The 56,216-nt window shown below is 73.2% G+C and carries 50 protein-coding genes and 1 pseudogene (2 of these 51 running past the window's edge); 25 read left to right on the top strand and 26 right to left on the bottom strand.

Translation table 11 applies throughout. The features are described from left to right. The 3 genes in view from ACZ4UV_RS37155 to ACZ4UV_RS37165 are tightly spaced (each overlapping or abutting the next) and all read left to right on the top strand, a layout consistent with a single transcriptional unit that may run on beyond the window. Nucleotides 1–486: the 3' portion of an alpha/beta fold hydrolase gene (locus ACZ4UV_RS37155; protein WP_351494576.1), read on the top strand. It extends 330 nt beyond the left edge of the window; the window shows 486 of its 816 coding nt (coding positions 331–816); its start codon lies off the left edge, out of view; its stop codon occupies nucleotides 484–486. Beyond that, nucleotides 483–1,673 carry a glycosyltransferase gene (locus ACZ4UV_RS37160; protein ID WP_451023020.1) on the top strand — a complete coding sequence of 397 codons (1,191 nt, stop codon included), beginning with the start codon at nucleotides 483–485 and terminating at the stop codon, nucleotides 1,671–1,673. The genes ACZ4UV_RS37155 and ACZ4UV_RS37160 overlap by 4 nt, the downstream gene beginning before the upstream one ends. Then, on the top strand, nucleotides 1,657–2,712 hold the full coding sequence (locus ACZ4UV_RS37165) for a class I SAM-dependent methyltransferase (RefSeq protein ID WP_467844068.1): 1,056 nt from the start codon (nucleotides 1,657–1,659) through the stop codon (nucleotides 2,710–2,712). The genes ACZ4UV_RS37160 and ACZ4UV_RS37165 overlap by 17 nt, the downstream gene beginning before the upstream one ends. 9 nt (nucleotides 2,713–2,721) lie before the next feature. Here ACZ4UV_RS37165 and ACZ4UV_RS37170 read toward each other — a convergent pair whose 3' ends face one another. Beyond that, a complete protein-coding gene (locus ACZ4UV_RS37170) occupies nucleotides 2,722–3,723 on the bottom strand; it encodes a lysylphosphatidylglycerol synthase transmembrane domain-containing protein (protein WP_467844071.1) in 1,002 nt (333 codons plus the stop codon). A 200-nt stretch (nucleotides 3,724–3,923) separates the two neighbouring features. Here ACZ4UV_RS37170 and ACZ4UV_RS37175 point away from each other — a divergent pair, with 200 nt between their 5' ends. After that, on the top strand, nucleotides 3,924–4,568 hold the full coding sequence (locus tag ACZ4UV_RS37175; RefSeq protein WP_390047334.1) for a DedA family protein: 645 nt from the start codon (nucleotides 3,924–3,926) through the stop codon (nucleotides 4,566–4,568). Between the two features lie 66 nt (nucleotides 4,569–4,634). Here ACZ4UV_RS37175 and ACZ4UV_RS37180 read toward each other — a convergent pair whose 3' ends face one another. Further along, a complete protein-coding gene (locus ACZ4UV_RS37180; protein WP_451016110.1) occupies nucleotides 4,635–5,162 on the bottom strand; it encodes a gamma carbonic anhydrase family protein in 528 nt (175 codons plus the stop codon). 110 nt (nucleotides 5,163–5,272) lie between these two features. Here ACZ4UV_RS37180 and ACZ4UV_RS37185 point away from each other — a divergent pair, with 110 nt between their 5' ends. Continuing rightward, nucleotides 5,273–6,037 carry an acyltransferase gene (locus tag ACZ4UV_RS37185; protein ID WP_451016111.1) on the top strand — a complete coding sequence of 255 codons (765 nt, stop codon included), beginning with the start codon at nucleotides 5,273–5,275 and terminating at the stop codon, nucleotides 6,035–6,037. A gap of 38 nt (nucleotides 6,038–6,075) precedes the next feature. Here the strand turns inward: ACZ4UV_RS37185 and ACZ4UV_RS37190 are convergent, their stop codons facing one another. After that, nucleotides 6,076–6,933: a DMT family transporter gene (locus ACZ4UV_RS37190; protein WP_451016112.1), complete on the bottom strand. Its 858-nt coding sequence runs from the start codon at nucleotides 6,931–6,933 to the stop codon at nucleotides 6,076–6,078. A 127-nt stretch (nucleotides 6,934–7,060) separates the two neighbouring features. Here ACZ4UV_RS37190 and ACZ4UV_RS37195 point away from each other — a divergent pair, with 127 nt between their 5' ends. Together ACZ4UV_RS37195 and ACZ4UV_RS37200 are read left to right on the top strand one after the other, a co-directional pair. Continuing rightward, entirely contained in the window at nucleotides 7,061–7,633 is a 573-nt protein-coding gene (locus tag ACZ4UV_RS37195) for a helix-turn-helix domain-containing protein (RefSeq protein ID WP_351494624.1), read from the top strand. 31 nt (nucleotides 7,634–7,664) lie between these two features. Beyond that, on the top strand, nucleotides 7,665–8,219 hold the full coding sequence (locus tag ACZ4UV_RS37200; RefSeq protein WP_467844078.1) for a YbaK/EbsC family protein: 555 nt from the start codon (nucleotides 7,665–7,667) through the stop codon (nucleotides 8,217–8,219). Here the strand turns inward: ACZ4UV_RS37200 and ACZ4UV_RS37205 are convergent. Then, complete coding sequence (locus ACZ4UV_RS37205; RefSeq protein ID WP_467844081.1) at nucleotides 8,216–9,379, bottom strand: cation diffusion facilitator family transporter; 1,164 nt, start codon at nucleotides 9,377–9,379, stop codon at nucleotides 8,216–8,218. The genes ACZ4UV_RS37200 and ACZ4UV_RS37205 overlap by 4 nt on opposite strands. 63 nt (nucleotides 9,380–9,442) lie before the next feature. Here ACZ4UV_RS37205 and ACZ4UV_RS37210 point away from each other — a divergent pair, with 63 nt between their 5' ends. Next, nucleotides 9,443–9,808, top strand: coding sequence for an ArsR/SmtB family transcription factor (locus tag ACZ4UV_RS37210; protein ID WP_351494594.1), 366 nt, complete (start codon nucleotides 9,443–9,445; stop codon nucleotides 9,806–9,808). Here the strand turns inward: ACZ4UV_RS37210 and ACZ4UV_RS37215 are convergent. Next, entirely contained in the window at nucleotides 9,789–10,199 is a 411-nt protein-coding gene (locus ACZ4UV_RS37215) for a MarR family transcriptional regulator (RefSeq protein WP_451016114.1), read from the bottom strand. The genes ACZ4UV_RS37210 and ACZ4UV_RS37215 overlap by 20 nt on opposite strands. 72 nt (nucleotides 10,200–10,271) lie before the next feature. Between ACZ4UV_RS37215 and ACZ4UV_RS37220 the strand changes: the two genes are divergently transcribed. Then, complete coding sequence (locus ACZ4UV_RS37220; RefSeq protein ID WP_451016115.1) at nucleotides 10,272–11,654, top strand: DHA2 family efflux MFS transporter permease subunit; 1,383 nt, start codon at nucleotides 10,272–10,274, stop codon at nucleotides 11,652–11,654. A gap of 3 nt (nucleotides 11,655–11,657) precedes the next feature. Here the strand turns inward: ACZ4UV_RS37220 and ACZ4UV_RS37225 are convergent, their stop codons facing one another. The 3 genes from ACZ4UV_RS37225 to ACZ4UV_RS37235 all read right to left on the bottom strand — a co-directional run bounded on the left by ACZ4UV_RS37225 (nucleotide 11,658) and on the right by ACZ4UV_RS37235 (nucleotide 15,241). Then, complete coding sequence (locus ACZ4UV_RS37225) at nucleotides 11,658–12,881, bottom strand: 4-hydroxybenzoate 3-monooxygenase (RefSeq protein ID WP_467844087.1); 1,224 nt, start codon at nucleotides 12,879–12,881, stop codon at nucleotides 11,658–11,660. A 77-nt stretch (nucleotides 12,882–12,958) separates the two neighbouring features. After that, entirely contained in the window at nucleotides 12,959–14,596 is a 1,638-nt protein-coding gene (locus tag ACZ4UV_RS37230) for an APC family permease (protein ID WP_390047318.1), read from the bottom strand. Between the two features lie 231 nt (nucleotides 14,597–14,827). Next, nucleotides 14,828–15,241 (bottom strand): CoA-binding protein, encoded by a 414-nt coding sequence (locus tag ACZ4UV_RS37235; protein WP_390047316.1) that lies wholly within the window; start codon nucleotides 15,239–15,241, stop codon nucleotides 14,828–14,830. A 205-nt stretch (nucleotides 15,242–15,446) separates the two neighbouring features. On the opposite strand from ACZ4UV_RS37235, the gene ACZ4UV_RS37240 reads away from it, so the two are divergent. The 8 genes from ACZ4UV_RS37240 (at nucleotide 15,447) to ACZ4UV_RS37275 (ending at nucleotide 23,714) form a co-directional block, all read left to right on the top strand. After that, the gene (locus ACZ4UV_RS37240; protein WP_451016117.1) at nucleotides 15,447–16,178 is read left to right on the top strand and encodes a hypothetical protein; all 732 of its coding nucleotides are present in this window, start codon (nucleotides 15,447–15,449) and stop codon (nucleotides 16,176–16,178) included. Next, nucleotides 16,175–16,717 (top strand): SixA phosphatase family protein, encoded by a 543-nt coding sequence (locus tag ACZ4UV_RS37245; protein ID WP_467844092.1) that lies wholly within the window; start codon nucleotides 16,175–16,177, stop codon nucleotides 16,715–16,717. Before ACZ4UV_RS37240 ends, ACZ4UV_RS37245 begins: the two co-directional genes overlap by 4 nt. Nucleotides 16,718–16,755: 38 nt before the next feature. Then, nucleotides 16,756–17,382, top strand: a complete 627-nt coding sequence (locus tag ACZ4UV_RS37250) for a YigZ family protein (RefSeq protein ID WP_390047310.1) — start codon at nucleotides 16,756–16,758, stop codon at nucleotides 17,380–17,382. 101 nt (nucleotides 17,383–17,483) lie between these two features. Beyond that, nucleotides 17,484–17,627 (top strand): hypothetical protein, encoded by a 144-nt coding sequence (locus ACZ4UV_RS37255; RefSeq protein ID WP_451016119.1) that lies wholly within the window; start codon nucleotides 17,484–17,486, stop codon nucleotides 17,625–17,627. Continuing rightward, nucleotides 17,624–18,550 carry a DUF6807 domain-containing protein gene (locus ACZ4UV_RS37260; protein ID WP_451016120.1) on the top strand — a complete coding sequence of 309 codons (927 nt, stop codon included), beginning with the start codon at nucleotides 17,624–17,626 and terminating at the stop codon, nucleotides 18,548–18,550. The genes ACZ4UV_RS37255 and ACZ4UV_RS37260 overlap by 4 nt, the downstream gene beginning before the upstream one ends. Then, nucleotides 18,544–19,305 (top strand): cupin domain-containing protein, encoded by a 762-nt coding sequence (locus ACZ4UV_RS37265; protein ID WP_451016121.1) that lies wholly within the window; start codon nucleotides 18,544–18,546, stop codon nucleotides 19,303–19,305. Before ACZ4UV_RS37260 ends, ACZ4UV_RS37265 begins: the two co-directional genes overlap by 7 nt. 214 nt (nucleotides 19,306–19,519) lie before the next feature. Further along, a complete protein-coding gene (locus ACZ4UV_RS37270; protein ID WP_467844098.1) occupies nucleotides 19,520–20,683 on the top strand; it encodes an exonuclease SbcCD subunit D in 1,164 nt (387 codons plus the stop codon). 40 nt (nucleotides 20,684–20,723) lie between these two features. After that, nucleotides 20,724–23,714, top strand: a complete 2,991-nt coding sequence (locus tag ACZ4UV_RS37275) for an AAA family ATPase (RefSeq protein WP_467844100.1) — start codon at nucleotides 20,724–20,726, stop codon at nucleotides 23,712–23,714. A gap of 123 nt (nucleotides 23,715–23,837) precedes the next feature. Here ACZ4UV_RS37275 and ACZ4UV_RS37280 read toward each other — a convergent pair whose 3' ends face one another. After that, nucleotides 23,838–24,284, bottom strand: a complete 447-nt coding sequence (locus tag ACZ4UV_RS37280; protein ID WP_351499241.1) for an Lrp/AsnC family transcriptional regulator — start codon at nucleotides 24,282–24,284, stop codon at nucleotides 23,838–23,840. A gap of 139 nt (nucleotides 24,285–24,423) precedes the next feature. On the opposite strand from ACZ4UV_RS37280, the gene ACZ4UV_RS37285 reads away from it, so the two are divergent. Both ACZ4UV_RS37285 and ACZ4UV_RS37290 read left to right on the top strand, forming a co-directional pair. Beyond that, nucleotides 24,424–24,897, top strand: a complete 474-nt coding sequence (locus ACZ4UV_RS37285) for a rhodanese-like domain-containing protein (RefSeq protein ID WP_451016124.1) — start codon at nucleotides 24,424–24,426, stop codon at nucleotides 24,895–24,897. A 47-nt stretch (nucleotides 24,898–24,944) separates the two neighbouring features. After that, on the top strand, nucleotides 24,945–25,460 hold the full coding sequence (locus ACZ4UV_RS37290; RefSeq protein ID WP_351499245.1) for an immunity 21 family protein: 516 nt from the start codon (nucleotides 24,945–24,947) through the stop codon (nucleotides 25,458–25,460). A gap of 7 nt (nucleotides 25,461–25,467) precedes the next feature. Here ACZ4UV_RS37290 and ACZ4UV_RS37295 read toward each other — a convergent pair whose 3' ends face one another. From ACZ4UV_RS37295 to ACZ4UV_RS37315, 5 genes are all read right to left on the bottom strand, one after another. After that, a complete protein-coding gene (locus ACZ4UV_RS37295; protein ID WP_451016125.1) occupies nucleotides 25,468–26,697 on the bottom strand; it encodes a cytochrome P450 in 1,230 nt (409 codons plus the stop codon). A 34-nt stretch (nucleotides 26,698–26,731) separates the two neighbouring features. Further along, nucleotides 26,732–28,126, bottom strand: a complete 1,395-nt coding sequence (locus ACZ4UV_RS37300) for an NAD(P)/FAD-dependent oxidoreductase (RefSeq protein ID WP_351499249.1) — start codon at nucleotides 28,124–28,126, stop codon at nucleotides 26,732–26,734. After that, on the bottom strand, nucleotides 28,113–28,340 hold the full coding sequence (locus ACZ4UV_RS37305) for a ferredoxin (RefSeq protein ID WP_351499285.1): 228 nt from the start codon (nucleotides 28,338–28,340) through the stop codon (nucleotides 28,113–28,115). The genes ACZ4UV_RS37300 and ACZ4UV_RS37305 overlap by 14 nt, the downstream gene beginning before the upstream one ends. A gap of 999 nt (nucleotides 28,341–29,339) precedes the next feature. Continuing rightward, complete coding sequence (locus ACZ4UV_RS37310) at nucleotides 29,340–31,028, bottom strand: DUF885 domain-containing protein (RefSeq protein ID WP_467844105.1); 1,689 nt, start codon at nucleotides 31,026–31,028, stop codon at nucleotides 29,340–29,342. A 33-nt stretch (nucleotides 31,029–31,061) separates the two neighbouring features. Further along, nucleotides 31,062–31,553 (bottom strand): Lrp/AsnC family transcriptional regulator, encoded by a 492-nt coding sequence (locus tag ACZ4UV_RS37315; protein WP_351499255.1) that lies wholly within the window; start codon nucleotides 31,551–31,553, stop codon nucleotides 31,062–31,064. Between the two features lie 59 nt (nucleotides 31,554–31,612). On the opposite strand from ACZ4UV_RS37315, the gene ACZ4UV_RS37320 reads away from it, so the two are divergent. After that, complete coding sequence (locus tag ACZ4UV_RS37320; protein ID WP_451016128.1) at nucleotides 31,613–32,797, top strand: trans-sulfuration enzyme family protein; 1,185 nt, start codon at nucleotides 31,613–31,615, stop codon at nucleotides 32,795–32,797. Between the two features lie 11 nt (nucleotides 32,798–32,808). On the opposite strand, the gene ACZ4UV_RS37325 is transcribed toward ACZ4UV_RS37320, so the two are convergent. After that, nucleotides 32,809–35,598 carry an AAA family ATPase gene (locus tag ACZ4UV_RS37325; RefSeq protein WP_467844110.1) on the bottom strand — a complete coding sequence of 930 codons (2,790 nt, stop codon included), beginning with the start codon at nucleotides 35,596–35,598 and terminating at the stop codon, nucleotides 32,809–32,811. A 221-nt stretch (nucleotides 35,599–35,819) separates the two neighbouring features. Here ACZ4UV_RS37325 and ACZ4UV_RS37330 point away from each other — a divergent pair, with 221 nt between their 5' ends. Next, entirely contained in the window at nucleotides 35,820–37,019 is a 1,200-nt protein-coding gene (locus ACZ4UV_RS37330) for an epoxide hydrolase family protein (RefSeq protein WP_467844113.1), read from the top strand. Between the two features lie 120 nt (nucleotides 37,020–37,139). Then, entirely contained in the window at nucleotides 37,140–37,571 is a 432-nt protein-coding gene (locus tag ACZ4UV_RS37335) for a VOC family protein (protein WP_451016131.1), read from the top strand. A gap of 128 nt (nucleotides 37,572–37,699) precedes the next feature. Here the strand turns inward: ACZ4UV_RS37335 and ACZ4UV_RS37340 are convergent, their stop codons facing one another. The 5 genes from ACZ4UV_RS37340 to pdxR all read right to left on the bottom strand — a co-directional run bounded on the left by ACZ4UV_RS37340 (nucleotide 37,700) and on the right by pdxR (nucleotide 46,733). After that, complete coding sequence (locus ACZ4UV_RS37340; RefSeq protein WP_451016132.1) at nucleotides 37,700–39,139, bottom strand: GNAT family N-acetyltransferase; 1,440 nt, start codon at nucleotides 39,137–39,139, stop codon at nucleotides 37,700–37,702. Between the two features lie 144 nt (nucleotides 39,140–39,283). After that, nucleotides 39,284–41,950: a DUF7824 domain-containing protein gene (locus tag ACZ4UV_RS37345; RefSeq protein ID WP_467844117.1), complete on the bottom strand. Its 2,667-nt coding sequence runs from the start codon at nucleotides 41,948–41,950 to the stop codon at nucleotides 39,284–39,286. Then, nucleotides 41,950–43,380, bottom strand: coding sequence for an SWIM zinc finger family protein (locus tag ACZ4UV_RS37350; RefSeq protein WP_467844120.1), 1,431 nt, complete (start codon nucleotides 43,378–43,380; stop codon nucleotides 41,950–41,952). Before ACZ4UV_RS37350 ends, ACZ4UV_RS37345 begins: the two co-directional genes overlap by 1 nt. Nucleotides 43,381–43,531: 151 nt before the next feature. Then, nucleotides 43,532–45,112: an alkaline phosphatase D family protein gene (locus ACZ4UV_RS37355; protein ID WP_467844123.1), complete on the bottom strand. Its 1,581-nt coding sequence runs from the start codon at nucleotides 45,110–45,112 to the stop codon at nucleotides 43,532–43,534. A 190-nt stretch (nucleotides 45,113–45,302) separates the two neighbouring features. Further along, a complete protein-coding gene (gene pdxR / locus ACZ4UV_RS37360) occupies nucleotides 45,303–46,733 on the bottom strand; it encodes a MocR-like pyridoxine biosynthesis transcription factor PdxR (protein WP_451016136.1) in 1,431 nt (476 codons plus the stop codon). A gap of 47 nt (nucleotides 46,734–46,780) precedes the next feature. On the opposite strand from pdxR, the pseudogene ACZ4UV_RS37365 reads away from it, so the two are divergent. After that, nucleotides 46,781–47,137 (top strand): annotated as a pseudogene (locus tag ACZ4UV_RS37365) (EamA family transporter); the annotation flags it as partial. Nucleotides 47,138–47,893: 756 nt separating this feature from the next. Here the strand turns inward: ACZ4UV_RS37365 and ACZ4UV_RS37370 are convergent. Continuing rightward, nucleotides 47,894–48,724, bottom strand: a complete 831-nt coding sequence (locus ACZ4UV_RS37370) for an alpha/beta fold hydrolase (protein WP_390047269.1) — start codon at nucleotides 48,722–48,724, stop codon at nucleotides 47,894–47,896. A 352-nt stretch (nucleotides 48,725–49,076) separates the two neighbouring features. On the opposite strand from ACZ4UV_RS37370, the gene ACZ4UV_RS37375 reads away from it, so the two are divergent. Further along, nucleotides 49,077–49,838 carry a GntR family transcriptional regulator gene (locus tag ACZ4UV_RS37375; RefSeq protein ID WP_390047267.1) on the top strand — a complete coding sequence of 254 codons (762 nt, stop codon included), beginning with the start codon at nucleotides 49,077–49,079 and terminating at the stop codon, nucleotides 49,836–49,838. Nucleotides 49,839–49,908: 70 nt separating this feature from the next. Here ACZ4UV_RS37375 and ACZ4UV_RS37380 read toward each other — a convergent pair whose 3' ends face one another. After that, the gene (locus tag ACZ4UV_RS37380; RefSeq protein ID WP_467844128.1) at nucleotides 49,909–51,066 is read right to left on the bottom strand and encodes an ROK family transcriptional regulator; all 1,158 of its coding nucleotides are present in this window, start codon (nucleotides 51,064–51,066) and stop codon (nucleotides 49,909–49,911) included. 874 nt (nucleotides 51,067–51,940) lie between these two features. Between ACZ4UV_RS37380 and ACZ4UV_RS37385 the strand changes: the two genes are divergently transcribed. Continuing rightward, a complete protein-coding gene (locus ACZ4UV_RS37385; protein WP_351499281.1) occupies nucleotides 51,941–52,996 on the top strand; it encodes a helix-turn-helix transcriptional regulator in 1,056 nt (351 codons plus the stop codon). 54 nt (nucleotides 52,997–53,050) lie between these two features. Here ACZ4UV_RS37385 and ACZ4UV_RS37390 read toward each other — a convergent pair whose 3' ends face one another. The 4 genes from ACZ4UV_RS37390 to ACZ4UV_RS37405 form a co-directional block, all read right to left on the bottom strand. After that, entirely contained in the window at nucleotides 53,051–53,605 is a 555-nt protein-coding gene (locus ACZ4UV_RS37390) for a hypothetical protein (protein ID WP_451016137.1), read from the bottom strand. A gap of 306 nt (nucleotides 53,606–53,911) precedes the next feature. Then, nucleotides 53,912–54,172, bottom strand: coding sequence for a response regulator transcription factor (locus ACZ4UV_RS37395; RefSeq protein ID WP_467844132.1), 261 nt, complete (start codon nucleotides 54,170–54,172; stop codon nucleotides 53,912–53,914). Nucleotides 54,173–54,314: 142 nt separating this feature from the next. Continuing rightward, complete coding sequence (locus ACZ4UV_RS37400) at nucleotides 54,315–54,518, bottom strand: hypothetical protein (protein WP_467844135.1); 204 nt, start codon at nucleotides 54,516–54,518, stop codon at nucleotides 54,315–54,317. Nucleotides 54,519–54,867: 349 nt separating this feature from the next. After that, nucleotides 54,868–56,216 carry the 3' portion of an amino acid adenylation domain-containing protein gene (locus tag ACZ4UV_RS37405; protein WP_467844138.1) on the bottom strand. The gene runs 145 nt beyond the window's last position, so only the last 1,349 of its 1,494 coding nucleotides appear in the window; its start codon lies beyond the right edge, outside the window; the stop codon is at nucleotides 54,868–54,870.

The raw sequence follows: 56,216 nt of genomic DNA on the forward strand, positions 1-56,216 counted from the left end.
GGCTACGCGGCCCGCCACCCGGAGCGCGCGGCCAGCCTGACCCTCATCGAGTCCGAACCGGCGACCGCCGCCTGGGCCGCGAAACTCGGCGGCATCCTGCACCGGGTCGTCACCGAACTCGCCCACAACGAGCCGGACGCGATCGCCTGGATCACCGCCAACCGCAGCCACAACACCGCCCGGCTGGCCAAGGGCGCGGCCCGGCTCGCCCGCGAGACCAGCCTCGGCCGGGACATCCCGGCCAGCCGCGTCCTGACAGAGGATCAGATCAGCGCCGTACGCTGCCCGGTGCTCGGGGTGTACGGCGGTGACTCCGACCTGGTGGAGGTGGTCCCGCTGAAGGAGGCGCTGCTGGCGGACTACCGGTCGGTGGTGCTGCCCGGGCACGAGCACTCCGTGCTGGTCGAGGCGGCCGGCACGGTCGGCGGACACATCCTGGAGCTGATCCACTCGGTCAGCGGCGGCGTACGCGCCGGGGTCCGGTGAGCGGCTTCCTGATCGTCGTACCGCCACTGGTCGGCCACATCAACCCGGCCGTCGGCGTCGCGGCCGAACTCGCCGAGCGCGGGCACCGGGTGGCCTGGGTCTGTGCGGACGCCGGGCTGGTGCACCGGCTGGCGGGGCCGCAGGCGCGGGTGTTCCCGTGCGCGGGGACCGCGGAGGGGGAGCGGCCCGCCGACCTGCGGGGCGCGGAGGCGCTGAAGTTCCTCTGGGAGTGGTTCCTGGTGCCGCTGGCGGACGCCATGGCGCCCGGCGTGCGGGCGGCCGTCGACGAGTTCCGCCCCGATGTGGTGGTCGCCGACCAACAGGCTTTCGCCGGGGCCCTGGTGGCCGAGCGGCTCGGGCTGCCGTGGGCGACCTCCGCGACCACCTCGGCCGAGTTCGGTGACGCCTACGACGGCATCCCCAAGGTCGCCGAGTGGCTCCGGGACCGGCTCGCAGAGCTGCGTGCCCGCTTCGGCGACCCGGCGGGCACGGCCGACCCGCGCTTCTCGCCGTATCTCACCCTGGCCTTCACCACACCCGAACTGGCGGGCCCCACCGACCGGCCGGCGGTCCGTTACGTGGGCCCGTCGATCTCCGAGCGGCCGGTCGCCGACGGGTTCCCCTGGGACTGGCTGGACCCGAGCCGGGAGCGGGTCCTCGTCTCCCTCGGCACCGCCAACGCGGACGTGGGCGGACGGTTCCTGGCCGAGTGCGTGGCCGCCGTACGCGAACGGGCCGACCGGGTGCAGGCGCTGGTCGCCGACCCCGGCGGCACCCTGCCCCCCGCGGCCGACGACAAGGACATCCTGATCCTGCCCTCGCTGCCCCAGCTCCCGCTCCTGGAACGGGTCGACGCGGTCGTCTGCCACGCCGGGCACAACACCGTCTGCGAGGCCCTGTGGCACGGCGTCCCGCTGGTCGTCGCACCCATCCGCGACGACCAGCCGGTGATCGCCGGGCAGGTCGTCGACGCCGGCGCGGGCCTCCGGGTCCGGTTCGGCCGGGTCACCGCCCCGCGCCTCGGCGAGGCCCTCGACACCGTCCTGTACGAGCCCGGCCCGCGCACGGCGGCGGCCAGGATCCGCACCGCGTTCCGCGCGGCGGGCGGAGCGCCGGCCGCCGCGACCCACCTGGAAGCCCTCGCAGCCGACCCGCACGCAAGGAGAGCCGATGAGCAAGCAGAGTGACGTCGAGGCGCTGCGCTCCGCCTACGAGCGGGACCTCGCCGAGGGCACGGACCGCTTCTTCGAGCCCCGGCGCACCACCTGTCCCTGGTGCGCCTCCGACCGGCTGACCACCCGGCTGCGCACCACCGACCTGCTCCAGCACAAGCCCGGCGCCTTCGTCCTCGACCGCTGCGCGGAGTGCGGCCACACCTTCCAGAACCCGTGCCTCAACGAGACGGGCCTGGAGTTCTACTACCGCGACTTCTACGACGGCCTCGGCGAGCAGAAGATGAGCGGCACCTTCGGCGGCCGCACCAAGATGTACCAGGGCCGCGCCCGGTCCATGGTCCCGCACGACGCGACCCCGAAGAACTGGCTCGACGTCGGCACCGGCCACGGCCACTTCTGCGAGGCCGCCCGCGAGGTGCTGCCCGGCACCGCCTTCGACGGACTCGACTTCACCGACGGCGTCGAACTCGCCGCCCGCGAGGGCCGCGTGGAGCACGCCTACCGCGGCGCCTTCCCCGACCTGGCCCCCGAACTCGCGGCCCGCTACGACGTGGTGAGCATGTTCCACTACCTGGAGCACAGCACCGACCCCGACCGCGAACTGCGCGCCGCCCACGAGGCGGTACGCCCCGGCGGCCACCTCCTCATCGAGGTCCCCGACCCGGAGAGCCGCTACGCCCGCCTCCTCGGCCGCTGGTGGCTGCCCTGGCTCCAGCCGCAGCACCTGCACTTCGTCCCGGTCGCCAACCTCCGCGAGCGGCTCACCGCCCTGGGCTTCACGGTCGTCGCCGAAGAGCACGCCGAGGCCCACGACCCCGTCGACCTGCTGGCCGCCGTCTGGCTCGCCCTGGACCACACCGCCCCGCGCGAGGACGCCCCCTGGCTGCCGACCCCGCCCGGCGCCCTCCAGAAGACCCTCCGCGCCGCCCTGCTCATCGCGGGCATCCCGGCCCTGATCGCCGGCACCCTCCTGGACCGCTTCGCCGTACGGCCGGTCTCGCACCGTCTCCGGGTCTCCAACGCCTACCGCATCGTCGCCCGACGCGACTGACGCCTCGCCTCACAGCACCTTCGCGCGGATCATCGCCGACAGCACCAGGGCACCCGGCAGCAGCGGGATCCAGTCGGTGAGGACGCGGTAGCCGATCACGGTCGCGGTGGCCACCGCGACCGGGGAGTCGAGCGCGACCAGCGTGATCACGAGCGCCGCGTCCACCGCCACCCCGCCGGGCACCGGAACGGCACCCCCCGCCGTGCCCGCCGCCAGGTACGCGAAGATCACGGTGCCCCACGACAGCCCCAGCCCGAGCGCCTCCCCGGTGCAGGCCAGCACGCACGCCTGCACCAGCGGCATCACGGTGGCCCCGCCCCACAGGGCCAGCACCCGGGAGGGCTGCGCATGGACCGTCCGGGCATCGGTGAGCGCCGAGCGCACCAGACCGGTGACCGGCCGCCGCAGCGGTCGTACGACGGCCGTCGCCACGCCCACCAGGGTGAGCACCGCGGCCACCGGGATCAGCACCACGCCGTCCGGGAGCAGCTCGCCCAGCCGCCGCCAGGCGGACGAGGAGAGCAGGAACACGATCAGCACGACCGTCTTCGCGCCCGACTTGGCCACCGAGTACAGCGCGATCGAGGAGGTGGCCCGCTCCACGGGAACGCCCCGGGTGCGCAGGAAACGCACGGTGACGGCGTGCGCGCCGAGCCCGGCGGGCAGCGCGTGGTTGGCGGCGCCGGCGGCGAACTGCGAGGCCAGCAGCAGCCCCGGCGGCAGCCGGTCGGGCACGGCGCCCTGCCGCATGCAGGCGGCCACCACCCAGGTCAGGCAGGTGAAACCGCCCGCGGCCAGCAGCCACGCCGGTTCGGCGCGGGCGAGCCGGGTGACGCCCTCGTACAGCAGTGACCGGTTGGTCAGCCCCCAGACCGCCGCGATGAGCAGCGGGGACAGACACAGGGCGAGCCGGAGCGGCCGGCCCGCCATCGAGGAGGGCGCCGGCAGCGGACGCACGGGCGCGTCGGGGCGGGATGACGACAGTGACGACAGTGAGGACGGTGAGGACACGGGGACGTTGTCCTTCCACGGCGGGCCGGCGGTGGGGAGCCGCAGGCGAGCAGACGCCGGGGAGCCTTCCCGTCCCGTATGACACCCGGATGTCCGAAAACCGAAGGCAGGGGGGCGGGCCGGTGCCGCGGGCACGGTGGTACCCGGCCGACCCGGTAGCCTTCCTGGGGAAGGAGCACGCGACAGGGGAGGATCCGGCGGTGCACGTCCAGGAATGGCTCGACTCGGTGCCTGCGGTCGCCGTCTACGCCATGGTGGCGCTGGTGATCGGACTGGAGAGCCTGGGCATCCCGCTGCCCGGCGAGATCGTCCTGGTCTCCGCCGCACTGCTCTCCTCCCAGCACTCCGGCGTCAACCCGTTCGTCCTCGGCGCCTGCGCGACCGCGGGCGCGGTGATCGGCGACTCCATCGGCTACGCGATCGGCCGCAAGGGCGGCCGCCCGCTGCTGGCCTGGCTGGGGAAGAAGTTCCCGAGACACTTCAGCGAGGGCCATGTCGCCACCGCCGAGCGCTCCTTCGAGAAGTGGGGCATGTGGGCCGTCTTCGTCGGCCGCTTCATCGCCCTCCTCCGCATCTTCGCGGGCCCCCTGGCCGGCGTCCTGCAGATGCCGTACTGGAAGTTCCTCACCGCCAACCTCCTCGGCGGCATCTGCTGGGCGGGCGGCACGACGGCGGTCGTCTACTACGTCGGCATCGTCGCGGAGGACTGGCTGAAGAGGTTCTCGTACGTGGGCCTGGCAGCGGCGGTCCTCTTCGGCCTGGCATCGATGCTGATCGTGCAGCGCCGGGCAAAGAAGGTCCAGGCCACTGAGAAGGAAGCCGAACCTGTGAGCGCCGGCGACTGAAGCGCCCCGACAGGGGCGCGGGGAACTGCGCGACCAGCCCCCGCCCACCCGCACCCGCCGAACCACCTACTCATGCACCCCGCGATGCGCCACAGCCAACTCCGCATAGAAGGTCCCGTTGAGGGTCACCCCCTCCCGCTCCTCCGCAGTCAGCTCGCGCCGCACCTTCGCGGGCACCCCCGCCACCAACGACCCAGGCGGCACCACCATCCCCTGCGGCACCAGAGCCTGTGCCGCGACCAGCGACCCCGCCCCGATCACGGCCCCGTTCAGCACGGTCGCCCCCATCCCGATCAGGCAGTCGTCCTCCACGGTCGCCCCATGGACGACCGCGTTGTGTCCGATCGACACCCGCTCCCCGACACGCACCGGAAACCCCGGGTCCGCGTGCAAGGTCACATTGTCCTGGACGTTCGCCCGCGCCCCCACGGTGATCTTCTCCACGTCCCCCCGCACCACCGCCCCGTACCAGACACTCGCCCCGGCCTCGAGCGTCACGTCCCCGATCACCGAGGCGGTCGGCGCCACGAACACGTCGGCCTCGATCCTCGGCTCGCGCCCCCCGATCCCCACGATCAGCGCCCGCTGCGTCATCACCGTCTCCCATCGTCATCGACGTCCTCGGCAACCTAGCCCACCACCTGGGGCGAAGATCACAGCAGCCCGCCCTCTATAAGTCGGCGCCCGCTGAGTAGCGTGACTGCGTGCCGAAGACCAAGAACACGTTCTCGTCCTGGCGCCGTCGCCTCGCCCAACGCGCAGTGCACGCGGCCTGGGCCTGGGTGCAGCGCACGGGATCCGTCAGCGCCGACCACCCGGGCCGCTTCCGGTTCGGCGCCCTCGGCGAAGCCACCCGCCTCGCCTTTCCGCTCGGCACGGTCTTCGGCGAACCGTGGATCCACCTCGGTTCGCACTGCATCGTCGGCGAACAGGTCACCCTCACCGCCGGCCTGATGCCCGACCTCGACCTCGGCCCCGACCCGATCCTCCGCATCGGCGACGGCGTCGTCCTCGGCCGCGGCAGTCACGTCATCGCGGACACGACGGTCACCATCGGCAGCGACTGCTACTTCGGCCCGTACGTCTACGTCACCTCCACCAACCACTCCTACGACGACCCGCACGAGCCCATCGGCCGCCAGTGGCCCCGCATGGAGCCTGTGGAGATCGGTCCGGGCTGCTGGATCGGCACCGGTGCGGTGATCCTGCCGGGCGCGCGGATCGGCCGGAACGTGGTGGTGGCCGCCGGTGCGGTGGTCCGGGGCACGGTGCCCGACCACGCCGTGGTGGCCGGCGCGCCCGCCCGGGTCGTACGCCGCTGGACGCCCGAGACCGGCTGGCAGCCGCCGCTGCGCACACCCGCGCCGGTGCCGATCCCGGCGGGCACCACGCCGGAGCAGCTGCGCGCGCTGGCGGGGCTGGACGAGGAGGACGTGGCGCGGCTCGCCGAGCTGGAGCCCGAGAGCTGAACGGCGCCCGGCGCCCGGCCGGGGTGCCGGCCGCCGGTTCAGCCGGTGGCCAGCAGCAGCGTCCCCACCAGTGCCAGCCCGGCGCCCGCCGCCTGGATCGCGCGCAGCCGTTCGCTGAGGAAGCCGCGGGCCGCGAGCGCGGTGACCACCGGGTAGAGCGAGGCGAGCACCGCGGCGACGGTGACCGGGCCGTGCTGGGCGGCGACCGAGTACGTGCCGTTGGCCGCGACGTCCGCGAGTCCGACGAAGCCCAGCGCCGGGAGCGTGGACCAGGCGAAGCCGCCCTCCGGCAGCGCGGGTGCGCCCCGCCGCAGGGACAGCCACAGGGCGGCGCCGCCCGTCGCGACGCTGGTCACCCGCTGTACGAAGAGGGCCAGGAAGAGGCCGGTGACCGTGGTGGACGCCTCCGTGATCAGCGCGAAGACCGTGCCGAAGCCACCGGCGGCGACAAGGGTGAGCAGGATCGTCCGGCGCTGCACGGGCGCGCCGCGCAGCTGCGGACCGCCGGCCAGGACGACCCCGGTGACGGCGACCGCGATGCCCGCGACCTGGAGCAGCCCCGGCCGCTCGCCGAGGAACAGCCCGACCCCGACCGGGACGGCGACGCTCAGGGTGGCCAGCGGGGAGACCACTCCCATCGGGCCGAGGGCGAGGGCCTCGTAGAAGGAGAAGAGCGCGACGGGTCCGACCAGGCCGGCCGCGAACGCGAACCAGAGCCGGGGCCCGGCCTCGCTCCAGCCGCCCGTGGCGACCACGATCACACCCAGGACGACCGCAGCCAGGCCCTGTGACACGACGACCACCGTGAGCGCCGGGGCGCGTCGCGTGAGCAGCCCGCCGCCGAAGTCGGCCAGCCCCCACAGGAGACTGGTGGTCAGGGCGAAGAATGCTGTCACGGCCCGCCTCGCAGTACAGTTCGGTGAACGATCAGGTACACCCCATCGTAGTTCTGTCAGATGAACTGCGTCATTCAAAATATTGGACCATCATGCCCACCCCCATGCTCTCGACGACGGACGGAACGTGTCGGACCTCGACCTGCTGACCCAGTCCCTGGCCCGCAACGTGAAGCACTGGCGGGCGGTGCGCGGCTTCACCCTGGACGTGCTCGCGGCCCGGGCCGGGGTCAGCCGGGGCATGCTCATCCAGATCGAGCAGGCCCGCACCAACCCGAGCATCGGCACCGTCGTCAAGATCGGCGACGCGCTCGGCATCAGCATCACCACGCTGCTCGACTACGAGCAGGGCCCGAAGGTCCAGATCGTCCCCGTCGAGAAGGCCGTTCGGCTGTGGCACACCGAGGCCGGCAGCTTCAACCGGCTGCTCGCCGGGACCGAGGCGCCCGGCCCGCTGGAGATGTGGGACTGGCGTCTGATGCCCGGCGAGAGCAGCCCGTCGGAGCCGCATCCGTCCGGCACGGTGGAGATCGTCCATGTCACCGCCGGTGAACTGACCCTCACCGTCGACGGGGTCGACTACCGCGTACCGACCGGCGCCAGCGCCTCCTTCGAGGCCAACACGGCCCATGTGTACGGCAACACCGGGGACGTGCCGATGGAGATGGTGATGACGGTCTCGGTGCCGCCCGTGCCCTGAGCCCGGCGGGCCGGGCTGTTAGCGTGCGGACATGCGCGCACCCATCGGAGACTTCGACACCGCCGTCCCCGCCCCCGACTGCCTCGACGAGCTGACCGCGCCGGTCGCCGACGCCGTACGCCACTGGACCGGTGCCGTGCCCGCCGACCAGATCGTCTACGTCGAGACCGACCCGCAGTGGGCGGACACCGCGGTCTTCGTCGAGCACTACGGGCGCGATCTGCTGGGCACGTCGGCCAACTGTGTGGTGGTGGCGGGCAGGCGCGGCGGCGAGACCACGCTGGCGGCCTGTCTGGTGCTGTCCACGACCAAGGTGGACGTCAACGGCGTGGTGCGCCGCCAACTCGGCGCCCGCAAGGCTTCGTTCGCCTCGACGGACACCGCGACCGGCGCGACCGGCATGGAGTACGGCGGTATCACCCCGATCGGACTCCCGCGCGACTGGCCTCTGCTGGTGGACCCGGCCGTGGTCGACCTGCCCTATGTCCTGGTCGGCAGCGGACGCCGGCGCGGCAAACTCCTCGTCCCCGGCAAGGCGTTCGCAGAGCTGCCGGGTGCGGTGGTGCTGGCGGGGCTGGGCGTCTAGGAGGCGGCGTGCGCGTGGTGCGCCAGCGCCAGGTGAGGGTCCGCCTGGCCCGGCGCCGGTGCCGGATCCGCGTGCACCAGGGCCGCCGTCAGCCGCGGTACGGCGTGCAGCAGCGCGTGTTCCGCCGCGACGGCGATCGCGTGCGCCTGGCGTACCGTCGCCTCGCCGTCGACCACGACGGCCACCTCGGCGCGCAGCCGGTGCCCGATCCACCGCAGCCGCAGCTCACCCACCGCCCGCACCCCGGGCACCTCCCGCAGCGCCCGCTCGGCCCGGTCGGTCAGCTCCGGGTCCACCGCGTCCATCACACGCCGGAACACCTCGCGCGCCGCGTCCCGCAAGACCAGCGCGATCGCCGCGGTGATCGCCAACCCCACCAGCGGATCGGCGAGTTGCCAGCCGAGGGCGGCGCCGCCTGCCCCCAGCAGCACGGCCAGTGAGGTGAAGCCGTCGGTTCGGGCGTGCAGCCCGTCGGCCACCAGCGCGGCCGAGCCGATCTCCCGGCCCACCCGGATCCGGTACCGGGCCACCCACTCGTTCCCGGCGAACCCGACGAGGGCGGCCACCGCGACGGCCGTCAGGTGCGTGACCGGACGCGGATCCAGCAGCCGTTCGACGGCCGTCCACGCGGCGAAAACGGCCGACCCGGTGATCGTCAGCACGATCGCGATCCCCGCGAGGTCCTCGGCCCGTCCGTAGCCGTAGGTGAAGCGGCGGTTCGCCGCCCGGCGCCCGAGCACGAAGGCGATGCCCAGCGGTACGGCGGTCAGCGCGTCCGCCGCGTTGTGCACCGTGTCCCCGAGCAGGGCGACGGAGCCGGACAGGACCACGACGACCGCCTGCGCGAGCGCGGTCGCGCCGAGCACGGCCAGCGAGACCCAGAGCGCGCGCATGCCACGCGCCGAGGACTCCAATGCGGGGTCGAGTTTGTCGGCCGTCTCGTGGGAGTGCGGCGTAAGGAGATGGGTGAGGCGGTGCCGGAGGCCGCCGGAAGGGGAGCGGCGGGAGTGGGAGTGGCCGTGCTGGTGGCCGTGGTCGTGGCCGCGGTCGTGGTCATGGCTGTGGGCGGGTTCGCCGTGCCGGCCGTGCGCGTGGTCGTGGGGGTGGTGGCGCTCGTCCGCGTGTGCGTGTGCGTGCTCGTGATGGTGCCGGTCGCTCATGCGGCTCCCCTCTCCGGTGCGCGGGACGTGGACACGGGACGTCCACGACGCCATTATGTGCGTATGAGCGCACGCTTGCACCTATCACCTGCGCATCATGCGCACCCGCGCACCCCGGGCGAGGAGCAGTTCGCACTGGCCGCCGAACTCCTCGCGCTGCTCGGCGACCGCACCCGGCTCACCCTGCTGCACGCCCTGACCGCCGGAGAGGCCGATGTCAGCACGCTCACCGAGGTCTGCGGCGCCGCCCGTCCCGCCGTCAGTCAGCATCTGGCCCGGCTGCGGCTCGCCGGTCTGGTGGGCACGCGCAAGGAGGGGCGGCGGGTGGTGTACTCGTTGCGCCACGGTCATCTGCGGCGGCTGGTCGAGGAGGCGCTGAAGGTGGCGGACCACCGCCTGACCGAGACCGCTACCGCACCAGACGGTTGAGCTTCTCCAGCAGGGCGAGCACGGTCTCCGGATCGCTGGTCGCGGCCGCCAGTGCCGGGCCGACGGGCGCTTCCTGTACCGCCTTCACGCGGGCGGACGGCTCGGCGGCCGGGCTCAGCAGCGTACGCCGGCCGTCGCGCGGGTCGGGTTCTGTCGTGACCGCCTCGGCGCTGCGCAGCCGGGCCACGCAGTTGGAGACCTGGCTCTGGGCCAGGCCGGTGCGCTTGGCGATCTCGGTGACCGTGGTCCGGGGGTGGTCCCGCAGGTCGGCGGCGACGATCAGCACCGTGCCCGTGCTGGTGGGGTGTTCGCCGATGCCGTCGGTGGGGACGGCGGACTCTGCGAGCTTCTGGAGGCGGTGGCCCAGCAGGTAGAGGTCGGTGACGTTCACGCCGCCAGGATACATCCGGGGCGGATGCATCTTATCTTGATGCATCTCCATCTGATGGATATGCTTCTGCCCATGCTGAAGACGACGAAGCTCCGCGGCAACCCCTGGGCCGTGCTGGCCACCCTGTCCCTCGGGTTCTTCATGACCCTGCTCGACATGACGATCGTCAACATCGCGTTACCGAACGTGATGAGCGACCTGCACGCCGGGCTCGACCAGGTGATGTGGACCGTCAGCGGTTACACGCTCGTGCTGGCCGCCCTGCTGGTGACGGCCGCACGGCTCGGTGACATGCGGGGGCAGCGGACGCTGTTCGCGGCCGGGGTCGCGGTGTTCACGGCGGCCAGCGCGGTGTGCGGGCTCGCCGGCGGGGCCGGCGTCCTCGTCGTCGCCCGGCTCGTGCAGGGGCTGGGGGCGGCGCTGCTCACCCCGCAGACCATGGCGCTGGTCATGGCCGTGTTCCCGGCCGGGCGGCGCGGCACCGCGCTCGGCGTCTGGGGCTCGGTCGCCGGGGTGGCGACGCTGTCCGGGCCGACGCTCGGCGGGCTGCTGGTCAGCACCGTCGGCTGGCGCTGGGTCTTCTTCGTCAACGTCCCGATCGGCCTGCTGGTCCTCGCCCTGACCTTCCTCCTCGTGCCCGACCTGCGCACCGGCCGCACCCACCGGCTCGACCTGCCCGGTGCCCTGCTCTCCACCGCCGCGCTGACCTGCGTGACCTTCGCCCTGATGGAAGGCGACCGGTACTCCTGGAATGCCGGGATCCTCGCGCTCGGCGCCGCCGGCCTCGCCCTCGCCGCGCTGTTCCTGCGCCAGCAGGCGCGCCGTCAGGGGGCCGAACCGCTGGTGCCCTTCCGGCTCTTCGCCGACCGCGGCTTCACCGTGATGACCGCGCTGGTCGGCGCGATCGGCGCCGCCCTGATCGCCGCCGTGCTGCCGCTCGGCCTCTACTTCCAGCAGCAGCTCGGCCTCAGCGCGGTGCACGCCGGGCTCGCCCTGGCGCCCTCCCCGCTGGTCTCCCTCCTCGTCTCCCCGTTCGCCGGACGCCTCAGCGACCGGATCGGCGGCCGCCGGGTGCTGCTCGCCGGACTGGTGTCCTTCTGCGCGGGGCTGTCCGCGGTGATCCTGCTCGCGCAGGGCTCGGCCACCGCAGTGGTCTTCGCCGTGCCGCTGATGTTCATGGGGCTCGGCACCGGCTGCATGATCGCCCCGCTCTCCACCGAGGCGATGCGGCACGTGCCCGCGCCGCTGGCCGGAGCCGCCTCCGGGGTCAACAACACGGCCCGGCAGCTCGGTTCGGTCCTGGGCTCGGCCGCCGCCACCGCCCTGATGGCCGCGGGGGCCACGCCCCTGGCCGGCGTCCACCTGGCCATGGCCCTCGCGGTCGTCCTGCTCGCCCTCGCCGGTACGGCGCTGTTCACGACCCGCACCGGGAACCCGGCGGCCGTCCCCGCGTAGTGCTCAGAAGGAGGCTGCCGAACCGAGGTACTGCTCGGCGAAGGCCGTCGCCGCCGCACGCGAGGTGAACAGCCTGCGCAGCCGGGCCAGGCTGGTGCCCGCGAGGAACGGATCGCCGGAGGCCGTGCCGTGGTAGATGCCGGACAGGAACTGCGAGAACTCCTGGTAGTCCCAGACCCGGCGCAGGCAGGCGTGGGAGTAGCCCTCCAGACCACTGTCGTCGCCCTTGGTGACCTGTGCGGCGAGCGCGTCGCCCAGCAGGAAGGCGTCGTGCAGGGCGAGGTTCATGCCCTTGGCGGCGATCGGCGCGGTGAGGTGCCCGGCGTCACCGGCCAGGAAGAGGCGGCCGAACGCCATCGGTTCCACCACGTAGTCGTGCATGTCCAGCACACGCTTCTCGATCAGCGGCCCCTCGGTGAGCGGCGGCGCCCCGGCCGCCCCGAGCCGTTCGCGCAGTTCGTCCCAGACCCGGTCGTGCGACCAGTTCTCCGGATCGTCGCCCGGCGGGCACTGCAGGTAGTAGCGGGTGACCTCGGGGCTGCGCGCCATGTGCCCGGCGAAACCGTTCGGATGGACGCCGAACACCACGCAGTCCGAGGACGGCGGCGCCTCGGCGAGCAGCGCCAGCCAGGCTATGCCGTAGTCCTGCCGGGCGACCCGCACCCGCCCCTGCGGTATCGCGTCCCGGGTCACCCCGCGCGCCCCGTCGCAGCCCGCCACGAACTCGCAGCGCAGAAGGTGCCGTTCGCCGGTCGCCGGGTCGAGGTACGACACGGCGGGCCGGTCCGACTCCAGGTCGTGCGGCGCGACGTCGCGCACCCCGAACCTGATGTCCCCGCCGCGCACGTCGGCGTACTCCCGGACCAGGTCCGTCACCAGCAGCGGCTGCGGATAGACGTAGTGATGGTGGTCCGTCAGTTCGCCGTAGTCGAACCGGAACCGGTCGCCGCCGAACCGGAACTCGCACTCGCTGTGCACCTGCGCCCGGGCCGCCAGGCCGTCGCCCAGGCCGCGTTGCCGGAGCCCGTGCACCGCCCATTCCTCGATGACCCCGGCCCGCGGCCGGGTCTCGATGAACTGTCTGCTCCCGGTCTCCAGGACCACGCAGTCGACGTCGGCGGCCCGCAGGATGTTCCCGACGGTCAGCCCGGCGGGCCCGGCGCCCACGACGACGACCGTACGGCGTTCTTCGGAGGGGGAGTTGTGGTGGGGGGAGGGGTGAGTCACCCCCGCATTATGACGGTGTCCCGTCAGCCACGGCAGTGCTGCCGCCGTGGCTGACGGGACATAGGCGAGGAGGGGGGTCAGTGCGCGGGGGCGTCCGTGACCACGACCTCGTCGATGCTGCGCTCGATGTCCTCGGCCGTGGAGGCGGTCGCCTTGGCCCAGTAGTAGATGCCGATCGAGAAGGCGGCGATGACCAGGATGTCCCACCACAGCGCGATGTTGTTCTGGCCGCCGAAGCTGCCCTGCCAGGAGATCAGGCCCATGCCGATCAGGTAGACCGGCAGCCACTGCGCGGCCCGGAAGTCCAGCCGGGGCGCGTCCGGCAGGTTCCTGCTGTGGGCGTAGAAGGCGTAGCCGCCGAGCAGCAGGTAGCCGAGGATGATCGCGAGGCCGAGCCGCCACAGGATGTCCCAGCCGGACCAGTAGATGATCAGGTTGGCGACCACGAACGACAGCGGGGAGATCAGCTTGCCGAACGGCAGCCGGTACGGGCGCTCGCGCTGCGGCAGCTTGTCGGTGAAGACGCCGTACGCCAGCGGGGCACCGGCGTACATCAGCACGCTCGCCGAGGTGATGAAGCCGACCAGCTGCTGCCAGCTCGGGAACGGCAGGAAGCAGATCACACCGGTCACGAAGGACATGATGAGGCCGAACCACGGCACACCGCGGGAGTCGGTCCGGGTGAAGAGCTTCGGCGCGTAGCCGTTCTTCGCCAGGCCGTAGGAGACGCGGGAGGTGGCGGTGGTGTAGATGAGGCCGGTGCCGCCGGGGGAGATGATCGCGTCCAGATAGAGGACCCAGGCCAGCCAGCCGAGGCCCACCAGGGTGGCGAGGCCGGCCCACGGGCCGCTGATGCCCGCGTACGCGAGGTGGCCCCAGCCGTGCGCGAAGGTGCTGTGCGGCAGCGCGGCGATGAACACGACCTGGAGCAGGACGTAGATCACGGCACCGATCGCGACCGAGCCGAGCGTGGCGCGGGGCAGGTCCTTCTTCGGGTTGCGGCTCTCGCCGGCCAACTGGATGGCCTGCTCGAAGCCGAGCAGCGCGAAGATGATGCCGCTGGTGCTGATCGCGGTCAGGACACCCTTGGCGCCGAAGGGCGCGAAGCCCTCCGAGTGGAAGTTGCCCGGGTGGAAGTTGCCGATCGCGATGATGAAGATCGCGGCCAGTGGCACGGCGATCTTCCACCAGGTCGCGGCGCTGTTGGTGTGCGCGAGCACCCGGACGCCGAAGAAGTTGACGCCGACGAACAGGGCCATGAGCACGACCGCCGCCAGCAGGCCGCTCGCGGTCAGGGTGCCGTCGGCGTGCTGGAGGTGCTGGGCCCACTTCCAGTGACCGGCGTAGCCGATCATGGCTTCGACCTCGATCGGGGCCACGGTCGCGGCCTGCAGCCAGGAGAACCAGCCGAAGGACATGCCGGCCAGGCCGCCGAACGCGTAGTGCGGGTAGCGGGCCGTGCCGCCCGCCACCGGGAACATGCCGCCGAGCTCGGCGTGCACCAGTGCCAGGAGCACGATCGCGATCGCGCCGATCACCCACGAGATGATCGCCGCGGGGCCGGCCACGCCGACCGCCTTCTCGGCGCCGTACAGCCATCCGGAGCCGATGATCGAGCCCACAGAGGCCCACATCAGGCCGATCAGGCCGACGTCCCGCCTCAGACCGCCCGAAGGTGTGATGTCCTCCGTGGCGGCTTTCTCGACACTCACCATGTCAAGTGGCCTCTCAGTTTCTGAACGCAGATTTAACGAGCAAGAGGCCACAACGTAAGGGTCCGTTCCGTGCGGACAGAAGAGTGTTGCCAAAGATTTGACCCTCGATCTTTCCTGTCTTGGCCAAAGCTTTTGCACAGGTCAGTGAGGGTCACGGAATGTCCGTATTCAGTTGTGCTCAGTGAGAAGAGGGTAAGACAGGCCCAAGCTCAGATCTTCCTCAAATCCGGTTCAGTTCTGGCCCAGGCGAGGTATTTCGATGGCCGGGCAGTGGTCCATGACCATGTCCAGACCCGCGGCCCGTACCCGCTCGTACGCCGCCTCGTCGACCACCCCGAGCTGGAACCAGACCGCCTTCGCGCCCTTCGCCAGCGCCTCGTCCGCGACGGCACCGGCCAGCTCGCTGTTGACGAAGACGTCGACGACGTCGACCTCGAAGGGGATCTCCGAGAGGGACGCGTAGCCCTGCTCGCCGTGCACCGTCTCCGCCTTGGGGTGGACCGGCACGATCCGCTTGCCGAACCGCTGCAGCACCTGGGCCACCCCGTACGCCGCCCGTCCCCGGTTGGATGACAGACCGACCACCGCCCAGGTGTCACCCGTCCCGGTCAGAATCCTGCGGATCGTCGCTTCGTCGCCGTACACCGTCGGCCTCCTCGGCTCGGGGAACATTCGCCGTGGCCAACAGCGGCCGCCGGACCCTGATTCCCTGGCCCGCAGCGGGTCCCCGCAGTACCGTCGGGACAGTCCGCGCGGCAGGGGGTGTCGCATGTCCCGCATGTCCCGCCACGGTGACCTGAATCGTCGCAAGGTGCCTGCGTGCGGCCCGCCGCCCGCCTACGCTCAGCCCGTGCTGCGCATCCTCGACGCCAAGTCCGGTGAGACCGTCCCCGCCGTCTCCGCCCGCCGTGCCCTGACCCGAGTGGAGGCACACGCCTCCGGGTACGACCTGACGGCGCTGCGGGTCCTGCTCACCACCGACCTCCTCCTGCGCGCGCTGGAACTCGGCGGCACCCCGGTCCTGCCCCTGCTCACCGCCGACCACCACCAGGCCGAGTTGCACGCCGCCGCCACCACCCTCGGTATCCGCCCCTTCGAGGACGGCCGCGACCTGTCGCCGGGACTGGGCGAGGCCCAGGTCGTCCACGTGACGGCCACGGGCGGCACCGTGCCCGGGTCCGGCGTGACCGTCGCCGTCGCCTCCGCAGGCGGCCCTGAGGCCGGTGTCCTCAACACGCTCGACGACCCCGCCGCACTGCGGCTCGCCCTCCTCGACGCCCCGCGCGGCACGGCCGTCCACCTCGGCGCCGGCGCCCTCGACGCGGCCGGGCGGCGGCTCGGCAGGCTGCGGCAATCGGTGGCGCACTGGGCGCGCAGCCCCTCGCGGCCGGTGCCCGAGAAGGTCCGGGGACGGCTTCGGGACGCCTGGGAGGACGACCTCGACGTGCCCGGGGTGCTCGGCGTGCTGCGCTGGATGGAGTGCCAGCCCGAGATCCCGGACGGGGCCCGCTTCGAGACCTGCGCCTACGCCGACCGGCTGCTCGCCCTCGACCTCACCCGTGACCTCGGGCGGGCGGCGTGATCACCCGGGCGGGCGCGGGCCCGCTGCGCCGCCTGGTCGTGCTGCGGCATGCCAAGTCGGCCTGGCCCGAGGGCGTCCCGGACCGCCTGCGCCCGCTCGCGGACCGCGGCCGCCGCGACGCCCCCGCCGCCGGGCGTGCCCTCGCCGAGTCCGACTCCCTGCCCGACCTCGCGGTGTGCTCCACCGCGGTACGCGCCCGGCAGACCTGGGAGCTGGCCTCCGGCCAGTGGGGCACACCGCCGCCGGTCCGCTACGACGGGCGGGTGTACGCCGCCGACGTGCCCGACCTGCTCGCGGTCGTGCACGAGGTGCCCGCCGAGGTGGAGACGCTGCTGCTGGTGGGGCACAACCCCGGCCTGGAGGAACTCGTCCTCGACCTCGCGGGCGACGGCCTCGACGACACCCTGGAGCAGGTGCGCGAGAAGTTCCCGACGTCCGCGATCGCCGTGCTGGCGTGGCACGGCACGACGTGGGCGGCCCTCGCCCCGGGAACGGCCCTGCTGACGGAGGTGACGGTGGCCCGCGGGCGCAAGGAGTAGGGGAAGGGGCGGTACGCGTGTCCGCATAGGCTGGGCGGATGCAGGACGAGTACCGCACAGTTGCCCGCGCGGGCACGCACGAGACCGAGGTCAACCGCTCCCGCTTCCTGTGCGCCCTCGCCCCGGCGGCCACCGAGCGGGAGGCCCAGGAATTCGTCGCCGCGGTCCGCAAGGAGCACGCCGACGCCACCCACAACTGCTGGGCCTACGTCATCGGCGCCGACGCCGCCACCCAGAAGGCCAGTGACGACGGCGAGCCGGGCGGCACCGCGGGCGTCCCCATGCTCCAGATGCTGCTGCGCCGCGACATGCGGTACGTCGTCGCCGTCGTCACCCGCTACTACGGTGGCGTCAAGCTCGGCGCCGGCGGCCTCATCCGCGCCTACGGCGGCGCGGTCGGCGAAGCCCTCGACACCCTCGGCACGCTCACCCGCCGCCGCTTCCGGCTGGCCACGGTGACCGTCGACCACCAGCGGGCCGGCAAGGTCCAGAACGACCTGCGCGCCACCGGCCGGGAGGTCCGCGACGTCCGCTACGGCGAGGCCGTCACCATCGAGATCGGCCTGCCGGACGCCGAGGTGGACACCTTCCGCGCCTGGCTCGCCGACGCTACGGCGGGCACGGCCACCCTCGAACTGGGCGGGGAGGCGTACGGGGATGCGTGACCCGCGCGGGGGGTTGTCCTGACATTCCTCCGGATCTAGGGTCCCTGCGAGGGCAAGCGCTTTCTCCGCGTCTTGGCCTCCGTCACCTCCAGGAGGACCGCATGCCCCCACGGCTCGACCGCCCGTCCGACCACGTGATCACGGGCCGCCCCGTGCACGCGGGCGAGACCGGCCCCGGCGACCTCTGCTCCGCAGCCATGCACGGCGAGCACCCCCACTGGGCCCCCACCGAGGAGCGCGCATGAGCATCCGCGTCAGCCACGTCCACGGCGAGCACGTCGCGGTCGCGGCAGCCGACGGCACCGAGATCCTGCGGTACGTCTACCGCCCCGACCCCGAGGCGTACGAGGCGCGCAAGCCGTACGCCCACCCGGTGCGCACCCTCGCGGGCCGCACCGTCACCGGCTACCGGCCGAGCGACCACCGCTGGCACAAGGGCCTCCAGATGACGGCCAGTCATCTGTCCGGGCAGAACTTCTGGGGAGGCAACTCCTATGTCCGCGGGCAGGGTTACCAGGCGCTGCCCGAGCGGGTCGGCTCGATGCGGCACGACGGCTTCACCGAGTTCGCCGTCGCGGACGACCGGTTCGCCTGCACCGAGCGGCTGACCTGGGTGGAGAACGGCGGCGCCGAGTGGGCGCGGGAGGCGCGCGGGCTCACCGTCCACTCCGTCGACGAGCAGGCCGGCGCCTGGGCGCTCGACTGGACCATCCACCTCACCAACGTCCGCGACGAGCCCCTGACCTTCGGTTCCCCCACCACCGAAGGCCGCGAGGCGGCCGGGTACACCGGGCTCCAGTGGCGCGGCCCCCGTGACTTCACCGGCGGCACCGCGTTCGGCCCGGACTCCGTCACCGGCGCCGAGAAGCTGATGGGCACCCAGGGCCCCTGGCTCGCCTACACCGCCGAGCACGACGAGGCGGACGGGCACTCCACCATCGTCTTCGCCCACGCGCCCGAGAACCTCGACGCCCGGACGGCGATCCACGAGTCGCACTGGTTCGTGCGCGCGGAACCGATCCCCACGGCCGCGTTCTCCTGGGCGTTCTTCGAGGAGTTCGCCCTGCCGCCGGGGGAGTCCTTCGCCTACCGCTACCGGATCGTCTTCGCCGACGGCGCCTGGGACGCCGACCGCGTCGCCGCACACCTGGCGGGCCTGCCGTGGTGAACGAACCCGAGCCGACGCTCCCGCACCCGCTGCCCGGTGCCGTCGGACTTTCCCACCTGAGCGCCTACGACTGGGAGGCCGCCGACGGCGTCTGCGGCGGCAGCCCGCATCTGCACCTGGTGTGCACGGAGGCATACGTCGTCACGGGCGGCCGGGGCGCCGTGCAGACGCTCAGCCCGGACGGCTACCGGGACATCCCGCTGGAGGCCGGATCCGTCGCCTGGTTCACCCCGGGCACCGTGCACCGCATGGTGCAGGGCGGTGACCTGCGCATCATCGTGCTGATGCAGAACAGCGGACTGCCGGAGGCCGGGGACGCCGTCTTCACCTTCCCGCCCGAGGTGCTCGCCGATCCCGAACGGTACGCGGCCGTGGCGACGTTGCCGCCGGGCACGGGAGCCGAGGCGGAGCAGGCCGCCCGCAGGCGCCGGGACCTCGCCGTCGAGGGCTACCTCGGTCTGCGCGAGGCGCTGGTCGCCGGGGACGACGGCCCGTACGCGGAGTTCCAGCGGGCCGCCGCCCGGCTGGTGCGCGAGAAGGTGCCGCGCTGGCGCGAGCTGTGGCGGGCCGGTGCGCTGGCCGCCGCCGAGCGCACGGGCGCCCAGCTGGACGCGCTGCTGGCCGGTGCGCCGTCCTACCTCGGCGAGGCGACCGCGTACGAGACCGCACCCACCCGGCTCGGCGGCTTCGGGATGTGCGGACGCCGTGACGAGTACAACCTGCCGGGGACGACGCTTCCGTACGGCGGCGAATAGCAGAGGTTCCCCCCGGCGCTCACGGCCGTCGGGCTGTGGCACGCGGGACGCCGACGACCGGCCGATGCCCTCGGAAGGTCAGGGAATGTGAGGTGTGTGGTGGGTCAGGGGGTGATATGCGTTAGCGTGGCTGGCGTTGCCGGGGAGTCCCCGTGCTGGTTCATACGGGTCACACAGGTGCAATAGGGGTAAGGGTGCGGGTCGGGGTGGTTTCATGAGAATCCTGCACACTTCCGACTGGCATCTGGGCCGAGCGTTTCACCGCGTCAACATGCTGGGCGCCCAGTCCGAGTTCATCGGCCACCTCGTCGCGACCGTGCGCGAGCACGCCGTCGACGCCGTGGTGGTGGCGGGAGACGTCTACGACCGCGCGGTGCCGCCGCTCGCCGCGGTCGAGCTGTTCGACGACGCTCTGCACCGGCTCGCCGGCCTCGGCGTGCCCACGGTGATGATCTCCGGCAACCACGACTCCGCCCGCCGCCTCGGTGTCGGCGCCGGTCTCATCGACCGGGCCGGGATCCACCTGCGCACCGAGCCGTCGGCCTGCGGCACCCCGGTGGTGCTCGCCGACGCCTTCGGGGACGTCGCGTTCTACGGCCTGCCGTATCTCGAACCCGCCCTGGTGAAGGACGAGTTCGCGGTCGAGCGGGCCGGACACGAGACGGTGCTGGCCGCCGCCATGGACCGGGTCCGCGCCGACCTCGCCGCCCGCCCGCCCGGCACCCGCTCCGTCGTCCTCGCGCACGCCTTCGTCACCGGCGGCGAGCCAAGCGACAGCGAACGGGACATCACGGTGGGCGGTGTGGCCGCCGTCCCGGCCGGCGTCTTCGACGGCGTCGACTACGTGGCCCTCGGCCACCTGCACGGCTGCCAGACCCTCACCGGACGCGTCCGCTACTCGGGCTCCCCGCTGGCGTACTCCTTCTCCGAGGCCGGCCACCGCAAGAGCATGTGGCTCGTCGACCTCGCCGCCGACGGCACGGTCACCGCCGAGCGCCTCGACTGCCCGGTCCCGCGCCCGCTGGCCCGCATCCGCGGCGCCCTGGAGGACCTCCTCGCCGACCCCGCCCTCACCGCCCACGAGGACGCCTGGGTCGAGGCCACCCTCACCGACCCGGTCCGCCCCGCCGACCCCATGGCCCGTCTCACCGACCGCTTCCCGCACACCCTCAGCCTGGTCTTCGACCCGGACCGCGCCCCGGACGACCCCGACGTCTCCTACGCCCGCCGCCTGGCCGGCCGCACCGACCGGCAGATCGCCGAGGACTTCGTCGCCCACGTGCGCGGCGCGGGCCCCGACGAACGCGAACTGGCCGTCCTGGGTGAGGCGTTCGACGCGGTGCGCGCGGACGGCGCGGTACGCGAGGTGGCCCGGTGACAGCACACCCGCACCCGAGCCCCTGCACGGAGGCGGCCGCATGAGGCTCCACCGGCTCGACATCACCGCCTTCGGGCCCTTCGGCGGCTCCCAGAGCGTCGACTTCGACGCCCTCTCCGCCGCCGGGCTCTTCCTCCTGCACGGCCCGACCGGCGCTGGAAAGACCTCCGTCCTGGACGCCGTCTGCTACGCCCTCTACGGCACCGTCCCCGGCGCCCGGCAGACCGGCCAGGGCCTCACCCTGCGCAGCGACCACGCCGACCCGGCCACCCGTACCGAGGTACGCCTCGAACTCACCGTCGCCGGACGCCGGTTGGAGATCACCCGGCAGCCGCCCTGGGAGCGGCCCAAGAAGCGCGGCGCGGGCACCACCCTGGACAAGGCACAGACCTGGCTGCGCGAGTACGACGCGACGGCCCGCGGCTGGCAGGACCTCAGCCGCTCCCACCAGGAGATCGGCGAGGAGATCACCCAGCTGCTCGGCATGAGCCGCGAGCAGTTCTGCCAGGTCGTGCTGCTGCCGCAGGGCGACTTCGCCCGCTTCCTGCGCGCCGACGCCGGCGCGCGCGGCCAGCTGCTCGGCCGGCTCTTCGACACCCAGCGCTTCGCCGACGTCGAGAAGCGCCTCGCCGAGCGCCGGAAGACGACCGAGGCCCGGGTCCGGGACGGCGACTCCGCCCTGCTGGCCGACGCGCACCGCATGCAGCAGGAGGCCGCCGACGCGATGGAGCTGCCGGAGCTGGCCCCGGGCGAGCCCGGCCTGGCCTCGGCCGTTCTCGCCGCCGCCGCCGTGGCCCGCAGCACCGCGCGGGAGCGCCTGACCGTCGCCCACTGCCGGCTCACCGCCGCCGAGTCCGCCCAGTTCGCCGCCGACCGCGCACTGACCGGCGAACGCGAACTGGCGCGGTTGCAGGCCCGGTTCGAGGAGGCCCGGCAGCGGGCCGTACGGCTGGAGGAACGGGCCGGGGAGCACCGGGCGGCGCAGGCGCGCATGGAGCGGGCCCGGAAGGCGGAAGCGGTGGCGCCGGCGCTGGAGCTGCGGGACGCCGCCGAGGAGGAGCACCGCAGAGCGGCCGCCGCCGAGGTGCGCGCGCGGGCGCTGCTGCCGGAGACCCTCGCGGGAGCCGGTGCGGCAGGGCTCGCCGGCGCTGCCCGCCGGGCCGCCGAGGAGCTGGGCGGGCTGGAGTCCGCGCGCCGGGCCGAGCGACGGCTCGCCGAGGCCGTCGACGAGCGGGGCCGGCTCGACCGGCAGGAGCGGGACGACGAGGACGCCCTGCGCGAGGCCGCGGCCTGGCTCGCCGGCTGGGACGCCAGGCGCGCGGGGCTCCAGTCCCGTGTCGACTCCGCACAGGAGGCCGCGACCCGCGCCGAGCAGCTCGCCGTACAGCGCGACCCCGCCCGTCGGCGGCTGGAGGCGGCGCGGCTGCGGGACGAGCTGGGCCGGGACACCGACGAGGCCCAGCGCACCGCCCTCGCCTCCGCGCAACGGGCCGTGGAGGCACGGACGTACTGGCTCGACCTCAAGGAACAGCGGCTGAACGGCATCGCCGCCGAGCTGGCCGCGGAGCTCACCGAGGGGGAGCCGTGCGCGGTCTGCGGGGCGACCGAACACCCGGCGCCGGCCGAGAAGTTCGCGGGCCATGTCGACCGCGAGGCCGAGGAACGCGCGCTCGCCGCCCTGCAGCGCGCCGACGAGCAGCGTGCCCGGGACGAACGGCGGCTCGGCACCGTACGCGAGGCCCTGGCCGCCGCCACCGCCGAGGCGGGCGACACCCCGACCGCGCAACTGGCCTCCCTGGCAGACGGGTTGGAGCGGGAGTACGCCCAGGCCCGACGACTGGGCTCCACCCTGCACGCGGCGCACGAGGAGCTGCGGCTGGCCGAGCAGGAGCGCGAGCACCGGCTGGCCGGGCGCCAGCAGGCCGAACTCCGGGCCGCCGCACGGCTGACCCGCCGTGAGGGCCTCGACGCGGAACTGGCGGCCCTCGAAGAGGAGCTCGCCCAGGCCCGGGGGAGCGCCGCCAGCGTGTCCGCGCGGGCCGCGCAGCTGGAGCGGCAGGTGGCGCTGCTCACCGACGCCGCCGAGACGGCGCGTGCCGCCGAGGACACCGCCCGGCACCTGAAGGACACCGACGCGCGGCTCGCCGACGCCGCCTACCGGGCCGGATTCGACACCCCGCAGTCCGCGGCCGCCGCCCTCCTCGACGACACCGCCCACCGCGAACTGCAACGGCGCCTGGACGCACGGCAGTCCGAGGAGGCGGCAGCGCGTGCGGTCCTCGCGGAGACCGACACCGCGGCCGCCGCCCGGCAGCCGGCCGCCGACCTCGACACTGCGGAGCACACCGCCGCCCTGGCCGCCCGGCGGGTGCGCGACGCCGCCTCCGCCCGCGACCGGGCCGCCCGCAGCTGCGCCGAACTCGACCGGCTCTCCGCCCGCGCCACCGAGGGCGTACGGCAACTCGCCCCGCTGCGCGAGGAGTACGACCGGGTGGCCCGCCTGGCCGGACTCACCGCCGGCACCTCCGCCGACAACGAACGCAGGATGCGTCTGGAGTCGTACGTCCTCGCCGCCCGCCTGGAACAGGTCGCCGCCGCCGCGACCGTACGCCTGCAGCGCATGTCCTCCGGCCGCTACACCCTGGTCCACTCCGACGACCGCACCGGACGCGGCCGCAGCGGCCTCGGACTGCACGTCGTCGACGCCTGGACCGGACGTGAGCGGGACACCGCCACCCTCTCCGGCGGCGAGACCTTCTTCGCCTCCCTCGCGCTCGCCCTCGGCCTCGCGGACGTCGTCACCGACGAGGCGGGCGGCGTCCGCCTCGACACCCTCTTCATCGACGAGGGCTTCGGCAGCCTCGACGACCAGACCCTGGACGAGGTCCTCGACGTCCTCGACTCCCTCCGTGAACGCGACCGCAGCGTCGGCATCGTCAGCCACGTCGCCGATCTGCGCCGCCGCATCCACGCCCAACTGGAGGTGGTGAAGGGGAGATCGGGCTCGGCTCTGCGGCAGCGCGGGGTCTGAGCGCGCCGCCGGAAGTGCCGCGATATGCCGTCTGGCGACTGCGGCGCCGTCGTGGCTGGTCGCGCAGTCCCTCCCCCAGCCTTCGGCCGGGGGCACCCCCAGCGCCCCTTACGGGGCCCCGGCCTAGGTTCCGACGGCCCGGCGGGGGAGCGGCGACGAGTAGACGACGCTCGTCGTCACCGAGCCCAGCGTGCCGATCCGGCCGGAGACCTCCTCCAGGTGGCGCATCGAGCGGGCGGTGACCTTGAGGACGAAGCAGTCGTCGCCCGTGACGTGGTGCGCCTCCAGGATCTCGGGGGTGGCGGCGACCAGGTCGTGGAAGGGCTTGTAGTTGCCGTTCGGGTAGCGCAGCCGGACGAAGGCGAGGATGGGCAGGCCGAGGCGCTCCGGGTCGACCACCGCCGCGTACCCCTGGATCACGCCCGCCTCTTCCAGCCGGCGCACCCGCTCGGTCACCGCGCTCGGGGACATCGCGACGGCCCGTGCCAGCTCGGCGAAGCTGGCCCGGCCCTCGCGCTGGAGGACGTCGAGGATGCGCCGGTCGGTGGCGTCCGGGGAAAACTCGGTCATGCGGGATGGATAACAGGGAATCCCCGGCCGGGCAAGGGTGAGGCCGGGGATCACACCTTCAGGGCGCCCCGTCACCCTCGTAGATTTACGGCCATGGAGATCCGCCGCACCGACGGCGGCCGGAGCGAAAGGGGCCCACATGACCGGCACCACCCTCAACCCCGTCCTGCGCGTCGCCCCCGCCGCACCCGCCGAGGCCGCCGCCCACTTCCGGGCGAGCCTCGCCTTCCACGCCGACGTCTCCGACGTGGCCGCGGCCCTGGCCGCCGACGGTCACCCCGGCTTCGTCGTCCTGGACTCCCGCTCCACCGAATCCTGGGACCAGGGCCACATCCCCGGCGCCGTCCACCTGCCCACCGCGCTCATCCCCGGGCAGGCGGCCGAACTCCTCGACAAGGCCGTGCCGGTGGTGACGTACTGCTGGGGTCCCGGCTGCAACGGTGCCACCCGCGCCGCTCTCGCGCTCGCCGAACTCGGCTATCAGGTCAAGGAGATGCTCGGCGGATTCGAGTACTGGGTGCGTGAGGGCTTCGAGTTCGAGACCTGGCAGGGCCGCGAGCGCCGCGCTCCGGACCCGCTGACCGCACCCGTCGCGGGCGACTGCGGTTGCTGATTCCCGGAGGCGAACCTGTGCCCTCGCTGTCCGTGTAGGTTCACCCCATGACTCGATATGCGGATCCAGGCGCGGTGGAGTGGGTGGAGTCGGGCGGCGGCCCGCTCGTGGCGGTCCCGGAGACGGTCCTGCCGTTCTGGGCCGGCGCCGACAGCGAGGACCTGGCCACCGACTACGACCGGGCCTGCGAGGTCGACGGCTACGTCGGACTGCTCCCGGTCGGGGACAGCACCGCCCTGGTCCTCGGCGACGAACCCGCCTCGACGTCCTTCCTGCCGGACCACGGCACCTTCGTACGGTGGTCCGCCGCCAACTCGGAGGAGGAACTCCTGGCACAGGTGCCCGCCGCCCTCGACGGAGCCGCATGGGAGAACGAGATCCGCTGGCAGGTCCCCGGCCCCGTCGTCCTGTTCGACTCCGCCTGGCCCGGCGGCGAGGCCGAAGGCGGGGACCATCTGCGGGTCCCGCTGGAGCCGGGCACCTACGCGGTGCGCGCCGCCTACACCAGACCCGGCCCGGAAACCTGGCTGGGCCTCGTGCAGTTGCGACGACTCCCGTCCTGACGAACCGTCACTTGATGCCGTCGACGGCGATGGCGAGGTGGCGCGGGCCGCGCAGTACTGCGTTGGGGCGGTAGGGCGGCGGGTCCTCGACGAGGCGCGGGTTGTCGAGCCGGCGGGCCAGCTGGGACAGCGCGATCTGGGCCTCCAGGCGGGCCAGCGGGGCGCCGAAGCAGCTGTGGATGCCGCTGCCGAAGCCGAGGTGCTGGATGTCCTGGCGGTCCGGGTCGAAGCGGTCGGGGTCCGTGAAGCGGTGCGGGTCCCGGTTTCCGGCGCCCAGCATCAGCCAGATGCGCGACCCCTTGGGGATGGTCACCCCGTGCACCTCGAGATCGGCGATGCAGGTGCGCTGCGGGAGCAGCTGCACCGGCGGCTCGTAGCGCAGCAGCTCCTCCACGATCCGCACCGACAGCCCCGGGTCGTCGCGCAGCCGCTCGAGGTACTGCGGGTACCGCAGCAGTGTCAGCATGCCGTTGGTGATGAGGTTGACCGTCGTCTCGTGGCCGGCGATGAGCAGCAGCACGGAGGTGCTGAGCACCTCCATCGTCGTCATCGCGCCGTCCGGGCCGTGACTGTGCACCAGGTCGGACAGCATGTCCTCGCGCGGCTCCTTGGCGCGCTGCTCCACCAGCCCGTTCAGGTACATGCCGAGCTGGAGCCGGGCCTCCTGTGCGGTCTTCGCGGACTCGTCGGCCGTGCGGCTGTCGGGGTCCAGGCCGGCCACGATCGGGTCGACCCAGGCCCGGAACCGCGGCTCGTCCTCCCGCGGCACGCCCAGCAGCCGGCAGATGACGGTGACCGGGAACGGGTAGGCGACCTGGTCGACCAGGTCGATCTCCCGGGCGTCCCCGAGTCCGTCGATCAGCTCGGTGACGATCTCCTCCAGCTGGCCCCGCATGCCGTCGATCCGGCGCGGCTGGTGCGGCGGCCCGAAGGAACTGTTGGCGATCCGGCGCAGCCGGTCGTGCTCCGGCGGGTCGAGCCGGATGAAACTCGGGGGCAGGCCCGTCGCCTCCGGGCCGGACAGCTCGTCGTCCCCGCCCGCGGTCACGTTGGACTCGTCGGAGCTGATCCGCGGATCGTGCAGCAGGGCCTCGATGTCGTGGTAGGTGCTGATGAGGTAGGGGCCGTCCTCCTCCTCGTGCAGCACCGGCGTCTTGCGGAGTTCCTCGTACAGCGGGTACGGGTTGGCTCGGTTCGCGAAGTCGGTGATCTGGCGCAACATCGAGGTCTGCGTCATGACAGTTCCTTGGAGCGTCGGGGCCGGGTCGCGGTCAGTGGCGGGCGGGGTGGAAGACCAGCTGCGTGTCGGTCGGCGAGTAGCCGCTGAGGGTCACCATGGGGGCGTGCGTGGGCAGGGCCGGGTCCGGGAAGTCCGCGTCGACCGGCACCCGTCCCTCGGGACGGCGGTCCACGGTCGGGAACTCCACCGGGAACGGCGCGGCCCTCTCGATCTGCCGCTGGTAGAACTCCAGCCACCGCGTGTTGTCGAAACTCACCGCGGCGATCGTCCGGCCCTGGTAGCCGTACACCCCGACGAACCGGCGCTCGGCCAGCGAACCCTGGGTGATCATGATCTGCTCGCCCATCGGCGGCACCCCGACCGACTTGATGTTCACCCCGAACTGCGACGACCAGAACGCCGGCACCCACAGGTGCGGTCGCCGCTCGGCACTCGGGCTGATCATGTTGTGGGCGGCGGTCTCGGCCTGGGCGACCGCGTTGCCCCAGTGCTCCAGCGACAGGAACTGGTAGCCGAACAGCGCGTGCGGCGACCGGGCGACATCACCGGCGACGAAGATGTCGTCGGTGACGATGCCCCGGAAGTCGAAGGCACGGCAGCCCGCGTCGCAGGCGATGCCCCGCGGGCCCGCGCCGAGACCGGAACCGGCCAGCCAGTCGGTGTTGCGGACCGCGCCGAGCGACACGATCACCACGTCCGCCTCGACGACGGACTCGTCGGACAGATGGACCGCCCGCACCCGCCCGGCCGGGTCGCCCTCCAAGGCGGTGACCTGGACGCCGGTGCGCAGGTCCACGCCGTTCTCGCGGTGCATCTCGGCCGCCACCGCGCCGATCACCCCGCCAAGGGCGCCCACCAGCGGTGCGCCCGCGCGTTCCGCGACGGTGACCGCGATCCCCTGCTCCCGGCAGGCCGAGGCGATCTCCGACCCGGTGAACCCGGCGCCGATCACGAACACCCGGCGCGGGCCGGCCTTCAGACGCCGCAGCAGCGCCGCCGCGTCGTCCCGGGTGCGCAGCGTGAACACGCCCTCCAGCCGGGCCTCGTCCTCCTTGGGCCAGGGCCGGGCCCGCACCCCGGTCGCGATCAGCAGGCGGTCGTACTCGACCTCGTCGCCGTCGGCCAGCCGGACCCGTTTGGCCTCGACGTCGAGACCCGTCGCCGCGACGCCCAGCCGCCACTTCGCGTCGATCTCCCCGCGGTGCGGCAGCGCGGTGTGGTGCGGGACCGCCCTGCCGAGCAGCACCGCCTTGGACAGCGGCGGCCGGTCGTAGGGCTCGTACGGCTCGTCGCCGATCATGGTGAGTTCGCCGGTGAACCCCTCGGCTCGCAGCGTCTCGGCACCCCGCAGCCCGGCCAGCGAGGCGCCCACGACGACGATCCGGCCCTCGCGCCGCAACCAGTCGAGATAGTCAGTGGGCGGCATCGGATGCCCCTCCCGCGAATCCGTCCAGGCCGTCGGCGGTGATCGCCTGCACCGGGCAGGCGGCGACGGCCCGCGCCACCCGCTCCCGGTGCTCCTGCTCGGCCTGCGGGTTGTAGACGAGGGATTCCTCGCCGTGCATGGCGAAGACGTCCGGAGCGAGGAACGCGCACTGCGCGTATCCCTGACATCTGTTGAGGTCGACGACAAGGCGCATCATGGCTCCGCCCTTCCGGTGGCCAGGTCCGGTGCGTACCGCGGTCCGTCGATCCAGCCCCGGACGGCGGAGAACTCCCCGTACGCCAGCATGGGAGCCCGGTCCCGCCGTCGCCCGCCGGGGCCGCCGATCGGGTGAGCGAGCCGTCAGGCCGCCGGGGCCGCGGGGGGGGCGACGGAAGCCCGCCACGATGATGTGCAGGCCGAGCAGCAGCGACCAGGCCGGGAACACCAGCTCGGACCAGGGCACATTGGGCGAGACGAACAGCAGCACCAGGGTGACGAGCAGGCCCAGCACCGTGAGCGGGCGGGGCATGATGCCCAGGCGGTGCCCGATCACCGACGCGGAGCAGGTGAACACGGCCGCCATCCGCATCGCGTACCCGATCATCAGCGTGTACGCCAGGTGCTGGCCGAAGTCCCAGGCGGGCCGGGAGGGCGACGTACCCGCCGGATGCGCGGTGGCGAGCACGGCCGCGGCCGCCGCGGCGCCGCCGAACATCATGGCCGTGAAGAGCAGGCCGCTGCCGAGGAACACGGTGGCCATGAACCGGTCCTCGGCGTCGCCGATGTGCGCGCGGACGGCGCCGATGAACCACAGGAAGAAGATGCCCGCGAACGGCACCAGGGCGAGGGCCGCCTGGACGGCGCTGCGCCGGGCGGGATCCGGCTGCTGGGCGGTGACCGCTGTCGCGCCCTGCGGGATGCCCAGCCGGATCAGCACGATGGCCGCGGCGAGCAGCAGTGCGAACACGATCCCGGCCGCACCGGCTGCACGGGGGGTCTGCAACGGCTCCCTCGGGTGCGTGGAGGTCTGCATCCGCGGCTCGCTTCCTGGTCCGGTGGCCCCGGCACCAGCAAGCCCGCTGCCTCCGGCCGCCGCCACCGGAGCACCTCCGAACGGCAGACCGCGTCGACCCGGTCACGGCTGCCGGCGGGCGCCCACCGGCAGTGGGCGCCCGCTCGGTGCCGCCGCTCCGTCAGGCGCGGGCCCGACCCGTCAGAGCTGGGACAGCTCGTCCACCAGGTCGTCCAGGCCCAGCGAGCCCTGGGAGAGGGCCGCCATGTGCCAGGACTTGAGGTCGAAGCCGGTGCCCTGCCGCTCCCGGGCCTGCTCCCGGCCCAGCAGCCAGGCCCGCTCGCCCAGCTTGTAGCCGATGGCCTGCCCCGGCATGGACAGGTAGCGGGTCAGCTCGCTCTCCACGAAGTCCGCGGGCCGGCTGCTGTGCGCGCCGAAGAACTCCTGCGCCAGCGCGGGCGTCCAGCGCTCCCCGGAGTGGAAGGGGGAGTCGTCCGGGATCGTCAGCTCCAGGTGCATGCCGATGTCGATGATGACCCGCGCGGCCCGCATCATCTGCGCGTCCAGGTAGCCGAGGCGGCGCTCCGGGTCGGTGAGGAAGCCCAGTTCGTCCATCAGCCGCTCCGCGTACAGCGCCCAGCCCTCGGCGTTGGCGCTGACCATGCCCACGCTGGCCTGGTAGCGGGAGAGGTTCTCGGCGACGTGCTTCCACTGCGCCAGCTGCAGGTGGTGGCCGGGCACGCCCTCGTGGTACCAGGTCGAGACGAGGTCGTAGACCGGGAACCGGGTCTGGCCCATGGTCGGCAGCCAGGTGATGCCCGGGCGCGAGAAGTCGTCCGACGGCGGTGTGTAGTACGGCGCCGCCGCGCTGCCGGGCGGAGCGATCCGGGACTCCACCCGGCGCACCCGCTCGGCCAGGTCGAAATGGGTGCCGTCCAGCTTCTCGATGGCCTCGTCCATCACGGACTGCAGCCAGCCGCGTACCTCGTCGACGCCCTCGATGTGGGTGCCCTGCTCGTCCAGGTGCGCCAGCGCCACCCACGGTGTGGCCGCGCCGGGCAGGATCTTCTCGGCCTCGACCTTCATCTCGCCGAGCAGCCGGTGGTACTCGGACCAGCCGTACGCGTACGCCTCGTCCAGATCGAGGTCGGTGCCGTTGAAGTAGCGCACCCAGCGGGCGTACCGCTCCCGGCCCGCCACGTCCGGGGCGCCCTCGACGGCCGGCGCGTACACGTCCCGCATCCAGTCGCGCAGCGCCACCACGGCCTCGGTGGCGGAGCGCGCCGCCTCGTCCAGCTCGGTGCGCAGCGCCTCGGGCCCGGGCGCCGCGAACTGCTCGAACCAGCCCTTGCCGGCACCCGTGTCTGCCCACTCGCCGAGTTGCCCGACGAAGGTCGCGGTGGCGCGTGGACCGGCGTACAGCTTCCGCTCCAGGCCGAGTTCGAGGGACTGCCGGTAGCCCTCCAACGCGGCCGGCACCGCACGCAGCCGCTCGGCGACCGCCGTCCAGTCCTCCTCGGTGGCGGTGGGCGTCACCGTGAACACCTGGCGCACCGCGTGCGCGGCCGAGCTCAGGTTGCTGACCGAGCGCAGGCTCTCGTCGGCCTCGTGCACGGCGAGGGAGGCGCTGAGCCGCTCGCGCAGCAGACGGGCGCAGCGACGCTCGATGTCACTGTCGGCACCGGGCTGCCGTTCGGCCTCGTCGAGCCTGGCGAGCGTGTCGCGCTGGAGCCGGGCGAGCGCCTCCGCGCCGGCCGGCGAGGTGTCGGGCAGCCGGCCCGAACTTCCCTTGTCGCCGAGGAAGGTACCGGTGATCGGATCGAGGGCGATGAGTGCGTCGACGAAGGCGTCGGCGACCTGACGGGGCAGCGGGTTGCTGGTCTGTGACATGCGGTCCATCCTCGTACGACGGACCGCCGCCCGTCACGGGGATTGAACCGACGGCACCGGCGGAAGCAGCGGCCCGCACTCCCATTGCTGGAAGATCAGCCGGGTCTCCACCCGGGCCACTTCCCGACGGGCCGTGAACTCGTCCAGGACGAGCCGTTGCAGATCCGTCATGTCCGCCACGGCCACGTGGACGAGATAGTCGTCGGGACCGGTGAGGTGGAACACCGTCCGCGACTCCGGCAGTGCCCGGATCCGCTCCACGAACGGTCCCACCAACTCCCGCCGATGCGGCCTGACCTGCACCGACAGCAGCGCCTCCAGGCCGCGCCCGAGCTTGGCCGGATCCAGTTCGAGGCGGTGCCCGAGGATCACCCCGGAGCGGCGCAGCCGGGTCACCCGGTCCAGACAGGTCGACGGCGCCACGCCCACCTGGGCGGCGAGATCGCGGTAGGTGGTCCGGGCGTCGTTCTGCAGCAGCCGCAGCAGATGCAGATCGACCGGATCCAGTACGACAGAATCGGCCATGACCCGAACGTAACACGGGGTTCACCGCGCGCACCCCGTCGGTTGTTCACCCTGCCGTCATGGACACAGCAAGCACCTACGACGACCCGGTGCCCGTCCGCGGCCGCGTCTCCCGCACACCGCGCGCCCTCGCCACCGAGGCCGTGCACGCCGGCCGCGACGACCTCGCCCGGCAGGGCCTGCACGCCGCGCCCATCGACCTGTCCACCACCTACCCGTCGTACGACAGCAGAGCCGAGGCGGCCCGGATCGACGCCTTCGCCGCCGACGGCGCGGACCCGGCGGGACCGCCGGTCTACGGACGCCTCGGCAACCCGACGGTCGCCCGCTTCGAGACCGCCCTGGCCCGCCTGGAGGGCACCGGGGCCGCGGTCGCCTTCGCCAGCGGCATGGCCGCCCTGACCGCCGTCCTCCTCGCCCGCGCGGCCGCCGGCCTGCGCCATGTCGTCGCGGTACGGCCCCTGTACGGCTGCAGCGACCACCTGCTCACCGCCGGCCTCCTCGGCACCGAGGTCACCTGGACCGACCCGGCCGGGATCACCGACGCGCTGCGCCCCGACACCGGCCTTGTGCTGGTCGAGTCCCCGGCCAACCCGACCCTCGCCGAACTCGACCTGCGGGCCGTCGCCCACGCCTGCGGCACGGTGCCGCTGCTCGCCGACAACACCTTCGCCACGCCCGTGCTGCAACGCCCCGCCGAACTCGGCGCCCGGCTGGTGCTGCACAGCGCCACCAAGTACCTCGGCGGCCACGGCGACGTGCTCGGCGGAGTGGTCGCCTGCGACGAGGAGTTCGCCGGGCAGCTCCGGAAGATACGATTCGCCACCGGCGGCGTCCTGCACCCGCTCGCGGGCTACCTGCTGCTGCGCGGCCTGTCCACCCTCCCGGTCCGGGTCCGCGCCGCCTCCGCCACCGCCGCCGAACTGGCCCACCGCCTCACCGCCGACCCGCGCGTCGCCCGCGTCCACTACCCACGGCTGGGCGGCGCGATGATCGCCTTCGAGGTCTACGACGACCCGCACGAGGTCGTCGCCCGGGTCCGCCTGATCACCCCCGCCGTCAGCCTCGGCAGCGTCGACACCCTCATCCAGCACCCGGCCTCCATCAGCCACCGCGTCGTCGACGAGAGAGACCGCCGCGGCGCCGGGGTGAGCGACCGGCTGCTGCGCCTGTCGGTCGGGCTGGAGGACGTGGACGACCTGTGGCGCGACCTGGACACGGCCCTGGGCGAGTTGCGCCCCTGACACGATCGGACTCAGGGCGTGCCCGTCCCCGGAGGGGACAGCGCCGAGCGAAGGTGTCGGCGGGAGCTCACACCGAGCTTGGCGAAGACGTTGCCGAGGTGCCACTCCACCGTGCGGGGGCTGATGAACAGCTGGGCGGCGATCTCGGAGTTGGTGTGGTCCCCGGCGAGCCTGGCGATCTGGGCCTCCTGGCTGGTGAGTCCGACGCCCGCCCCGGCCGTTCGCCTGCGAACGGTCTCGCCGGTCGCCAGCAGTTCCCGGCGGGCGCGGTCGGCGAAGGCGTCGGCTCCGAACCGGCTGAACGCCTCGTAGGCGGAGCGTAGTTGGACGCGGCCTTCCTGACGGCGGTTCCGGCGCCGTAGCCACTCGCCGTACAGAAGACGGGTGCGGGCCAGCTGGACCGCCACGCGGGAGTGTCCGAGACGCTCGATCGCCTCCTGGTAGAGCGCTTCCGCGGTCCGGTCGTCGCTCAGCAACGCTTGCGAGCAGGCCCCTGTGCCCAGGGCCCACTCGGTACCGCTCGCACGGGTGCGCTCGGTGAGATCCTCCAGCGCCGCCGCGCCCGCCTCCGTGCGCCCGCTGCGGGCGGCCGCCTCGACCAGTTCGGCCAGCGCCCACCCGAACAGGCCCAGGTCCTCGTACCGGCATGCGCGCGTCGCGGCTGCCAGCGCGTCGTCGTAGCGGCCGAGTCCGTTGTACAGCAGCGCGGTGGCGTACTCGGCCATGCCGAGCACGCGCCCCTCACCCCTGGGACGCACTTCGTCGACGGTGGTCCCGATCAGTGCCATGGCCGGCTGCGTCTGTCCCCGCCAGGCGGCGAGCATCAGCGACGTGTGCATCATGGGTACGCCGCCCACCGCGTCCGAGATCGCGGTGGCCTCGTCGATCAGATCCGCCGCGGTGTCGAATTCACCGGCCTCGACGTGGGAGCACGCCTGATAGGTCAGCGCCATGGGCAGGACGGCGAGCGCCCCAGCCTGACGGGCGAGAGCGACGGCGGTCACCGCCACCTCATGCCATGCGCCGTCGTCCCACAGCTCGGGTGCGAGTGGCTCGGGTGTCACCCGGAACGCGAGCCACAACCTGTGCCGGTCAGCATCCGTCGCGCCGGCTCTCAGCTCCTGCCGGACGATGCGCAGTGCTTGCCTGAGAGCGGCTGTGCCCCTCTCGTGGCCGTCGAGGATCCGGCCGGCGATGCCGTCCACCAGCACGTCGACCATCCGCGGCGGCGTCCGCGGCGGTGGGCCGGAGCGGGCTGCCTCGGCCACTTCTCGCAGCCCGGGCCCGTCACCGAGACGACCGGCGAAGATCACCGCGCCGAACGTCTCCAGGAGGGTGTCGCGGGCAAGGGCCGCGTCGAGAGGTGCCAGCCGGTTCGCGGCGTCGAGCAGGAGCCGGGGCGCGGCGCCGCCCCGCACCCGGGAGAAGGTCAGCCGGGCTCGCAGCCGCTCGAGGCGGGCACGCCCGAGGTCGTCGAGGGGACCGGTCTCCGCGTCGGCCAGCAGGGTGTACGCCTGGTCGGTTGCTCCGGCGTCGATGTGGGCCTGGGCAGCGACCAGCGCGCGGGCCACCCGCCGCGCGGGATCGGGAGTGAGCTCCGCCGCCTGGCGCAGGAACGCGGCCGCCGCGGCGATGCCGCCCCTGCCCTGGGCCCGGTCGGCACAGCGCTCCAGGTCGACGGCGATGTCCTCGTCGGGCCGTGGCGCGGCATGAGCACGATGCCAGGCCCTGCGATCAGGATCCAGGGGAGCATCCGTCGCCTCCGCGAGTGCCCGGTGCGCCGCCCGGCGTTCCGGCGCGGCGGCCCGCCGGTAGACGGCCGAGCGCACCAGGGGGTGGTGGAATCGCACCCTGGTGCCGAACTCGACCAGTCCCGCGTCCTCGGCGGGTGCTGCGGCGTGCGCCGGTATCCCTTGCAGACCGGCCGCGCGCCACAGCAGGTCCAGGTCTCCGGTGGGCTCGGCCGCGGCTGTCAGCAGAAGCCGTCGGGTGTCCGCCGGAAGCGATCGGAACCGCCGGTGAACGGCGCTTTCGATATGGCTTGCCAAAGGACGTCTGCCGGGCAGCCAGAAGCCGCCTGCCAGCTCGGCGGGCGTCAGCGCGCGCGGCAGTTGCAGGAGGGCCATCGGATTGCCGCGCGTCTCGGCGACCATCCGGTCCCGTACCAGAGGGTCGAGCGGCACGTGCACCGCCGAAGCGAGCAGGGCACGCGCGTCGGACTCGCCGAGGCCCTCGACCGTCAGTTCCGGCAGGCCGGCCACCTCACGGCCGCCGTCGGCGTCCCGCAGGGCGAAGACCAAGGCCACCGACTCGGCTGCCAGCCGTCTGGCCACGAATCCGAGCACGTGCAGGGATTCCTCGTCCAGCCACTGCGCATCGTCGACGAGGCAGGCCAGCCGGCGCTCCTTGGCGGTGTCGGCGAGCAGTCCGAGCACGGCCAGCCCCACCAGGAACCGGTTCGGTACCTTGCCGTCCTGCAGTCCGAAGGCCACGGACAGTGCGGCGCGCTGCGGACCGGGCAGCCGGTGAGCCCCGCCCAGCAAGGGCGCACAGAGCTGGTGGAGGCTCGCGAAGGGAAGCTCCATCTCCGTCTCCACGCCCGCGACACGGAGCACGCGGAACCCGGCGGCCCGGCCGGCCGCGCAGTCCAGCAGCGCGGTCTTGCCGATCCCGGCCTCGCCGCGCAGCACCAGGACCGCGCTGTGGCCCGCCCGCACGGTCGCCAGTACCTGGTCCAGTGCGGCCAGCTCACGCCGCCGGCCCCGCAGGGCGACCCGCGGATCGATGGTCTGTGCATCCATGGGTTGATCTTCCTGGAACACCCGGAACGCCACTTCGGCACGTCATGTCAAAGGTATTCCTTTCGAGTCCTTCGGGCGGGTTTCTGTGCTTTGTCGTACCCGGGATCCGGCCACGGGGGACACCCCGGGGTTCTCCCTGGGGTGACGCGCGTAGATCTGCAGCACTGTGGACGAGCCGGCGGCACCGGGCCGCCGATCGAACATGGAAGACGCACCCCCACATGTCTGACACCTCAGCAGCGGCGGCCATCCGCCCGTTCACCTGCGAGTTCCCCGAGTCGGAGCTCCAGGACCTGCGTGCGCGCGTCGCCGCGACGCGCTTCCCCGAGAAGGAGACCGTCGCCGACCAGTCGCAGGGCACCCAGCTCGCCACCGTCAAGGAACTGGCGCGCTACTGGGCCACGGAGTACGACTGGCGCAAGGTCGAGGCACGGCTGAACTCCTATCCGCAGTTCATCACCGAGATCGACGGACTGGACATCCACTTCCTCCACGTCCGCTCGAAGCACGAGAACGCGCTGCCGGTGATCGTCACGCACGGCTGGCCTGGCTCGGTCATCGAGCAGCTGAAGATCATCGAGCCGCTCACCGATCCCACGGCGCACGGCGGCTCCGCCGAGGACGCGTTCCACGTGGTCATCCCCTCGATGCCCGGCTACGGCTTCTCGGGCAAGCCCACGGCCAAGGGCTGGGGCCCGGAGCGCATCGCCCGGGCCTGGGGTGAGCTGATGAAGCGCCTCGGCTACACGAAGTACGTGGCGCAGGGTGGCGACTGGGGCGCCGTCGTCACCGACCTCATGGGTGTGCAGGAGCCGGCGGGGCTGGTCGGTATCCACACCAACATGCCCAAGGTCATCCCGCCGGGCATCGAACTGGCGATCGTCGCCGGAAACCCGCTTCCGGACGACGTCGTCCTCGCCGACGACGAGCAGAAGCGCGCCGTCGAGCAGCTGGACTTCGTGTACCGGCACGTCTACTACGCCTACATGATGGGCTCGCGTCCGCAGTCCCTGACCGGCCTCGCGGACTCGCCCGTCGGCCTGGCGGCGTTCCTGCTCGATCACGACGCGAAGAGCCTGGCGCTGATCACGCGCGCCTTCGACGGCGTACGGGAAGGGCTGACGCGGGACGACGTCCTGGACAACGTCACGCTCTTCTGGCTGACGAACACGGCCGTCTCGGCCGCCCGCCTCTACGCCGAGAACACCACTCCCTTCTTCGGCGCGAAGGGCGTGCAGCTCCCCGTGGCCGTCAGTGTCTTCCCCGACGAGCTCTACCAGGCGCCGGAGAGCTGGGCCAGGGAGGCCTATCCGAACCTCGTCCACTTCAACCGGCTCCCCAAGGGCGGGCACTTCGCCGCCTGGGAACAGCCCGAGCTCCTCGTCGGCGAACTCCGCAGCGGCTTCCGCACCCTCCGCTAGACCCCTTCGCAGGGGACGGAAGCCCAGCACATGCGGGGCTTCCGTCCCCTGCGCCACAATGATTCCTGTCCGGGGCGAACGGAGCCGGGATCGTCACCGATCGAAGATCTGGAGCCGACGATGGACATGAGGTTCGAGGTGGCCGCGATCCCGGTCGCGGACGTCGACCGTGCCCTCGGGTTCTATCGGAACCTGGGATGGCGGCTCGACGCGGACTACGAGGCGGGCCCGGATTTCCGGATCATCCAGCTGACGCCTCCCGGTTCGGCGTGCTCGATCCACTTCGGCCGCGGAATCACCCCGGCGGCACCCGGCTCCGCCCAGGGCCTGTACCTCGTGGTCAGCGACATCCAGGCGGCCCGTGCCGATCTTCTCGGCAGAGGCGTCGAGGTGAGCGAGGTCTACCACAACGTCTACGACACGGGCAGCCAGGTCCGGGTCGACGGCCCCGACCCGGACGGCCGCACGTACGCCACGTACGCCTCCTTCAGCGACCCCGACGGCAACGGCTGGATCCTGCAGGAGGTCACGGAGCGGCTGCCCGGGCGCTGACTGACGTCCCCCGAGGCGGGGCTGCGAGGCTGTGGCGACCCGTCGGCTGCGGGGCCGTATTCATGTGCGGGTCCGCCGCGTGGGCGCGGCCAGCCCCCACGCACCCGCAGCCGCCGACCGGCCGTGCGCTACGGGGCTTCGGCGTTCCCCAGCTCACCGGCGCCGGAAAGCCACCCCGCGGCAGTCACGGCGTCCCCCGGCACCGCCTCCAGCCGGGCCGTGATGACCAACGTCCCCTCCTCGATCTGGTAATCGAGCGGCAACCCCAGCCCCCGCATCGCCGCCACCATCCCCGTGTTGGACGCCTGCGTCACCGCGTACACGCTCTCGCAGCCCGCCTCGACGGCCATCCTCACCAGCCGGCCGAGCAACTCGCTGCCGATGCCGCGCCGCTGCCAGTCGTCCTCGACGAGCAGCGCCACCTCGGTCTCGTCCCCGTCCCACAGCAGATGCCCGAGGCCGACGATCCGGCCCGACGCGGTCTGCACCGCCAGCGTCCGGCCGAAGCGGGGGCTGAGCAGGTGGTTCAGGTAACGGTCCGCGTCCCCGACCGGCCCGTGGTAGCGCAGCCCGAGCGTCCGCGTCGAGCAGCGCTCGTGCATCGCCTTCGCCGCGCGCAGGTCACCGGTGTCGGCCCGGCGCACGGTGATCTCGTTGCCCGCGGGCAACGAGATCACGTCCTGGCTGCGCGGGATGCGCGGCCCGAGCCGGGCGTCCAGCTCCACCAGCGCCCGCGCCCGCGCGAACTCGGTCGGCGTGAACGGGAGATACGGCCGTTCCACGGTGATCACTCCCCCCTCCGGCGCACGCAGCCGCATCACGGTGTCCTCCAGCGCCCCCTCGACGGGAACCGCCTCGGGGCTCCGGGCCCCGCCGACCGGGTGGGCGGGGAGTGAGCGGATCGTGCACCTCCCCAACAACTGCCGGAGGGCCAGCGGAAGTTCCGCCGCGTCCAGGGCGGTTCGGGTGGCCAGGCCCAGGACCCGGGTCGGGGCGTCCACCAGATCGTGGGCGTCGGCCCGCTCGATCCAGGTGTCCGTGCCCCCGGCCAGCGCGACCGCCCGCGTGATCTCGCCGGCGATCAGTCCGCCCGGGGCCCGCAGCAGGAACTCGTCCACGGTGCCGTCGCCCAGCGGATGCGTCTGCAGGCTCAGGATGTCCACGCGCTGCCCGGCGAGCGCGCTGCACAGCGCCGCCAGCGAACCGGGTTCGTCCCGCACCGTCGTCCGCAGCCGCCACAGCGTGCTCGCCCGGTCGCCGGTTCCCGCGGCGTCCGCTCCGGGTCCGGCCTGCCGTGCCTCGGGAACGGCCGGCCGGACGCCGGTATCGGTATCCGTCACCGGCGGTGCGTGACCTGGGCGCCTCGCCCACCAGACGTGGAAGCCCGCCGTCGCCGCCAGCATGAGCGCCGAGATCACCAGCAGTGCCGGACCGTCGGGTCCGTGCCCGACCAGGTTCGCCACCGCGTCGGCCACCGCGACGGCCGTGAACAGGGCGGCGAGCTCGACGACGTCCCGTCGCCAGTGGTGCACGGGCCGTCCGTTCCTCGTGCGTGTCACATCAGTCATGTCTCGATTCATGCAGCCACTGTGAAGCAACGGTGTTGCGTGATCACGAACGCTCTGTGACCGATGGGTAAAGCATGCTTACGTTCTTTTTGTGATGGTTTTTACGCTTGCCGGGGTCCGCGAAATGACCGATTCCTTCCCCTGTCAGGCTGCCGCCGTCACGGCCAGGGCGTCCCGCAGCCGACGGGCCTGGACCACCAGCCTGGACGAGCCGCGACGGGCCGCCGCCCCGGAGAGATGGGGCAGCTCGCCCCGGGACCCGGACCGCTCGGCGCAGTCGGCTGCGACCGAGAGCAGCTCCCCGAGCCCACGGGCCGCGACCGGGGCGCCGGCGGTCCCCCTGGTCGCGAGGTCGGCGAGGAGCACGGGCAGGGTGTGCCGGAGCATCTCCCATATTGTCGCGTTCGCCCCCGTGGCCGCCGCCGTCCGGGCCGATTCGGCCAGCCGCAGCGGCTTCACCGCACCGCGCCGGACCAGCTGGCCGAGGTCGGCACCGAGCCGCTCCGTGTCGAGCTGCCCGCGTGCGGCGAGCACCAGCAGCGCGTCCACCGCGGCCAGTCGGTCCTCCGGATGCCGGGCGCCCAGCCCGTACGCCACGCACAGGTGCGTGCTCTCGCCCGCCGGGCCGCCGGACTCGGCGAGCAGCGGGAGGGCCGCGGTCGCGCCCCGCTGGTCGCCCACGGCGGTCCAGGACAGGTCGTGCACCAGCCGTACGGCCACCAGCTCACGCCGCTCCGGGAGCGCGGCCAGCCAGTGCGGATGGTTCTCCTGGCCCCAGTGGTAGCAGTACCGGCTCTCGCCGAAGGCGGTGACCGGCCGGCCGAGCCGCCGGAACTCCTCGGGGAAGTCCGCCTGGAATTCCGGGACTTCACCCGACTCGACCAGGATCCGCGGCCCCGAGGTCCGGCGGCGGGACGGCGGCACGGCGACCTCCTCGGCCGACAGCAGCCGCGCGAGCCGCTCGCCTTCCGGTGTGCCGAGCGCGACGGCGCGCTCGGCCGCCGCCAGGGCGGCCGCACGGTCCTCGCGGCGCACCCGGAACAGGGCCTGCGCGAAGTCGGCGGCACCGACCCGGGCACCCAGACGGCGGTAGGCGTCGAGCCGGTCGACCAGTTCGCCCGGTTCGAGCAGCCCGGTGCTCCAGGTCGGCGTGGCCAGCAGCAGCGGCTGCGGATCCGTCCGTATCCGGTGGGCGAGTTCGCGCAGGCGCAGGTCGAGCACCCGGGAGAACCCGGTGTGGGCGCACTCGTGGCCGACCGGACCACGACGGAGGGCGGCCAGCAGGACGTCGGAGCTCACAGCGCCGTACAGCGAGGCCAGAAGCAGTTCGAGGCCGTCCCGGGCGGCGAGGAGACCGTAGCGGGCGTTGCCGAAGTACTCCTCGGTGTGCCACCCGCGACTCGACTCGGACTGTTTCCACCAGCGGGTGGCCGCGACCGGTTCGAGCGCCTCCCGCAACGCGTCCTGATCACGGTGGGCGTGGCGTGCCAGACCGTCCAGCGCCCGCTCGAACGCGGCCACGTCCCCCTCGGACGCCAGCAGGGCGCCGATCTCCTCGGCGAGTTCCACCGCCGAGTCCGGGGCCGGCGCGAGCCGGAGCGGCTCCGGGGCCGGCGGCAGCACCTCCTCGTACGCCTCGGGCACCGGCGTCGCCGCGATACCGAGCGCATCGGCCGCCCGGACGCGCAGAGCCGGGCTCAGCCGCTCGGCCGCGACGGCGATCCCGGACCGGACCGCGGGCTCGCCGTCGAGCCGCTTCGCATGCCGCTCCACCAGCTTCAGCGCCCGCTCCTGCACCTGGGTGTCCTCGTGACCGAACGCCTGGGCCACCGTCGGCAGCAGCTCCGCGGCCGCGGACGGGTCGCGAGCCAGCACCTTGCCGAGCAGCACCAGCTGGGCGCGCACCAGCTTCTTCTCGGCGCGGAACAGCAGGCCTTCGGAGGCCTCGGCCAGCCGACGCGGGGTGAGGTCGCCGTCCAGCGCCAGGGCGGCGAGGACCGACTGGGCGTGGGCGGCGACCGGGGAGGCGGCGTCCCGGGCCAGCGCCGTCCAGTCGGCGACCCGCTCGCGCTCCTCCTCCCGGGTGAGGGCGAGCTTGCCCAGCAGCGGCAGGAAGACCCGGTGGTCGGTCGGGCCGCCGCCGCGCAGCAGCCGGGCCACACAGGCGTCGACCACCGCCTTGCGCTCCAGCACGCCCGTGCCGGTCAGCTCCGCGAGGGCGCTCTGCCAGGAACCGGGACCCTCACCGAACAGCCAGCGGACCTCGCCGAGATCGGAGAGCTCGAACAGGCCGTTCACCAGCGGCGCGAGGTCGGGTTCGGCGCGCAGCCGGTCGACGAGGGGCACGCGCCCCCAGCTGTGGCCGATGTACCGGACCCAGCCGACCACATAGGCGTCCGTCACCGGGACCTCGCACCCCGAGCGGCGCACCAGCCCGGCCATCAGCAGGAACGGCACGTCCGCGGAGACCGGCCGCGCGGCCAGCCGCCGGGCCACGTCGGCCTGCCAGCCGGTGTCCCGGTCCGCCAGCGCCTTCAGCAGCGCGTCCGCCGGTGCCTGGCGCCAGCGCATGTCGGCCCCCGCGATCCAGGTCGCGGCCGCGGCGGCCCCCGAGTGGCACATGGCCCCGGCCACCTGGAGCGCCGGATACGTGCGCTCGGACCGGCTCTCCCAGGGCGCGGCCCGCAGCTCCTTGCGCAGGGCCTGCAACCCGGGCAGCAGCGCGCGTCGTTCGGCATCCGCCAGCTTTCCCACGAGGAGGGCCGTCTCCCCGACGCGCCCCGCCCGTACCGCCTCCAGCACCGCGCTCATCACGCACCCCCGCCGATCGCCGTCATGTCCTGAGCCACGTTCTGCTTCTCGTCCTGCGCCACCGCGGCCCCCCGCCGCGCCATCCGTACCGCCAGCGCGTGCTTGCACGGCCCGCGTCCGCCGCGGTACTTCGCCCACCACAGACAACTGCAGCTCAGCACCCCCGCCGTATCCCGCACCCGGTGCACATGACCGTCCTCGGCGGTCACCGTGCCCAACTCGCCCTCCAGCGCCACCGCGCCCGCGGCCAGCAGCGCCCGGGCCGACCGCAGCCGGGGGTTGTGCCGCTCCACGCGCCCCGCGTCGTACGGCAGTTCGCGGTGGAAGTAGGCGGCCTCCGCCGTGTCGTAGCCGACGCGTCCCGAGGTGCCGAGCCGGACCAGGGCCGCGCGGACCCGCTCCGGGGTGAGCCCGGAGGAAGCGGCCAGGTCGGCGATGTCGACGCGGGGCTCCCAGGCCAGCAGGACCGCGATCAGCTCCGCGTCCTCGGCGGCCTCGTCGGTGGCAAGGGCGTCCAGCACGCCGCCCTCACCGGAGAACCCCCGGGCCGGGTCCGGCGACAGCGTCAGCGTGAGCCGCATGCCCTGGAGCACGACCTCCCAGGCGGCGGCCGTACCGGGGGCGGCGAGGGCGCCCTGCGGGCCGTAGACGCGCAGGGCCGTCGCATGGCGCAGCACCCGCTGCAGCGCGGCCAGCCGCTCCGGTCCCGGCAGGCACACCGCACCCGGCACCGGCCGGGTCGTCGGCCGCAGCCCCCGGCCCACCGGCACCACCCAGCCGGGACCCGCCGGACCCCGGCGGGCGGTGCCGCCGCGGGGGAGCGAGCGCAGGAACCGTACCGCCTCGTCCGCCGGCAGCTCGGCCCGCAGATCGAACCCGGCGGCTATGACCTGCGCCTCCGCGAAGCCGCGCAGCCAGCGGTCCGGCAGCGGGACCTTCTTCTCCACCACCGGCCCGTCCAGCGTGGTGACCGCCATCTCCTCCGGGCCGACCCGCAGATGCAGCGGGTCGTCCGAGCCGAGCCGGGAGAGCGCTTCCCGCAGCGGGTTGTTGACGTCGACGTTCGTCGTGCCCTGGCCCACCTCGCCGCCGTCCAGTCCCGGGCCGAGGACGTCCAGCCGGGCGTACACGCCGCCGCAGCCGGAGAAGGACTCGAAGCGCAGCCGGTCGCCGTTGCCCGTCACCACCGGGTCCAGCGAGGCGCGCAGCTGCGGCTGGTAGTACCGCGCCGCCGCCACGTCCGCCACCGCGAGCAGCCCGGCCGCGGCCACCTGAGGGGAGGTCAGGAAGCCCGCGAAGAACCGCGGATGGTCCTCGACCCCGGTGGGTGTCGCACCCCGGGAGGTCTCGAGCCCGAGATGGCGGCCGTCGGCGCCGGAGCGCAGCACGGAGAGTTGACGATAGGCCACGGCCTGTGAAGATCGCGTCATGGGAAAAACCGTAGAGGCGACCACTGACAATCGGCTCCGACCTGCGAGAACAACACGAAGACGCGCCGTGGGCGGGCGAGTTCGGAGAATGCGGCAGGGCCGCGCGCCGGGGGATGACGCCGGTGCGCGGCCCTGTGAAAGCGTACGGGAGTTACTGGCCGACCCGGCCCGGCTGCAGGGTCTGCGTGAACAGCACGGTGCCGTCGTACTCGCGCAGCCGCACCGTCAGCTCGCCGCTGGCACCGTCGATGTCGACCTCGCCGAAGAACTGGTAGCCCTCGGCGGGTGACACGTTCGAGGCGGTCGGCGCCTTGACGAACACCCGGTCGGGGCCGAACGTGCCGTCCAGCGCGTTGGCCGGGAAGGCACCGGCGTTCAGCGGGCCGGAGACGAACTCCCAGAACGGCGCGAAGTCCTTGAACGCGGCCCGGGACGGGTCGTAGTGCTGGGCCGAGGTGTGGTGGACGTCGGCCGTCAGCCACACCGTGCCGGTGATCTTCCGGTGCTTGATGTACCGCAGCAGCTCCGCGATCTGCAGCTCGCGGCCGAGCGGCGCGCCCGGGTCGCCCTGGGCGACGGCCTCGAAGTTCGCCTTGCCCTCGACCGGGTCGGGCACGACAAGACCGAGCGGCATGTCCGCGGCGATCACCTTCCACACCGCACGCGACCGCGACAGCTCGCGCTTCAGCCACGTCAGCTGCTCGGCGCCGAGGATGCCCTGCGGGTCGGTCGTCTGGTCGTCGGGCGAGTTGGCGTTGCGGTAGGTCCGCATGTCGAGGACGAACACGTCGAGGAGCGGGCCGTGGTGGTGGACGCGGTAGATCCGGCCGTCCGGGCGGCCGCTGATCGTCGAGATGGGGAAGTACTCGGAGAACGCCTGCCGGGACCGCAGCGCCATGTCGTCCAGCTTCGTACCGGCGGGATAGGCGGTGCCGGTGCCGATGACCTCGCCCGGGTACCAGTTGTTGCGGACCTCGTGGTCGTCCCACTGGATGACGTTCGGCACCTGGGCGTTGAACCGGCGCAGCGCCTCGTCCAGCAGGTTGTAGCGGAAGTTGCCGCGGAAGTCGTCCAGCGTGACCGCGACGTGCGACTTCGCCTCGGAGGTGACGTTGCGGTACAGGCTGCCGTCGGGCAGCGCCTGGGTCGTCGAGATGACGCCGTCGGCGTAGATGTTGTCACCGCTGCACAGGAAGAAGTCCGGGTCCAGCTTCGCCATCGCGTCGAAGATGCGGTAGCCGCCGATGGACTCGTTGATGCCCCAGCCCTGCCCGGCCAGGTCGCCGGACCAGACGAACCTCACGTCCTGGCGGCGGCGCGCGGACGCGGTGCGGAAGGTGCCGGTGACCGGCTCGCCCGTGCGGCGCGGGTCGTCCGGGTCGGCGAGCAGCACGCGGTAGTGGATCTGCTCGCCGGACGGCAGCCCGTGCAGCCGCGTGGTGCCGGTGAAGTCGCTGTCGGCGCCGAGCATCGGGCCGCGCCACCTGCGGGCGCCCCGGAACGACTCGGTGGCCGAGGTCTCCACGATCATCCGGGCCGGCCGGTCCGAACGGACCCAGACCAGGCCGGAGTCGGCGGTCACGTCGCCCGCCTGCACGCCCCAGTCCGCCCGGGGGCGCCCGGACAGTGCGAACGCCGGCGCGGAACCGAGCGCCGTGGGCAGGGTCAGGGCCGCCGACGCGGCGAGCGAGCCGCGCAGCACACTGCGGCGGCCAGGGAGCGAAAGGGACATGGAAGGGCCTCCAGAACGGGATCCGGCCAGTTGTGCACAGCCACAACTACTGGGGCGCCGCAGCGCACACGCAAACCGCGAGTGAACAACTGACCCGCCCCCGCAAGCGCTGTCCCTCCGGAGGGCGGCCGGGTCGTGGCCCTTCAGGCCCGGCCGTCACGTCGTCGTTCCGGGGCAGGCCGCGTCGCCGTCACCCGTCCACTGCCTCCGCCATCACCCGCACGCCCTCCCGGATCCGGGCCGCCGGCAGATGCGCGTACCCCAGCACCAGCCGTACGCCGGACTCGTCGCCCGGCGCGTGCGTGCACGCGCTCAGCGGACGCACCGCGACCCCGGCCGCCGCCGCCCGCCGCACGAAACGGCTCTCCGGCCCGTACCGGTCGGGGAGTTCGGCGATGGCGTGCAGCCCTGCCGCGATCCCCGACACGCGCGCGTGCGGGAAGTGCTCGGCCAGGGCGGCGACCAGGACGTTCCGCCGCTCCCGGTAGGCGCGCTGGCAGCGGCGCAGCTGCCGGTCGTAGTCGCCGCGCTCCAGGAACCGGGCGAACACCGCCTGGTCGACGGAGGGATGACCCAGGTCCGTGGTCCGCTTGCGCTCGACGACGGCGTCCGCCAGGAACTCCGGCACCAGCAGCCAGCCCAGCCGCAGTCCCGGGGCGAGGGACTTGCTGACCGACCCGGTGTACGCCACGCGTTCCGGGTCGAGGCCCTGGAGGGCGCCGACCGGGGCCCGGTCGTAGCGGAAGTCGCCGTCGTAGTCGTCCTCCAGGAGCAGCCCGTCCACCGAGCGGGCCCAGTCCAGCAGCCGGGCACGGCGCCCGGGGGAGCAGGCGATCCCGGTCGGGTACTGGTGGGCGGGTGTCGTCACCGCCGCGCGGACGCCGGACGCGTGCAGCGGACCCGGCGCCAGGCCCTCGGTGTCCAGGGGCAGCGGTACCGTGCGCAGTCCGGCCGCCGCGTACAGGGCGTCGTGCTGCGGGCTGCCGGGATCCTCCACGCCGATCTCGCGCACCCCGCGCGCGTGCAGCACGGAACCGAGCAGCGCCGCCGCCTGCGCCACTCCGGAGACGACCACGATCCGCTCCGGGTCGGCGACCACCCCCCGGCGCCGGGCCAGCAGTTCGGCGAGAGCCGAGCGCAGCCGGGGCAGTCCGCGTGGGTCCGGGTAGCCGAGGTCGCGGTGCGGCAGCTCCGCCAGCACCTCGCGCTGGGCGGCGCCCCAGGCGGCCCGCGGGAACAGTGACAGGTCCGGCGACCCCGGCACGAAGTCCACCCGTACGCCGTGCGGGCCCGGCGCGAGGTCACGCGCGCGTGGCGCCGCCGCCCGCACGGCACCGCTCACCCAGGTCCCCGCCCCCCGGCCGCTGCGCAGGTAGCCCTCCGCCGCCAGCTGCTCGTACGCCTCCGTGACCAGCCCCCGCGACACCCCGAGGTCCTTGGCCAGCTCCCGGCTGGACGGCAGCCGGGTGCCGGGCGCGAGCCGCCCTGCCCGGATCGCCTCCCGCAGCGCGGCCTGGAGGAAACGCCCACGCGCGCGTGCCGGTGCCGTGGCGGCCGGCAGCAGCAGCTCCCACGCGGCGGAGCCCGGCAGGTCGCCCGGATTGGTCCCCGATGACGTCATGGAAGTGGACCTTAATCCGGACCGCCCGGGTTCCTAGCGTCGTCCTCATGAACGCGACCACCACGCGCGGCTCCCTGCTGACCACGCTCGCCTACGTGCTCGTCGGCGCCTCCTTCACGGCCAACAGCGTGCTGGGCCACTACCCCTACGCGGGCGGCCAGTTCCTCCGCTACGGACTGGCCTGCCTGCTGCTCGTGCCGTTCGTCGGGCCGGGCGCGGCCGAGCGGCTGCGCGGACTCGGGGCGCGCGCGTGGCTGCGGCTGGCCCTGCTCGCCGCCGTCGGGATGGTCGGCTTCAACCTGGCCGTCCTCGCGGCCGAGCGCACCGCGGAACCGGCGGTGCCGGGCGTCTTCGTCGGCTGCGCCCCGGTGGCGGTCGCGGTCCTGGTCTCGCTCCTGGACCGCCGTCGGCCTCAACGGCAGGTACTCCGCGGGGCGTTGCTGGTAGCGGTCGGCGCCTTCGCGGTCCAGGGCTGGGGGCGGACGGACGCGAGCGGTCTCGCCTTCTCGGTGTGCGCCCTGGCCGGTGAGGTCGGGTTCGCGGTGCTCGCGGGACCGGTGCTGCGCGCGCTCGGTCCCCGGCTGCTGACCGCCGCCGTGTGCGCCCTCGCCGCGGTCGAGGCGGCCGGGACCGGGGCCGTGCTCGACGGCGGGGCGTGGCTGCGCCGGCCCGGTGCCGCGGAGACGGCCGCGCTGCTGTGGCAGGCGGCCGTCGTCACCGTCATCGGGTTCGTGTGCTGGTACATGGGCGTACAGCGGATCGGCACGGAGCGCGCGACGCTGTTCACCGGCCTCGTCCCGCTGACCGCCGTCTGCACCGCCCCGCTCGTCGGGACGGGCTCCTACGGACCCGCCCAGGCCGTCGGCGGGGCCTTGGTGGGAGCCGGGGTCGCCCTGGGCTCCGGCGCCCTGCCACGGCTCGGCCACCGGTCGCCGACGGCCACCCCTCAGCACGGCAGGGGGCGCTCCGGCGTCGGCGTCCGGCCGGCGGCCGGACGTGTTCCGGACTGCCGTGCCGGGGACCGGTCGCCGGTGGCCAGGGCTCTGACTCGTGTCGGCCGCCGCCGGCCACCGGTCGACCGGGCCCCGCACCGCACCGTGTCGCCGGCCGACAGGCACCGGCCGGCCGCTGCGGACACGGCGTCGGCGCCCGGCCGTCCGTCAGCGGCTGCCGTCGAGGATGACGCGGGCGACCAGCGCAGGGTCGTCGTTCATCGGGCAGTGTCCGCAGCCGGGCAGCCGGACCAGCCGGGCCTTGGGGATGATCTGCTTGGCCCGCACCCCCTGGCGGCGTACCAGCAGCATGTCCCGGGTGCCCCAGCCCACGGTGACCGGGATGCCGGGGACGTCGTCGGTGAACTGGACGGCGGAACCCGCCCGCAGGGTCTCGGCGAATCCGCTGGCCTGCGCGAGAGCGAGCGTCTCGGCGACCACGGCCTCGGGTGAACGGCGCGCCGGGCGGGCGTAGATGGTGCTCGTCAGGGCGGTCCGTCCGGCGGCCGACCGGGACAGCCGCTCGATCATCGGGAGCGGCAGCCGCTCCGCGATCCGCCGCATGGCGATGAGCACACCGAAGGCGTAGCGACGTTCGGCCTGTGACCAGAACCCGGCGGGGGAGAGGGCGGTGACGGAGCGTACGAGCTTCTCGCGGCCCAGCTCCAGCGCCAGCAGCCCGCCGAGCGAGTTGCCCGCCACGTGCGGCCGGTCCAGCTCCAGGGCCTCGAACAGGGCGCCGAGCAGGGCGTTGGTGGTCGGCAGGTCGTAGGCGAGACCGTCGGGCAGGGCCGGGGAGGCGCCGAAGCCGGGCAGGTCCACGGCGATCACGTCCCGCTCGGTCGCGAGGATGTCCACCACGGGGTCCCAGGCCTGCCGGTGATGCCCTATGCCGTGGATGAGGACCAGCGGTTCGCCGCGGCCCACGCGCGCGTACGAGACGGTCACATCCTGCCGGCCGTGCGCGGCCGGGGCTTTGAACGAGACGGTGGCGGACATGGGGGGCTCCTCGTCTGGCGACTTCGGCGGACGCCGTAGACAGCTTGTCAGCAATTGCTACTCGCGGGTAGTCCCCGGTGGGGCGTGTCGCGCCCCGGCCGCCGGTCTCCGGATCATTCTGGGCCGGGGGTACGGTCCTGCGACGGGAGCTTTGCCGCCACGTCACGAAAACGCACCCGCGCGAACGCCCCGTGAACGCTCTGTGGCACCGCTTTCTATGCGTTGGCCAAGGGATCGAGGATTGGTCTTGACCAAGGGTCTGCGCCGTCCTATGGTCGCAGATAAGTAAAACAACCTTTAATAAACAAGGGCGCTAAAACGCCGCCGGACCACGGCGATTGCGGAGGACAGGGTGGGGACCACGCAGCTGGAATCGGTGCCGGAGCCGAAGTACTGGCATCTCAAGACCGTGCTCAGTGAGGCACTGGACTCGGAGTTCTCGGTCGGTGAGATCCTGCCCAACGAGCGCGACCTCGCCGCCCGCTTCGGCGTGGCCCGAGCCACCCTCCGTCAGGCCCTCGAACAGCTCGAGCTGGAGGGCCGGCTGCAGCGCCGCCGCGGTGTCGGTACGACGGTCGCGCCCCCGCGCATGGGCGTGGCGGTCGGCACCGACCAGCACGCCTGGCCGGGCGCCCCCGGGGACGCCTGGCAGCCCGCCGACTGCACCCTCGCGGTGCCGCCCGCCGCCGTCGCGACCGCCCTGGAGACCGGCGCGGAGGAGCCCGTGCATATCGTGCGCCGCTCCCGCGTCACGCACGGCCAGCCCGTCGCCGCCGAGCTGATCTACATCCCGGCGGCCTCGGTCCCGGAGCTGACGGCGATCGACGCGCCGTCCGGAGCGCCCCGCGCGCGTGCGGTGCTGCGGGAGCTGCAGCGCCTGGAGCTGGAGGGCCAGGACCGCGCCGTGGAGCTCGGCTCGGCCCGCGCGGACGACGCCAAGGAACTCGACCGGCTCCCCGGCGCCCCGGTGCTGGTCGTCACCACCCGGTTCCTCGCCGCCGGCCGCGCCGCCGCGCTCTCCGTCGCCACCTACCGCGCGGACACCTGCCGGCTGACCTTCGGCGACACCGGCGGCGTGGAGATCCACCACGGCCCCGAGCGGCAGGCCTCCTAGCCACCGCCCCTGACCCCAGGTCGCGCCCCGGTTCTCCGCCGGGGCGCGACGCGTTTCCCGGCGCCTGCGCTCAGTGGCGCGCGGTGACCGTCCCGTCCACCGCGAACAACTGCTCCTCCACATGGTCGAGGGCGAGCCGCAGCGCGCCCGTCGCCACCGCCGCCTCACCGAGCAGGGAGAGCGCCACCCGGGGCGGCCGCAGACAGTAACGCGCGAGCTCCCGGCGCAGCGGCTCCAGGACGCCGTCCAGGCCGGCCGCCCAGCCGCCGATCACCACCAGCTCCGGGTCCAGTGCCAGCACCAGTGCGGCCACGTCGTGGACCAGCCGCTGTATGAACCGGTCGACGGCCGCCCGCGCCCGCGCATCCCCCTTGCGGGCCAGCGCGAACACCTCGGCGACCGCCGGTTCGTCCAGCGGATGCAGCGGCTCGTCGGTGGTGGACAGCAGTGTCTCCGGGGTCACCTCCCGGCCCAGCAGATGCAGCGCGCCGATCTCCCCGGCCGCCCCGCCGTACCCCCGGTGCAGCCGCCCGCCGATCAGCGATCCGGCGCCCGGACTCAGCCCGGCCAGCACCATCACCACGTCGTCGGACTCGGTGGCGGCGCCCTTCCAGTGCTCGGCCACCGCCGCTGCGTTGGCGTCGTTCTCCACCAGGACCGGGCACTTGAAGGACCGGCTCAGCCGCTCGCCGAGGCGCAGCCCCGTCCACTCGGGCAGCGCGGTGCCCAGCCGCACCCGGCCGTCCGCCTCGACTATGCCGGGGGTGCCGACCCCGACGGCCCGCAGCGAACTGCGCGCCACCCCGGCCCGGCGCAGCAGCTCGGCCACGGCGGTGCGCAGCCGCTCCAGCCGCTCGTCCGCGTCGGCGGTCTCGTCGACATCCTTGGCCTGTGCCCCCAGCACCCGGCCGTCGAGGTCGGCCAGGAGCGCGGCGACGCGGTGCGGGCCGATCTCCAGTCCCAGCAGGTGCCCGGCCTCGGCCCGGAACCGGAACCGCCGCGCCGGCCGCCCCTGCCGCCGGGTGGCGCCCTCCTCGGCGGCTGTCTCGACGACCAGTCCGGCTTCGATGAGCCCCTCCACGACGCCCTCGACGGTCGGCCGGGACAGCCCGGTGACCCGGGTGATCTCGGTGAGCGTCGCACAGTCCGTGGCCCGCAGCGCGTGCAGCACCACCGCGGAATTGATCCTTCGCAGCAGAGACGGATCACCGCCGGTCAATCCCGCCAAGGTCCGTCCTCCCAGCTTGCCCCGCACGTTGGCCGGATCGTACTTCGGCGCCGGCGACCCAGGCGAGTGCCGGATGCCTTCGATCTGCCGGAGATCCGCGATCAGCGGGGCGTGACCGCGACCGGTCGCGGCCGGACCGACCGGTGACCGGCCGGCCCAGCTCCGGACGCACCGCGTGCACGGCTCGTGGAATCCCCCGACGCGCCACGTCCGCCTCGCCCGGATCGGCTGACTTCGGTCGGTCGTCGACCCGGCAGGGCGGGGCGCGGTGGCGCGCACGTGCCGCGGCGCGCCGAGCGGCTCCGATTGTCATGTCACCTTGCCTACCAGGACGCTATGGTTGTCTCTGCCCAGCGAGGGACTGGTTGCGGCACGAGGACCGCCGGTGAGGACCGGTGGCGGTGTGTCGTCCGGGGGTGGGTTTGGCGACTTGTGAGGCCGGCCGGGCTGCGTTGGGGGAGCGTCCCATATGTCTCCAATGCGGCTGGCCGTATTGTGCGGTGCCGGGCCTGACGGTCCTCGCCGACGTCGCGGTGAACACTCGTCGGATTATCGGCCCGTCTGGTGCATGCGGGCCGACCTGGGGAACGGATGCGATGAACACACGACACCTTCTCGACCCCGGCGGAGGAGACGCCTTGCCACCCACGACCGTCGCCGGCCGGTTCGGCTCGGCGCGAGATGCCTCCTGCTCAGGCAGAGGCCGCGGAGGTCACGCGGTACCGGAACGCGCCGGTCGGGCCCGGGCGAATCGATTCCCCGAGGGCTGCCCGAGTCATCTCCCCTTCACCACGTCATCGCCGCGCCACGTACCGGCCCGGGGGACGTTCGGCGGCGTGTCCTGCGTTCCCGCGTTACTTGTCACGGAGAGGGGATGACTTTGAGGCAGGAGGCCAAGAGCCAGCCTTTCGGTGTGGGCGACCGACTCGGTGCCGAGGAGGTGGCCGTCTACCGGTGGCTCGCCCTGCGCCGGCAGTTCGACCTCTCCCGGATGGCCGCGGAACTCGCGCTCGACGAAGCCACGGTGACGCGCGCCGTCGACGCTCTCCTCCAAGTGGGCCTGCTCCAGCGGCACGCGGAGGACGACCAGGTGATGCGGGCGGTCGACCCGCATCTGGCCGCCGCCGTGGCCACCGCCCCGCTGGAGAGGGCCATACGCGAGCAGCAGATCTCGCTGCGCGCCTTCCGCGACCAGTTCGCCCAGCTCTCCTCGCACTACGAGGAGGCGCAGCGTGCCACCCCCGCGCCCCTCGACACCATCCCTGCTCTGACCGAGGTACGGGTCGCCCTGGACCGGGCGGCCGAGCTGTGCCGCGAGGAGATGATCACCGTCCAGCCGGGCGGCACGCGGGCACCCGAAGTGCTCAAGGACGCGCTGGCCAGGGACGGCGAGATGCTCGCCCGCGGGGTGCGGATCCGGACCCTCTACCACCACACCGCGCGGTTCAACAGCCCCAGCCAGGCGTACGTCGCCATGGCCACCGCCCTCGGAGCCGAGTACCGCACCGCCCACCAGCTCTTCGGCCGGATGATCGTGTTCGACCGTGAACTGGCCTTCCTGCCCGACCACAAGGGGACGTGGGGCGCGGTCGTCATCCGTGAACCGTCGGTCGTGCACTTCCTGTGCGAGCTGTTCGAGCATGCGTGGACGGAGGCCCAGCCGTTCTCCGACGCGGCCACCGATGGACTGGAAGCCGTTGCCAAGGACCTTGACCGCACCATCCTGAGGCTTCTCGCAACCGGGCGGAAGGACGAGACGATCGCCCGGCGCCTCGGCATGTCGCTGCGCACCACACGGAAACACATCGCGGACATCATGCAGACCCTCGGGGCGGAGAGCCGCTTCCAGGCCGGTTTCGCGGTAGCCACCAGGGGGCTGCTGGGCGACGACCCGGACGACGAGAGCGCCGACGTCCCGCAGGACGAGTAGTCCGGTCCCGCGAACAGGCCGACGACAGGGGCGGCTTGATGGCCCGTCAGCCCGTCAGTCCGCCTCGCCCAGGAGGAGTTCCAGCAGGACCGTCGGCGTGTGGACGTCCAGCAGAGCGTAGGCGTGGTCGCGGGGCACGAAGAGTGTCCCGCCCGCGCGAAGGCGCAGATCCACGGTGCTCCCCGGAATGCCGTCCGTGCGGGTGAGCCTGCATCGGCACGCGCCTTCGAGCACGGTCACGATGTACTCGACCGTGCTCGACGCCTGTTGTTCGCCGACCGACATGGAGTGCATGAACCGGAAGGACGGGCGGACCCGGAGCTCCAGCAGCGCGCCGAGCGCCGAGGCCAGCAGCAGCGGCTCCGCCTCCTCTCCCGGGGCCCCGGGCTCCTGCGGACCCTCGTCGGTCCGAGGCGGCGCCGCGTCGGAGGCGTACGGCCAGCGCTCCTGGTGATAGGCGAGCCGCGCGATGCGCAGCAGCTCCGGTAGCGTCTCGGAGTCCTCGGGCCACAGCAGTGCCGGTCCCCTGTCCCCGTTCGTCGCGACGCACAGCGCCAACTCCTGGACAAAGGACTCGAGCGGCTTCACCAGCCGTCTGGGCTCAGGCACAGCTCTGACTCTCCGATCTCGCGTCGGCCCGATCCCTGGTGAGGGGCTTGTGGGCACCGTCGAGTCGGCTTCGTCTTCGTTCGCTTCCTCCGGGACCCAGATGTCCCGCTGCCGTCCGACGGCGGTGTGAGAGGCATCGTGGCGTTCGTGCCGCGAAACATGTAGTCACGTGTTCCCGCCACACAGGGGGCTGAACGGGAGAAGGGGACGGCGTCACACGACCGCCCGGTGGGGCCGACGGCCGGTCTCTGTCCGTGACCGTCGGCCCCACCGGGCGGTTGCGCCCCACGCCTGAGGGGTTGTCGTCTAGTCCGGGTCCTGGCCCCGGCCCCTGTCCTGGTCCTCGGCCACGGCGATGGCGAGACGCAGCAGACCGACCCGGCTCCGGGCCCCCGACTTCTCCCGGATCCTGCGCAGATAGGTGTCCACGGTGTGCGGGCTCAGGTCCATTCGGCGGGCGATGGACGTGTAGGTGAGGCCGTCGGCGAGATGTCGCAGGACCTCACGCTCGCGGACGCTCAGTGAGGCCTGAGCTTCGGCAGCCATCGGCGGTCGACGTGTGTCCATTCCGTTTTCCTCGTCGCAGGAGAACCCTGACGTGGGCCGGTCCGCCCCCGGCGGAAGGGCGGACTGGTCCGTTCTCGGGTGGTGCGGGGAACCTCCGTGCGGAAGGTCCTGCCGGGCGCGTGGAGCGCCCCACGTGCCCGGCTCAGCCCCAGCCGCTGTCGTCCGTCGGGTTCGCCGTGGGCAGGTGGTCCAGCGCGACGGGGGGTTTCACACTGCCCCAGCCGCTGTCGCCGGCGACTACTACGCCGACCACGGACTGAACGGTTGAGCTCTGCGCGCCGGATATGACGCCGAGGGCGAGCAGCACGGCTGCGATCACTGTGATGACGGGACGGCTGACTATCACGGTTGCTCCTGTTTTGTAGCGATTTGCAGCGATAAGTGCGGAGTTTTCCGGTTGTGATCCCCGCTGCTTCAAGGTTCTCCAGTGCGCGACTCGCTGACCATGGGGGAAGGTGCTCACCAAACTGTCCGGCAGCAAAGACGAACGGGTAGCGAAAAGAGCGAAGTGGAAGAAACGGGTGTGAACAGCCTGTGCACAGAGGCGCAGTTCGAAAGGATTCGAGCCGGGAGACGTGGACCCAGGGCGTCGCGGCAGTGTTGATGGGCGACCGGCGAGGGTGTCGAGCGCGTCCGGCCCGAGGCGTCACTGCTCGCGGGCGTGACCTCGGGCGGGACCGGGTCAGGACCCGACGTCACCGGGTGCGGGGGCGGCGTGCGCCGGCGGTCTTCTCCAGCTCGCCGCGGTCCAGCTTGCCGCTGAGGGTGAGAGGCAGCGTGGGCAGCGGCAGGAACCTGGCGGGCACCATGTGGGTCGGCAGGAACGCCGCCAGCTCGGCGGGCAACCGCTCCGTCAGCGTGTCGTCGGCTTCGTCGCGGGGGACGAAGCACGCGACCAGCATGGGTTCCCCGCGCGGACTGGGCACCACGACCACGGCGCCGGAGGCCACCCCGGGGCATGCGAGGAGACGGCTCTCGATCTCTCCCAGCTCGACCCGCATACCGCGCACCTTGACCTGGCCGTCGGCCCGGCCGAGGCAGCGCAGGGTGCCGTCGTCGTCCCGGACGGCGAGATCACCGGTCCGGTACCAGGTCCGGCCGTCGGCATCGCGGACGAACGCCCGCTCGGTCAGCTCGGGGCGCCCCAGATAGCCGTCCGCGATCCCCCCGGCGAGAAGGATCTCCCCGGTCTCCCCGTCGGCCACCGGGCGCCCGTCGGCCCTCAGTTCGACGTCGACGTGCGGGAGGGCGCTGCCGATCGGGGTGCCCGGGGCGTCCCGCCGGGCCAGCGTGCGCGGGGTCAGCTCCTGCCAGGTCGCGTACACCGTGCCCTCCGTCGGGCCGTACAGATTGTGGTAGGTCGCGTCGGGGGAGAGCCCCAGATCGGCCCAGCGGGAGACCACCGTCAGTTCCACCGGCTCGCCCGCGAGCAGAACGCGGCGCAGTGCGGGGAAGGAGGTGCCGGTCCGCTCGGCGGCGTCGAGCAGATAGCGGAAGACGGTCGGCACCTGGCTCAGGACCGTCGCGCCCGCCTCGGTCAGCAGGGAGGCGAGACGACGTGGGTCCCGCAGCGCCTGCTCCGGCACCGCCAGCAGCCGGGCGCCGGTCACCAGCGGAGCCCATGACTCGGCCAGACTCACGTCGAAACAGGGGGACGTGGACTGGGCCCAGACCTCGTCGGCGCCGAGACCGAGGGACGACACGAAGCCGAGGAGGAAGGCCGCCAGACTCCTGTGGGACATCACCACACCCTTCGGGCGGCCCGTGGAGCCCGAGGTGTGGATGACGTAGGCGGTACCGTCCGGCGCGGGCGATGCCGGCGAGTCCGCCGCCGGAGGGGTGCTCAAGGTGAATCCCTCGTCGGGACCGTGCTCGACCACCGTGCGGGCCCCGGCGTCGGCGAGTACGAAGTCCTGGCGCGGTCGCGGATAGGCGGGGTCCACCGGCACATAGCCGCAGCCGTGCCGCCAGATGCCCAGCACCGCGGCGTAGACCCGCCATCCGCGAGGCATGCGCATCCCCACGAGCTCGCCGGGCCGGACGC

The sequence above is a fragment of the Streptomyces sp. NPDC028289 genome, from assembly GCF_055565975.1.

Coding starts and splice junctions, on each gene's coding strand:
- ACZ4UV_RS37165 (WP_467844068.1), top strand. CDS start 1,657: ATGAGCAAGCAGAGTGACGTCGAGGCGCTGCGCTCCGCCTACGAGCGG.
- ACZ4UV_RS37180 (WP_451016110.1), bottom strand. CDS start 5,162: ATGACGCAGCGGGCGCTGATCGTGGGGATCGGGGGGCGCGAGCCGAGG.
- ACZ4UV_RS37200 (WP_467844078.1), top strand. CDS start 7,665: ATGCGCGCACCCATCGGAGACTTCGACACCGCCGTCCCCGCCCCCGAC.
- ACZ4UV_RS37205 (WP_467844081.1), bottom strand. CDS start 9,379: ATGAGCGACCGGCACCATCACGAGCACGCACACGCACACGCGGACGAG.
- ACZ4UV_RS37210 (WP_351494594.1), top strand. CDS start 9,443: ATGAGCGCACGCTTGCACCTATCACCTGCGCATCATGCGCACCCGCGC.
- ACZ4UV_RS37220 (WP_451016115.1), top strand. CDS start 10,272: ATGCTGAAGACGACGAAGCTCCGCGGCAACCCCTGGGCCGTGCTGGCC.
- ACZ4UV_RS37230 (WP_390047318.1), bottom strand. CDS start 14,596: ATGGTGAGTGTCGAGAAAGCCGCCACGGAGGACATCACACCTTCGGGC.
- ACZ4UV_RS37250 (WP_390047310.1), top strand. CDS start 16,756: ATGCAGGACGAGTACCGCACAGTTGCCCGCGCGGGCACGCACGAGACC.
- ACZ4UV_RS37255 (WP_451016119.1), top strand. CDS start 17,484: ATGCCCCCACGGCTCGACCGCCCGTCCGACCACGTGATCACGGGCCGC.
- ACZ4UV_RS37260 (WP_451016120.1), top strand. CDS start 17,624: ATGAGCATCCGCGTCAGCCACGTCCACGGCGAGCACGTCGCGGTCGCG.
- ACZ4UV_RS37270 (WP_467844098.1), top strand. CDS start 19,520: ATGAGAATCCTGCACACTTCCGACTGGCATCTGGGCCGAGCGTTTCAC.
- ACZ4UV_RS37275 (WP_467844100.1), top strand. CDS start 20,724: ATGAGGCTCCACCGGCTCGACATCACCGCCTTCGGGCCCTTCGGCGGC.
- ACZ4UV_RS37280 (WP_351499241.1), bottom strand. CDS start 24,284: ATGACCGAGTTTTCCCCGGACGCCACCGACCGGCGCATCCTCGACGTC.
- ACZ4UV_RS37285 (WP_451016124.1), top strand. CDS start 24,424: ATGACCGGCACCACCCTCAACCCCGTCCTGCGCGTCGCCCCCGCCGCA.
- ACZ4UV_RS37290 (WP_351499245.1), top strand. CDS start 24,945: ATGACTCGATATGCGGATCCAGGCGCGGTGGAGTGGGTGGAGTCGGGC.
- ACZ4UV_RS37295 (WP_451016125.1), bottom strand. CDS start 26,697: ATGACGCAGACCTCGATGTTGCGCCAGATCACCGACTTCGCGAACCGA.
- ACZ4UV_RS37300 (WP_351499249.1), bottom strand. CDS start 28,126: ATGCCGCCCACTGACTATCTCGACTGGTTGCGGCGCGAGGGCCGGATC.
- ACZ4UV_RS37305 (WP_351499285.1), bottom strand. CDS start 28,340: ATGCGCCTTGTCGTCGACCTCAACAGATGTCAGGGATACGCGCAGTGC.
- ACZ4UV_RS37310 (WP_467844105.1), bottom strand. CDS start 31,028: ATGTCACAGACCAGCAACCCGCTGCCCCGTCAGGTCGCCGACGCCTTC.
- ACZ4UV_RS37315 (WP_351499255.1), bottom strand. CDS start 31,553: ATGGCCGATTCTGTCGTACTGGATCCGGTCGATCTGCATCTGCTGCGG.
- ACZ4UV_RS37320 (WP_451016128.1), top strand. CDS start 31,613: ATGGACACAGCAAGCACCTACGACGACCCGGTGCCCGTCCGCGGCCGC.
- ACZ4UV_RS37325 (WP_467844110.1), bottom strand. CDS start 35,598: ATGGATGCACAGACCATCGATCCGCGGGTCGCCCTGCGGGGCCGGCGG.
- ACZ4UV_RS37330 (WP_467844113.1), top strand. CDS start 35,820: ATGTCTGACACCTCAGCAGCGGCGGCCATCCGCCCGTTCACCTGCGAG.
- ACZ4UV_RS37335 (WP_451016131.1), top strand. CDS start 37,140: ATGGACATGAGGTTCGAGGTGGCCGCGATCCCGGTCGCGGACGTCGAC.
- ACZ4UV_RS37340 (WP_451016132.1), bottom strand. CDS start 39,139: ATGACTGATGTGACACGCACGAGGAACGGACGGCCCGTGCACCACTGG.
- ACZ4UV_RS37345 (WP_467844117.1), bottom strand. CDS start 41,950: ATGAGCGCGGTGCTGGAGGCGGTACGGGCGGGGCGCGTCGGGGAGACG.
- ACZ4UV_RS37350 (WP_467844120.1), bottom strand. CDS start 43,380: ATGACGCGATCTTCACAGGCCGTGGCCTATCGTCAACTCTCCGTGCTG.
- ACZ4UV_RS37355 (WP_467844123.1), bottom strand. CDS start 45,112: ATGTCCCTTTCGCTCCCTGGCCGCCGCAGTGTGCTGCGCGGCTCGCTC.
- pdxR (WP_451016136.1), bottom strand. CDS start 46,733: ATGACGTCATCGGGGACCAATCCGGGCGACCTGCCGGGCTCCGCCGCG.
- ACZ4UV_RS37370 (WP_390047269.1), bottom strand. CDS start 48,724: ATGTCCGCCACCGTCTCGTTCAAAGCCCCGGCCGCGCACGGCCGGCAG.
- ACZ4UV_RS37385 (WP_351499281.1), top strand. CDS start 51,941: ATGACTTTGAGGCAGGAGGCCAAGAGCCAGCCTTTCGGTGTGGGCGAC.
- ACZ4UV_RS37395 (WP_467844132.1), bottom strand. CDS start 54,172: ATGGACACACGTCGACCGCCGATGGCTGCCGAAGCTCAGGCCTCACTG.